General features: G+C 69.2%; 49 protein-coding genes and 2 pseudogenes (1 of these 51 running past the window's edge). 24 read left to right on the top strand and 27 right to left on the bottom strand.

Annotated elements, in window-relative coordinates:
• Both ACIQ7M_RS17340 and ACIQ7M_RS17335 read right to left on the bottom strand, forming a co-directional pair.
• Positions 1–314: the 5' portion of a hypothetical protein gene (locus ACIQ7M_RS17340; RefSeq protein ID WP_403644724.1), read on the bottom strand. 136 nt of this gene lie to the left of the window's left edge; 314 of the gene's 450 nt are visible here — the first part of the coding sequence; its start codon is at positions 312–314; the stop codon falls past the left edge of the window.
• A gap of 98 nt (positions 315–412) precedes the next feature.
• Positions 413–772 (bottom strand): DUF5133 domain-containing protein, encoded by a 360-nt coding sequence (locus tag ACIQ7M_RS17335; protein ID WP_386989064.1) that lies wholly within the window; start codon positions 770–772, stop codon positions 413–415.
• Positions 773–984: 212 nt separating this feature from the next.
• Here ACIQ7M_RS17335 and ACIQ7M_RS17330 point away from each other — a divergent pair, with 212 nt between their 5' ends.
• Positions 985–1,554, top strand: coding sequence for a Dps family protein (locus ACIQ7M_RS17330; RefSeq protein ID WP_403644721.1), 570 nt, complete (start codon positions 985–987; stop codon positions 1,552–1,554).
• A 96-nt stretch (positions 1,555–1,650) separates the two neighbouring features.
• Here ACIQ7M_RS17330 and ACIQ7M_RS17325 read toward each other — a convergent pair whose 3' ends face one another.
• Positions 1,651–2,592: an anti-sigma factor RsbA family regulatory protein gene (locus tag ACIQ7M_RS17325; protein ID WP_403644719.1), complete on the bottom strand. Its 942-nt coding sequence runs from the start codon at positions 2,590–2,592 to the stop codon at positions 1,651–1,653.
• 306 nt (positions 2,593–2,898) lie between these two features.
• Between ACIQ7M_RS17325 and ACIQ7M_RS17320 the strand changes: the two genes are divergently transcribed.
• From ACIQ7M_RS17320 to ACIQ7M_RS17310, 3 genes are all read left to right on the top strand, one after another.
• On the top strand, positions 2,899–3,780 hold the full coding sequence (locus tag ACIQ7M_RS17320; RefSeq protein ID WP_403644716.1) for an RNA polymerase sigma factor SigF: 882 nt from the start codon (positions 2,899–2,901) through the stop codon (positions 3,778–3,780).
• Between the two features lie 357 nt (positions 3,781–4,137).
• Entirely contained in the window at positions 4,138–8,415 is a 4,278-nt protein-coding gene (locus ACIQ7M_RS17315; RefSeq protein WP_403644713.1) for a HAMP domain-containing protein, read from the top strand.
• 102 nt (positions 8,416–8,517) lie between these two features.
• Entirely contained in the window at positions 8,518–10,935 is a 2,418-nt protein-coding gene (locus ACIQ7M_RS17310) for a SpoIIE family protein phosphatase (RefSeq protein WP_403644710.1), read from the top strand.
• 182 nt (positions 10,936–11,117) lie between these two features.
• On the opposite strand, the gene ACIQ7M_RS17305 is transcribed toward ACIQ7M_RS17310, so the two are convergent.
• Positions 11,118–11,861, bottom strand: coding sequence for an HAD family hydrolase (locus ACIQ7M_RS17305; protein WP_403644707.1), 744 nt, complete (start codon positions 11,859–11,861; stop codon positions 11,118–11,120).
• 91 nt (positions 11,862–11,952) lie between these two features.
• Entirely contained in the window at positions 11,953–12,759 is an 807-nt protein-coding gene (locus ACIQ7M_RS17300; RefSeq protein WP_403645873.1) for a DMT family transporter, read from the bottom strand.
• A gap of 345 nt (positions 12,760–13,104) precedes the next feature.
• On the opposite strand from ACIQ7M_RS17300, the gene ACIQ7M_RS17295 reads away from it, so the two are divergent.
• Positions 13,105–14,274 carry a PP2C family protein-serine/threonine phosphatase gene (locus tag ACIQ7M_RS17295; protein WP_403644704.1) on the top strand — a complete coding sequence of 390 codons (1,170 nt, stop codon included), beginning with the start codon at positions 13,105–13,107 and terminating at the stop codon, positions 14,272–14,274.
• A gap of 30 nt (positions 14,275–14,304) precedes the next feature.
• Here the strand turns inward: ACIQ7M_RS17295 and kstD are convergent, their stop codons facing one another.
• Entirely contained in the window at positions 14,305–16,128 is a 1,824-nt protein-coding gene (gene kstD, locus ACIQ7M_RS17290) for a 3-oxosteroid 1-dehydrogenase (protein ID WP_403644701.1), read from the bottom strand.
• Positions 16,129–16,466: 338 nt separating this feature from the next.
• On the opposite strand from kstD, the gene ACIQ7M_RS17285 reads away from it, so the two are divergent.
• A complete protein-coding gene (locus tag ACIQ7M_RS17285) occupies positions 16,467–18,023 on the top strand; it encodes a GMC oxidoreductase (protein WP_403644698.1) in 1,557 nt (518 codons plus the stop codon).
• A 67-nt stretch (positions 18,024–18,090) separates the two neighbouring features.
• On the opposite strand, the gene ACIQ7M_RS17280 is transcribed toward ACIQ7M_RS17285, so the two are convergent.
• Both ACIQ7M_RS17280 and ACIQ7M_RS17275 read right to left on the bottom strand, forming a co-directional pair.
• The gene (locus ACIQ7M_RS17280; RefSeq protein ID WP_355772990.1) at positions 18,091–18,570 is read right to left on the bottom strand and encodes a carboxymuconolactone decarboxylase family protein; all 480 of its coding nucleotides are present in this window, start codon (positions 18,568–18,570) and stop codon (positions 18,091–18,093) included.
• 9 nt (positions 18,571–18,579) lie between these two features.
• Complete coding sequence (locus ACIQ7M_RS17275) at positions 18,580–19,653, bottom strand: dihydrodipicolinate reductase (protein WP_403644695.1); 1,074 nt, start codon at positions 19,651–19,653, stop codon at positions 18,580–18,582.
• A 101-nt stretch (positions 19,654–19,754) separates the two neighbouring features.
• On the opposite strand from ACIQ7M_RS17275, the gene ACIQ7M_RS17270 reads away from it, so the two are divergent.
• Complete coding sequence (locus tag ACIQ7M_RS17270; protein ID WP_386980787.1) at positions 19,755–20,375, top strand: L-threonylcarbamoyladenylate synthase; 621 nt, start codon at positions 19,755–19,757, stop codon at positions 20,373–20,375.
• A gap of 99 nt (positions 20,376–20,474) precedes the next feature.
• On the opposite strand, the gene ACIQ7M_RS17265 is transcribed toward ACIQ7M_RS17270, so the two are convergent.
• Both ACIQ7M_RS17265 and ACIQ7M_RS17260 read right to left on the bottom strand, forming a co-directional pair.
• Positions 20,475–22,865: a M4 family metallopeptidase gene (locus tag ACIQ7M_RS17265; protein ID WP_403644691.1), complete on the bottom strand. Its 2,391-nt coding sequence runs from the start codon at positions 22,863–22,865 to the stop codon at positions 20,475–20,477.
• A 337-nt stretch (positions 22,866–23,202) separates the two neighbouring features.
• Positions 23,203–24,048, bottom strand: coding sequence for an SMP-30/gluconolactonase/LRE family protein (locus tag ACIQ7M_RS17260; RefSeq protein ID WP_403644688.1), 846 nt, complete (start codon positions 24,046–24,048; stop codon positions 23,203–23,205).
• 192 nt (positions 24,049–24,240) lie between these two features.
• On the opposite strand from ACIQ7M_RS17260, the gene ACIQ7M_RS17255 reads away from it, so the two are divergent.
• Entirely contained in the window at positions 24,241–26,520 is a 2,280-nt protein-coding gene (locus ACIQ7M_RS17255) for an MMPL family transporter (protein ID WP_403644685.1), read from the top strand.
• 142 nt (positions 26,521–26,662) lie between these two features.
• Positions 26,663–27,244, top strand: a complete 582-nt coding sequence (locus ACIQ7M_RS17250) for a GNAT family N-acetyltransferase (protein ID WP_403644682.1) — start codon at positions 26,663–26,665, stop codon at positions 27,242–27,244.
• Here ACIQ7M_RS17250 and ACIQ7M_RS17245 read toward each other — a convergent pair.
• The gene (locus ACIQ7M_RS17245) at positions 27,205–27,441 is read right to left on the bottom strand and encodes a DUF6296 family protein (RefSeq protein WP_355766665.1); all 237 of its coding nucleotides are present in this window, start codon (positions 27,439–27,441) and stop codon (positions 27,205–27,207) included. The genes ACIQ7M_RS17250 and ACIQ7M_RS17245 overlap by 40 nt on opposite strands.
• Positions 27,442–27,629: 188 nt before the next feature.
• On the opposite strand from ACIQ7M_RS17245, the gene ACIQ7M_RS17240 reads away from it, so the two are divergent.
• On the top strand, positions 27,630–30,362 hold the full coding sequence (locus ACIQ7M_RS17240) for a SpoIIE family protein phosphatase (RefSeq protein WP_403644678.1): 2,733 nt from the start codon (positions 27,630–27,632) through the stop codon (positions 30,360–30,362).
• 92 nt (positions 30,363–30,454) lie between these two features.
• Here the strand turns inward: ACIQ7M_RS17240 and ACIQ7M_RS17235 are convergent, their stop codons facing one another.
• On the bottom strand, positions 30,455–32,101 hold the full coding sequence (locus ACIQ7M_RS17235; protein ID WP_403644675.1) for an MFS transporter: 1,647 nt from the start codon (positions 32,099–32,101) through the stop codon (positions 30,455–30,457).
• A 363-nt stretch (positions 32,102–32,464) separates the two neighbouring features.
• Between ACIQ7M_RS17235 and ACIQ7M_RS17230 the strand changes: the two genes are divergently transcribed.
• Both ACIQ7M_RS17230 and ACIQ7M_RS17225 read left to right on the top strand, forming a co-directional pair.
• Complete coding sequence (locus ACIQ7M_RS17230) at positions 32,465–33,964, top strand: MFS transporter (RefSeq protein ID WP_403644672.1); 1,500 nt, start codon at positions 32,465–32,467, stop codon at positions 33,962–33,964.
• 59 nt (positions 33,965–34,023) lie between these two features.
• Complete coding sequence (locus ACIQ7M_RS17225) at positions 34,024–34,248, top strand: cold-shock protein (RefSeq protein WP_386980771.1); 225 nt, start codon at positions 34,024–34,026, stop codon at positions 34,246–34,248.
• 201 nt (positions 34,249–34,449) lie between these two features.
• Here ACIQ7M_RS17225 and ACIQ7M_RS17220 read toward each other — a convergent pair whose 3' ends face one another.
• The 6 genes and pseudogenes from ACIQ7M_RS17220 to ACIQ7M_RS17195 form a co-directional block, all read right to left on the bottom strand.
• The gene (locus ACIQ7M_RS17220) at positions 34,450–35,058 is read right to left on the bottom strand and encodes a hypothetical protein (protein ID WP_355774291.1); all 609 of its coding nucleotides are present in this window, start codon (positions 35,056–35,058) and stop codon (positions 34,450–34,452) included.
• Positions 35,059–35,612: 554 nt separating this feature from the next.
• Positions 35,613–35,849: pseudogene (locus ACIQ7M_RS17215) on the bottom strand (ABC transporter permease); the annotation flags it as partial.
• A gap of 628 nt (positions 35,850–36,477) precedes the next feature.
• Complete coding sequence (locus ACIQ7M_RS17210; RefSeq protein ID WP_403644668.1) at positions 36,478–36,795, bottom strand: hypothetical protein; 318 nt, start codon at positions 36,793–36,795, stop codon at positions 36,478–36,480.
• Between the two features lie 11 nt (positions 36,796–36,806).
• Positions 36,807–37,403 (bottom strand): hypothetical protein, encoded by a 597-nt coding sequence (locus ACIQ7M_RS17205; RefSeq protein WP_403644664.1) that lies wholly within the window; start codon positions 37,401–37,403, stop codon positions 36,807–36,809.
• Positions 37,400–38,092 carry a hypothetical protein gene (locus ACIQ7M_RS17200; protein WP_403644661.1) on the bottom strand — a complete coding sequence of 231 codons (693 nt, stop codon included), beginning with the start codon at positions 38,090–38,092 and terminating at the stop codon, positions 37,400–37,402. Before ACIQ7M_RS17200 ends, ACIQ7M_RS17205 begins: the two co-directional genes overlap by 4 nt.
• Positions 38,093–38,159: 67 nt before the next feature.
• Positions 38,160–39,173 carry a polyprenyl synthetase family protein gene (locus ACIQ7M_RS17195; RefSeq protein ID WP_403644658.1) on the bottom strand — a complete coding sequence of 338 codons (1,014 nt, stop codon included), beginning with the start codon at positions 39,171–39,173 and terminating at the stop codon, positions 38,160–38,162.
• Between the two features lie 738 nt (positions 39,174–39,911).
• Between ACIQ7M_RS17195 and ACIQ7M_RS17190 the strand changes: the two genes are divergently transcribed.
• Both ACIQ7M_RS17190 and ACIQ7M_RS17185 read left to right on the top strand, forming a co-directional pair.
• On the top strand, positions 39,912–40,985 hold the full coding sequence (locus ACIQ7M_RS17190) for a hypothetical protein (protein ID WP_403644655.1): 1,074 nt from the start codon (positions 39,912–39,914) through the stop codon (positions 40,983–40,985).
• A gap of 119 nt (positions 40,986–41,104) precedes the next feature.
• Positions 41,105–41,356, top strand: a complete 252-nt coding sequence (locus ACIQ7M_RS17185; protein WP_403644653.1) for a hypothetical protein — start codon at positions 41,105–41,107, stop codon at positions 41,354–41,356.
• Here the strand turns inward: ACIQ7M_RS17185 and ACIQ7M_RS17180 are convergent.
• Positions 41,353–41,769 (bottom strand): hypothetical protein, encoded by a 417-nt coding sequence (locus tag ACIQ7M_RS17180; RefSeq protein ID WP_403644650.1) that lies wholly within the window; start codon positions 41,767–41,769, stop codon positions 41,353–41,355. The genes ACIQ7M_RS17185 and ACIQ7M_RS17180 overlap by 4 nt on opposite strands.
• 452 nt (positions 41,770–42,221) lie before the next feature.
• The gene (locus ACIQ7M_RS17175) at positions 42,222–42,653 is read right to left on the bottom strand and encodes a hypothetical protein (protein ID WP_403644647.1); all 432 of its coding nucleotides are present in this window, start codon (positions 42,651–42,653) and stop codon (positions 42,222–42,224) included.
• A 679-nt stretch (positions 42,654–43,332) separates the two neighbouring features.
• Here ACIQ7M_RS17175 and ACIQ7M_RS17170 point away from each other — a divergent pair.
• Positions 43,333–44,250: an aminoglycoside phosphotransferase family protein gene (locus ACIQ7M_RS17170; protein WP_403644644.1), complete on the top strand. Its 918-nt coding sequence runs from the start codon at positions 43,333–43,335 to the stop codon at positions 44,248–44,250.
• A 6-nt stretch (positions 44,251–44,256) separates the two neighbouring features.
• On the opposite strand, the gene ACIQ7M_RS17165 is transcribed toward ACIQ7M_RS17170, so the two are convergent.
• Positions 44,257–45,630 carry a sporulation protein gene (locus tag ACIQ7M_RS17165; RefSeq protein WP_403644641.1) on the bottom strand — a complete coding sequence of 458 codons (1,374 nt, stop codon included), beginning with the start codon at positions 45,628–45,630 and terminating at the stop codon, positions 44,257–44,259.
• 207 nt (positions 45,631–45,837) lie between these two features.
• Between ACIQ7M_RS17165 and ACIQ7M_RS17160 the strand changes: the two genes are divergently transcribed.
• Both ACIQ7M_RS17160 and ACIQ7M_RS17155 read left to right on the top strand, forming a co-directional pair.
• Positions 45,838–46,377 (top strand): ATP-binding protein, encoded by a 540-nt coding sequence (locus ACIQ7M_RS17160; RefSeq protein WP_403644638.1) that lies wholly within the window; start codon positions 45,838–45,840, stop codon positions 46,375–46,377.
• 323 nt (positions 46,378–46,700) lie between these two features.
• Positions 46,701–46,997: a hypothetical protein gene (locus ACIQ7M_RS17155; RefSeq protein WP_403644636.1), complete on the top strand. Its 297-nt coding sequence runs from the start codon at positions 46,701–46,703 to the stop codon at positions 46,995–46,997.
• A 395-nt stretch (positions 46,998–47,392) separates the two neighbouring features.
• On the opposite strand, the gene ACIQ7M_RS17150 is transcribed toward ACIQ7M_RS17155, so the two are convergent.
• Entirely contained in the window at positions 47,393–47,620 is a 228-nt protein-coding gene (locus ACIQ7M_RS17150) for a hypothetical protein (protein WP_403644633.1), read from the bottom strand.
• 57 nt (positions 47,621–47,677) lie between these two features.
• A complete protein-coding gene (locus ACIQ7M_RS17145) occupies positions 47,678–48,433 on the bottom strand; it encodes a GntR family transcriptional regulator (protein ID WP_403644630.1) in 756 nt (251 codons plus the stop codon).
• Positions 48,434–48,595: 162 nt separating this feature from the next.
• Between ACIQ7M_RS17145 and ACIQ7M_RS17140 the strand changes: the two genes are divergently transcribed.
• The 5 genes from ACIQ7M_RS17140 to ACIQ7M_RS17120 all read left to right on the top strand — a co-directional run bounded on the left by ACIQ7M_RS17140 (position 48,596) and on the right by ACIQ7M_RS17120 (position 52,819).
• Positions 48,596–48,946 carry a hypothetical protein gene (locus ACIQ7M_RS17140; RefSeq protein WP_403644627.1) on the top strand — a complete coding sequence of 117 codons (351 nt, stop codon included), beginning with the start codon at positions 48,596–48,598 and terminating at the stop codon, positions 48,944–48,946.
• Positions 48,946–50,247 (top strand): FtsK/SpoIIIE domain-containing protein, encoded by a 1,302-nt coding sequence (locus ACIQ7M_RS17135; protein WP_403644624.1) that lies wholly within the window; start codon positions 48,946–48,948, stop codon positions 50,245–50,247. The genes ACIQ7M_RS17140 and ACIQ7M_RS17135 overlap by 1 nt, the downstream gene beginning before the upstream one ends.
• Positions 50,244–50,441: a hypothetical protein gene (locus ACIQ7M_RS17130; RefSeq protein ID WP_384794548.1), complete on the top strand. Its 198-nt coding sequence runs from the start codon at positions 50,244–50,246 to the stop codon at positions 50,439–50,441. The genes ACIQ7M_RS17135 and ACIQ7M_RS17130 overlap by 4 nt, the downstream gene beginning before the upstream one ends.
• A 296-nt stretch (positions 50,442–50,737) precedes the next feature.
• Positions 50,738–52,102, top strand: coding sequence for a replication initiator (locus ACIQ7M_RS17125; protein WP_403645870.1), 1,365 nt, complete (start codon positions 50,738–50,740; stop codon positions 52,100–52,102).
• Between the two features lie 183 nt (positions 52,103–52,285).
• Positions 52,286–52,819, top strand: coding sequence for a hypothetical protein (locus ACIQ7M_RS17120; RefSeq protein ID WP_403644621.1), 534 nt, complete (start codon positions 52,286–52,288; stop codon positions 52,817–52,819).
• Positions 52,820–52,902: 83 nt separating this feature from the next.
• Here ACIQ7M_RS17120 and ACIQ7M_RS17115 read toward each other — a convergent pair whose 3' ends face one another.
• The 4 genes and pseudogenes from ACIQ7M_RS17115 to ACIQ7M_RS17100 all read right to left on the bottom strand — a co-directional run bounded on the left by ACIQ7M_RS17115 (position 52,903) and on the right by ACIQ7M_RS17100 (position 56,454).
• The gene (locus ACIQ7M_RS17115) at positions 52,903–54,402 is read right to left on the bottom strand and encodes a recombinase family protein (RefSeq protein ID WP_403644618.1); all 1,500 of its coding nucleotides are present in this window, start codon (positions 54,400–54,402) and stop codon (positions 52,903–52,905) included.
• Positions 54,403–54,414: 12 nt separating this feature from the next.
• Positions 54,415–55,056 (bottom strand): annotated as a pseudogene (locus tag ACIQ7M_RS17110) (ABC transporter permease); the annotation flags it as partial.
• The gene (locus ACIQ7M_RS17105; RefSeq protein WP_355774308.1) at positions 55,016–55,795 is read right to left on the bottom strand and encodes an ATP-binding cassette domain-containing protein; all 780 of its coding nucleotides are present in this window, start codon (positions 55,793–55,795) and stop codon (positions 55,016–55,018) included. The gene ACIQ7M_RS17105 and the pseudogene ACIQ7M_RS17110, both read right to left, overlap by 41 nt.
• Before the next feature lie 197 nt (positions 55,796–55,992).
• The gene (locus tag ACIQ7M_RS17100; RefSeq protein WP_403644615.1) at positions 55,993–56,454 is read right to left on the bottom strand and encodes a MarR family winged helix-turn-helix transcriptional regulator; all 462 of its coding nucleotides are present in this window, start codon (positions 56,452–56,454) and stop codon (positions 55,993–55,995) included.
• 258 nt (positions 56,455–56,712) lie between these two features.
• On the opposite strand from ACIQ7M_RS17100, the gene ACIQ7M_RS17095 reads away from it, so the two are divergent.
• Positions 56,713–57,093 (top strand): STAS domain-containing protein, encoded by a 381-nt coding sequence (locus ACIQ7M_RS17095; RefSeq protein ID WP_403644612.1) that lies wholly within the window; start codon positions 56,713–56,715, stop codon positions 57,091–57,093.
• Between the two features lie 138 nt (positions 57,094–57,231).
• The coding region (locus tag ACIQ7M_RS17090) for a transposase family protein (RefSeq protein WP_403644609.1) at positions 57,232–57,506 on the top strand (275 nt) is incomplete at its 3' end.

Genomic DNA, 57,506 nt, shown 5'->3' with positions numbered 1-57,506 from the left:
GTGGAGCGCCGGAAGCCCACGGCCTCGGTGAGTTCGGCGACCTCGACCCCGCCGGCGCCCGCTTCCGCCAACCGCTCCCACGTGCGTACGGCGTGACGGCTCAGACCGCTCTCGGTCACCGTCCTGGACACGGCCTCGGCCCGTTCCCCGTTCGTGTCCTGCCCGGGGATGGGAGGCTGGGCGCGCACGGGCCGCGGGGCGGCCACGGCCGCGCCCACCTGCTCCCGGACCTCACGCGGGGACCACCTCGGTCCGACCGGACGGGGCGTCATGTTCACCTTGCGGTGCCTACGGCCCTTGCTGTGTCGGCTCATCGATTCCTCATCTCCGCCTCGACGATGCTCACAGCAGGAGAACGAGCGGGAGCCGACTAGGTAGTTCAGCCGTTCGACGGACAGGAACCGCTTTGCATTCAGTGGAGCGGACCGGACACACCCAGGGTCCTGCCGTTCAGCGTCCGCACCTCGGTGTGCGGCCGGGCGAGCGGCGGGACGGCCGCGGCCACCGCCTTCGGCGAGGGCGCCGGGGACGCCCCGCCCGCCAGCAGTCCGGCCTGCCGCGCGTCCCGGCGCTTCTCTCCGGCCGCGAGCAGGACGTCGGCCGCGGCGACGGCCTCGCGCACACCGGTCGTTCCCGTCATCACACAGAGTGTGTACGTGACGTCCTCCAGTCCGCGGGCCGTCTCCGGAGTCTCCTTCTCGGCATACGCGATCTTCAGGGCCGCGTAACGCGTCAGCAGCCTCCGGACAACCTTCGGGTCGGGCACGAGCACGGCGAGGGCTCCTCTCTCGAGTTTCCGACCGTGTGCCCGGGTTCGGGACGGTTCATTCGCAACAACCGCACCGGACAACCTATTTGGCCCAACGCCACCTCACTGACGCGATCCCGTCGCCCCGCCCGTGGCGTACGCCCGTCGCATACGGAACCGGTCGGCGCCCGGGGCGAAAGGTGTGAGGCGGGTGAACCAGGGCACGCGGAGGCACCATGACGACTTCCACGACACCCCAGTACACGGTCCCCGGCATCAGCACGCAGGACGGCGGTCGGATCATCGACGTGCTGAGCATGCGGCTGCACGCTCTCAACGACCTGTCGCTCACGCTGAAACACATCCACTGGAACGTGGTGGGTCCCCACTTCATCGCCGTGCACGAGATGCTCGACCCTCAGGTGGACCGCGTACGCGACATGGCGGACGACACCGCCGAGCGGATCTCCGCCCTCGGCGGGGTCCCGCACGGCACGCCGGGCGCGCTCGTCGCCGAACGGACCTGGGACGACTACAGCGTGGGCCGCGCCGACGCCATCGCCCACCTCGGCGCCCTCGATCTCGTCCACACCGGGATCGTGGAGGAGCACCGCGCGGCCGTGGCCGAGGTCGGCAAGATCGACCCGGTGACCGAGGACCTTCTCATCGAGCAGCTCCGCGCGCTCGAGCAGTTCCAGTGGTTCGTCCGGGCGCACCTGGAGAGTGCCGGCGGGTCCCTGTCCCAGGCCGGTGCCCGCACCGAGCGTGAGGCGGCGCGCTCGGCCGGACAGGACGCCACGCGCTAGCAAAGTACGACGGCGGCATGCAGCGGCGAGGGGGCCCGGACCGGGAGCTCAGGTCCGGGCCCCCTCGCCGAGCCGTCGGCACGGCCGCCGGGCCGGTCAGGCGCGGTCGATGTAGCTGCGCACGGTCGTTCCGGAGCCGTCGCTGTGCACCCGGACGAGGTCCGAGAGGTAGTGCACCAGCAACAGGCCCCGTCCGCCGATCTGCTCGGGACGCGCGGGGTGCCGGCCGGCCAGCGGATCGCTCAGCCGCCCCTTGTCCCGCGTCTCGCACACGATCTGCTCGCCCTCGGCCCACAGCCTCAGGGTCCCCGAACCGCCCCCGTGCACCACGCTGTTGGTGGTCAGCTCCGCGACGACGAGGTTCAGGTCCTGGAGCCGGGCTCCCGACATCCCCCGGGCCCGGGCCTCCGCCAAGGCGAAGTCACGGGCGGCGGGCAGGAGTTCGGCGTCGAAGGGAACCGTCGCCGCTCCCGGCGGATGGCTCAGCACGTGATGGAAACGGGCCAGCACACCGTCCGGGTCGTAGGCCGCGCTCACGCACTGCCGCCCGGCGCCGATCACGACGGGGTGGGTGGCGTGGGCGTCGGCGATCACGCCCGGGGCGAGGGCACGGGCGTCGTACGGGCAGAGGATGGTCACGTCCCGTCCGGCGAACGCCTGGTTGATCAGGGCTTCGTGCTGGACGCAGGCCGGGTACTCCACCGCCGTACGGCCGGCCCAGACGGGCTCGCCGATGATCCGCACATGGACGCCTCGGTGGACGTCGGCGAACGCCCGCAGGACGGAGGGGATGATCCGGCCCGGGTTCCGGCCGGCCCGCGCCATGTCGATCCAGCGGACGCCGTCACCGAGCGGTCCCATCGCGTCGCGGACGAGTTCGAGCCGCGCGGCGGGAACGGCCACCGCCACCGGCTCCCCCGCGGCTACGCCGTCGGAGACGAACCGTGTCATCTCGTGCACGTACTCGAGGTCGTCGCGGTAGATGAGCGCGGGATGGACGAAAGGTTCGGGTTCGCCGTGGAGTGCCGCCGTCGTCATGCCACGACCACCGCCGTGCCCGGGGACCGGCGTGCGGTGCGTGGTCCCGCGTCGGGGTACGCCAGGGGCGAGCGCGTCTGCGCCCGGCCGACTCGTCGCTCGATACCCACGGACTCACCCCGTGACCCATTTTACTTCGCCGCATCCGAACCGTGTCCCCGGGACGAAGTAACCCTGGCCCGGGGTCAAGGGGAGGCGGGACGTACGCGTGTCGCGGAATTCTCGAAACCGGGTGGCATGAGCTGTGTGAGGCGGGGCAGACGGGCCCCTGTCATCAATTCCTTAGGACGATGTGGGGTGGACGGCATGGCAGCCGTGACGGCAGTGAGGGCGACGGACACGGCGCACCAGGCAGCGACGATCACGGAAGGCGTCCTTCCGCAGATCGACGAACCCCTGAAGATCAGCCCGAAGGACGCGCGCGAGCTGTCCCGGCAGTTCTTCGACCGGCTGGCCGTACTGGAGGAGGGGACGCATGAACACCAGTACGCGCGCAACACCCTCATCGAGATGAACCTCTCTCTCGTCCGGTACGCCGCGGCGCGCTTCCGCAGTCGCAGCCAGGGTGAGATGGAGGACATCGTCCAGGTCGGCACGATCGGGCTCATCAAGGCCATCGACCGTTTCGAGCTGTCCCGCGAGGTCGAGTTCACCTCCTTCGCGGTTCCCTACATCGTCGGTGAGATCAAGCGGTTCTTCCGCGACACGAGCTGGGCCGTGCACGTGCCCCGGCGGCTTCAGGAAGCCCGCGTCGAGCTCGCCAAGGCGACGGAGGAACTGCGCACCCGCCTCGGCCGCACGCCCACGACCCGTGAGCTGTCCGAGCTGATGAGCCTGTCCGAGGAAGAGGTCATCGAGGCCCGCAAGGCGTCGAACGGCTACAACTCCTCGTCCCTCGACGCGGCTCTCACGGCCGACGGCGGCGCGGACGGCGAGGCGGTCCTCGCGGACTTCATCGGCGAGGAGGATCCGTCGCTGGAACTGGTCGAGGACTTCAACTCCCTGGCTCCCCTGATCTCCCAGCTCGACGACCGGCAGCGCCGGATCATTCATCTGCGCTTCGTCGAGGAGCGCACCCAGGCGCAGATCGGTGAGGAGCTCGGCATCTCGCAGATGCATGTCTCCCGGCTGATCACCCGCATCATCAAGCGGCTGCGCGCCGGGCTGCTCGACCCCGCGGTCGGCTGACGTCTCCGCACGTCACAGCGCGTACGACTCTCCCGTCGGCCCGCCCAGGACTCCGGTCCCGGGCGGGCCGACGGGATTTCCGGTACCCGGGGTTCCCCGACCGGGACCGAGAGGGTCCTGTGTATCCCGATCACGCGAGGTTATTCCTGTGACCGGCGGTATTTTCGGTCCTCTGGAGAATTCCCTCCGACGCTTTGTTCCGCCCCCGCTCCCTGGGTTAGCCTGCGGCGTATTTTCTTGATGGGATGTCCCGTGATCTGCGGGAATCCCACGGGCAGGCAGGGGGGCCGTCCGTGGGCCCGGCGCGGTTCCGAGTTCCGTCACACGGGACTCCAGGGGAGCGGAACGAGGGTGGCCATGACCAGGGCAGCGAGTGGGACGTCCGAACGGACGCCGGGTGAGCAGGAGCTGCGGCAACTGCTGGCCGGCCTCACCGCGGTGCGCGACGGCGACTTCGGCACCCGGCTCCCCGACGAGGCGGGCGGCCTGCTGGGTGACATCGCCACCGTCTTCAACGGCATGGTCGACCAGCTCTCGGTGTTCACCTCGGAGGTGACCCGGGTGGCCCGTGAGGTGGGTACGGAGGGAACGCTCGGCGGCCAGGCGGAGGTGCCGGGGGTCTCGGGCACCTGGGCCGACCTGACCGACTCCGTCAACGCCATGGCGGGAAATCTCACCACGCAGGTCCGCGACATCGCGCAGGTGGCCACCGCGGTCGCCAAGGGTGACCTCTCGCAGAAGATCGACGTGCCCGCCCGCGGCGAGATCCTGCAGCTCAAGGAGACCGTCAACACGATGGTCGACCAGCTCTCCGCGTTCGCCGACGAGGTCACCCGAGTCGCCCGCGAGGTCGGCACCGACGGACGGCTCGGCGGCCAGGCCCAGGTTCCCGGGGTCGGCGGCGTCTGGCGTGATCTCACCGACTCGGTGAACTTCATGGCCGGCAACCTCACCGCCCAGGTTCGCAACGTCGCCCAGGTCACCACGGCGGTGGCCCAGGGAGATCTCTCGCAGAAGATCACCGTGGACGCCCGCGGCGAGATCCTGGAACTGAAGAACACCATCAACACGATGGTCGACCAGCTCTCCGCGTTCGCCGACGAGGTCACCCGCGTCGCCCGCGAGGTCGGCACCGACGGACGCCTCGGCGGCCAGGCCGACGTGAAGGGCGTCAAGGGCACCTGGCGCGACCTCACCGACTCGGTGAACTTCATGGCGGGCAACCTCACCGCCCAGGTCCGCTCGATCGCCCAGGTGGCCACGGCGGTGGCGAAGGGCGACCTGTCGCAGAAGATCACCGTGGACGCCCGGGGCGAGATCCTGGAGCTCAAGGAGACCATCAACACGATGGTCGAGCAGCTCTCGGCGTTCGCCGACGAGGTGACGCGTGTGGCCCGCGAGGTCGGCACCGCGGGCAACCTGGGCGGACAGGCCACCGTGCGGGGCGTCTCGGGCACCTGGAAGGACCTCACCGACAACGTCAACGTCATGGCGTCGAACCTGACCGGCCAGGTCCGCTCCATCGCGCAGGTGGCGACCGCCGTGGCCCGGGGCGACCTCTCGCAGAAGATCACCGTGGAGGCGAAGGGCGAGGTCGCCGCTCTGGCCGACGTCATCAACACGATGGTCGACACCCTGTCAGCGTTCGCGGACGAGGTCACCCGCGTCGCCCGCGAGGTCGGCACGGAGGGACGGCTCGGCGGCCAGGCGCACGTGCCCAACGTGGCGGGCACCTGGAAGGACCTCACCGACAACGTCAACTCGATGGCCAACAACCTCACCGGGCAGGTGCGCAACATCGCCCTGGTGACGACGGCGGTGGCCAAGGGCGACCTGTCCAAGAAGATCGACGTCGACGCCCGCGGCGAGATCCTCGAACTCAAGACGACCATCAACACGATGGTCGACCAGCTCTCCGCCTTCGCCGCCGAGGTCACCCGCGTGGCCCGGGAGGTCGGCAGCGAGGGCAGGCTCGGCGGCCAGGCCGAGGTGGAGGGCGTCTCGGGCACCTGGAAGCGGCTGACCGAGAACGTGAACGAATTGGCCGGCAACCTCACGCGCCAGGTCCGCGCGATCGCCGAGGTCACCGGTGCCGTGGCCGAGGGCGACCTGACCCGGTCCATCACGGTCGAGGCCTCGGGCGAGGTCGCCGACCTGAAGGACAACATCAACACCATGGTGGAGTCGCTGCGGGAGACCACGCGCGCCAACCAGGAGCAGGACTGGCTCAAGACGAACCTGGCCCGTATCTCCGGTCTGATGCAGGGATACCGCGACCTGGACGTGGTGGCCGACCTCATCATGGACGAGCTCACCCCGCTGGTCGCCGCGCAGTACGGCGCCTTCTACCTCGCCGAGGAGACCGCGAAGGGCACGGAGCTCAGGCTGGTCGGGTCGTACGGCTATCCCGACGAGGAAGGGCGTCCCACCCGCATCCCGCTCGGCCGCTCGCTCGTCGGGCAGGCCGCGCGCAGCAGGCGGGCGATCACCGTGGACGAGGTGCCGCCGGGGTACGTCACCATCTCCTCGGGGCTCGGCCGGACCGCGCCGACCGCGCTGGTGGTCCTTCCCATCGTCGTCGAGGAGCAGGTGCTCGGCGTCATCGAGCTCGCCTCGGTCACCCGCTTCAAGCAGGGGCACCGGACGTTCCTGGAACAGCTCATGGAGACCATCGGCGTCAACGTCAGCACCATCGTGGCCAACGCCCGCACCGATGAACTGCTGGGCGAGTCGCAGCGCCTGACCGCCGAACTCCAGGCCCGTTCCGAGGAGTTGCAGGTCCAGCAGGACGAACTCCAACGCTCCAACGCCGAGCTGGAGGACAAGGCCTCCCTGCTCGCCACCCAGAACCGGGACATCGAGGCGAAGAACCTCCAGATCGAACAGGCCCGGCAGGAACTGGAGGCGCGGGCGCAGCAATTGTCGCTGGCGTCCAAGTACAAGTCCGAGTTCCTCGCCAACATGAGCCACGAGCTGCGGACCCCCCTCAACAGCCTGCTCATCCTGGCCCAGTTGCTGGCGCAGAACCCCTCGCGCAACCTCACGCCGAAGCAGGTCGAGTACGCGGGCATCATCCACTCCGCCGGCTCCGACCTGCTCCAGCTCATCAACGACATCCTGGACCTGTCGAAGGTCGAGGCCGGCAAGATGGACGTGACCCCCGAGCGGGTCCCGCTGCGCCAGCTCCTGGAGTACGTCGAGGCCACCTTCCGCCCCATGACCTCGCAGAAGAGCCTGGAGTTCACGGTGAGCACAGCTCCCGGGGCCCCGGTGGACCTGCTCACCGACGACTCCCGGCTGCGGCAGGTGCTGCGCAACCTGCTGTCGAACGCGGTGAAGTTCACGGAGCGGGGCCGGGTCGAGCTGCGCATCGAACCCGCGTCCGACCAGGAGATCCCCGCGGGCGTCCACCGGGGCGGAACGATCGCGGCCTTCCGGGTCAAGGACACCGGCATCGGCATCCCCGAGCAGCAACTGGAGACGATCTTCGGCGCCTTCCAGCAGGCTGACGGCACCACGAGCCGCAAGTACGGCGGCACCGGTCTCGGTCTGTCGATCACCCGGGAGATCGCCCATCTGCTCGGCGGAGCGGTCACCGTGGACAGCACGCCCGGACAGGGCAGTACGTTCACGCTGTTCCTCCCGGTGGCCCGGCCCGAGTTCGAGGAGCTGCTGGCCGGCGGCCGGGCGCCCGAGCCCGCGCCCGACGAGAACGCCTCGGCCCGCTCCGAACCGCGGCACACCGCTCCCGGCTCGACGGGCCTGCCCCGCCAACATCGGCGCCGGCTCCTGGTCGTCGAGGAACGGCCGCGGGGGCTGCTGACGCTGGTGGCCGAGAGCGCCGTCGGGGATGTCGCGCGCAGCCGTGACGAGGGCGACGCGCGGGAGGGCGTCGACGTCGTCACCGTCGTCGGGGCGCAGGAGGCGGCCAGTGCCCTGGCCGCCGAGCCGTGGCACTGTGTCGTGCTCGAACTCGGCATGCCGGAGGGCGAGACCGCCCGGTTCCTCGAAGCGGTGGAGGGCGACTCGGCCCTGGCGACCGTGCCCGTCCTCGTCCACAACGGCAGCCGGGTCGACCTCGCGCAGGAGCAGGCGCTCCAGTCCCGCTCGGGCGCCCGGTCGCTGGAATTCCTGTCCAGCCTGGACGAGTTGCGCGAGCGGATCGCGCTGCACCTGTCCGCGGACCAGCCGGGCGACGTGGTGCCGCTGGTCCGCGCCGAGGAGGCCAGGAGCCGGCCCGCGCGGCCGATCGACAGCGCCTTCCAGGGCCGTACGGTGCTCGTGGTCGACGACGACGCCCGCAACCTCTTCGCGCTCAGCGGGATCCTGGAGCTGCACGGCTTCCAGGTGCTGCACGCGGAGAACGGCAGGAAGGGCATCGAGACGCTGCTGAGCCGGCCCGAGGTCGCGCTGATCCTGATGGACGTGATGATGCCCGAGATGGACGGGTACACCGCGACCGCCGAGATCCGCAAGATGCCGCGGTACGCCGACCTGCCGATCATCGCGGTGACGGCGAAGGCCATGCCCGGCGACCGGGAGAAGAGCCTGCTGTCGGGTGCCAGCGACCATGTCACCAAGCCGGTCGACGCCGATGACCTCATCGCGTGCGTCCGACGCTGGCTCGGGGCGTGACATGACACCCGGTCCCCTCCGCCGCGTCCGCGCGGCGGGACATCCTCCGCCGACTCGCCTCCCCCGCCCTCCCCGGGGCCGCCGCCGAGGAGCGGCCGCACGATGAACAGTCCTGAGGAAACCGGCGCGGACGTCCCCGGGCCCACGGAGGACGGCCCGGAGGCCGGGCGGTCCGGCGAACCCTCGGGCGCGGCCCGGACATCACCGGTGGGCCGGCTGGCCGCCACCGTCGAACGGCTGCGCCGCGAGGTGCGGGCCGCGCAGGCGGAGGCCGACGGGCGCGCGCTGATCGAGCTGGCCAAGGGCATCCTGGTCGAGCGGCTGGGCTGCGGGCCGGCCCAGGCCGCCCGCCAGCTCGCCGAGTTGGCCGAACAGGCCAAGGTGCCGCAGCTCCAGCTCGCGGTCGAGATCATCAACCAGGCGGCGCACGACCGGCTTTCGGAGGTGACCAGCACCTTCCTCTCCGCCGCGGCGGAGCATCCGCCGAAGGAGGACGCCCCCGCGGTACGGCTGCGCGCGGCCGAGAGCGGAGCGCTGGCTGCGGGCGACAGCCAGGCGGTGGCCGACTCCCTGCTCCAGCACGCGCTGACCCCGCTCGGGGCGGTCGCCGTGGCCATCTGGGCGGCGGACGCCGACGGTTCGCTGTCCCTGGCGGGCAGCGCCGGGTTCTCGGCGGGCGAGGCCCGGCGCTGGCGCTACGTCCCCCCGGGCGTCGCGACGATGGCACGCCGGGCCCTGTCCGACCGTACGGCGCAATGGGCCGGCTCGCTGGCGGACACCGGGCTGCCGTCCATCGGGCACGCGGACCATCCGGACGGCGGCCGGGTCGCGGTACCGGCAGGCTCGGGAGGCCGGATCCACGGCGTCCTGGAGATCGCGTGGCCGTCCGCCCTGAAACCTCAGCCGCCGCAGGTGGTCCGTCAGGTCGAGGCACTGGCCGAACTGTGCTCGCACACGCTGGAGACCCACGCCCCGCCGGGCGACTGCGCCGACGTGCGGGGAACGGCCGACGTCTGCGAACTGATCGACCTGGTGGACGGGTTGCACGATCCCGCCCTGGTCCTGGTGCCCCAGCTCGACGGCCAAGGCAGACTCACCGACTTCCGGATCCGCCATGTGAACGGGCGCTTCCTCGATCCGGCCGGCCGGCCGCGTGGCACCGTTCAGGGGGCGCTGCTCCTTGAGGCCTACCCGCTGGCCGCCGGGGAGAGCGGCCTCTTCCAGTGCGTCGAGCGTGTCTACGCCACCGGGGAGCCGTTCCGGGCGCGGCGCATGGATCTGACGGCGCTGGTCGACCAGGTGCGGCTGTCCGCCGTGGCCGACATCAACATCAGCCGGCACGGCGGAACAGTGCTGCTCATCTGGCGCATAGAGGACGAGACGGCGCGGCTGGCGAGTCTGCTCCAGCACGCCCAGCGGCTCGGCAGAATCGGCGGTTTCGAGGAGAACCTGCTGACCGGCGAGACGATCTGGAACGAGACGCTCTTCGAACTGTACGGCCGCTCCGCGTCGGGTGCCCCCGTCCCACTGGAGGAACTGGCCGCGCACGCCCACCCGGACGACGCCGTCACGATCGGCCGCTTCCTGCGGACCGTCCTGCACCACCGGCGGCCGGCGTCGGCCGCTTTCCGGCTGCAGCGTCCCGACGGCGTGACCCGGCACATCCGCGTGGTGGCCGAGCCGGTGCTCGACGCCGACGACCGGCTGTTCGCGGTCCGCGGGGCCTACCAGGACATCTCGGCGCAGCACTGGACCGAGGTGGCGCTGGCCGTCACCCGCGACCAACTCGCGCACACCGAACAGCAGGCGCACGAACGCGCCCGGCTGACCCTCCAGCTCCAGCACGCGATCATGCCGCCGGACCGGGCGCCGTTGCGGGCGCCGGGTCTCGACGTGGCGGTGCGCTATCGGCCGGCGGAGACGGAGCAGCTCGTCGGTGGCGACTGGTACGACGCCGTCGTGCTGTCCTCCGGTCTGGTCCTGCTGTGTGTCGGCGACGTGGCCGGTCACGGGATGGAGGCGGCGACCAGCATGGTGGTGCTGCGCAACGCGCTGCGCGGACTCGCCGTGACGGGCGCGGGGCCCGGTCAGTTGCTGTCCTGGCTCAACATCGTGGCGCACCATCTGACGGGCGGGATCACCGCCACCGCGGTCGTCGGGCTCTACGATCCGCGCCGCCGTGTCCTGCGCTGGGCGCGGGCCGGACATCTGCCGCCGGTTCTGGTCCGGGACGCCGACGCCACCCCGCTGCCGCTGATCAAGGGCATCCTGCTCGGTGCCGTCCCCGAGGCGACGTTCGCGGAGGACGAGGTGCAACTGGAGGTCCACGACACGCTGTTGATGTACACGGACGGTCTGGTCGAACGGCGTGACCGCTCGGTCGAGGTGTCGCTGCGCCAGCTTCTCACCGCGGCCCGTACGACGTCCGGGACGCTTGACCACCAGCTCGACCGGCTCCTGACGTACAGCAGGTCCGACACCGACGACGACACCTGCATCGTCGGCATCCGGGTCGAATAGGGCCCTACGAGATGCGGCCCCGCCGACAGCCGGGGGGAGTGGCTGCCTGCGGGGCCGTGCAGCTCGGGTTTCGCCAGGGGGGTAGCTTCCCGAACTGTCTCAGGATGCTGGTGCCCCGCTTCCGGCGATGCATGCACACGAGTTTCCGGCCGACTTTCCCCTCGTATGGCGGAGCGATCGGCTCAGGAGGGTTCACGCAGGGTACGCAGCAGGGGCTCCAGGGAGTCCGTGACGCACCGCTCGGGAACACCGGCCTCCCGCAGGGTCCGCGCTCTGGCGGGGTGGCGGGCGTACCCGAGGAACCGGACACCGGCCCGGTGCGCCGCCGCGTGGTCCTCGGGAGCGGTGCCGATCATCAGCGAGACGTCCGGCTCGGCGCCCATGGCACGCAGAGCGCGTTCCAGGGCGGCCGGGCGGGGCGCGGGCGTTCCCGGGTGCGGCGGGCGGCCGAATATGTACGGGCCGAAGCGGGGCGTGAGCCCGCGCGCGTCCAGGTAGGAGGTGACGGCCCGGGCCGAGGTGCCGGTCGCCACGGCGAGCCTCGCCCCGACCGCGGCCCAGGTGTGGATCAGCGGATCCGCGTACGCCGTCGGCATCGCGGTGCGTACCGCCTCCAGCTCGGTCCCGGTCAGCCACGCGTCGAGCCGGGCGAGCGCTTCGCCGCCCGGGTGCCGTCCGGCCACCGCCGTCAGAACCCGGTAGGGATCCGCGGGGCCGCGCTCCTCCTCGGTGAGCACCGCGCGCAGGTCCGGTTCCGTCAGCCGGTCGAGCCGGGCTCGGGCGAGAGCCGCCGCCGAGGGCCCGGAGAAGAGCTGGCAGATCGGGCCGTCGAAGCCGAAGACGACGTACCGCGTCCGCGCGACCAGTTCCCGAACGTTCTCGATCCCACTCGTCACCACCAGGGTCTGTCCAGTCCCGGCCGTCACCAATCGAACGAGTGTCGGCCAGTGGCCGCGCGCCGTCGCGGCTCCGCCCGCACCGGTGGTCACGGGCCGGGGCGGGTCGCGACGACGGGCGTCAATGGGCCATGTCCGCGAGATGGGGGACCACGCGGGTCAGCCTCAGGACCCCCCACAGGACCACCCCCGCGCCGATCAGCTCGGGCAGCAGCCACCAGCCCGTACGGATCGTCTCGTCGAAGAGCGTGACACCGAGTACGAGGCTGAGCGTCGCGTCGCCGATGGTCAGCGCGGGCTGCGAGGCGGCCAGCGGGCCCGCCTGGAGGGCGTTCTCCAGGAGCAGGACGGCGGCGATCCCGGTCAGGGCGAATCCGTAGGTCTGCCAGACGCCGAGGAAGGCGGCGAACCCGTCGTCGCGGAGCGTGCCCACGGACGATTTGAGCAGAGCGGCGGTCAGCGCGTTGCTGATGGCCGACGCCGCTCCGAGCACGGCGGCGCGGAAGAGCGGCGGGCGGCCCGGACGGGCGACGACGACCGCGACCGCCACGCTTCCCAGGCAGGCGATCAGCACCGGGATCCAGCGCTCCATGGAGGCGTCGGACTGTGCTCCCGAGGGGGCGGCCGCGAGGAGGACGAGACCGAGTCCCGCCACGACACCGGCGACGGCCTGCCATCCCGCGCGCGACAGCCGGCGGTGCAGGAGCGGGACGGCGATCATCAGGGCGAAGGGCAGCTCCAGGATGAACAGGGGCTGCACCAGGGACAGCGGCCCGTTCGCCAGCGCGAGGGCCTGGAACAGCGCCGCCCCGATCACCCCGGCGATGCCGATCAGCCACGGCGGCTGCCGGGCCAGCCGGATGATCAGCCGCAGCCCGCCGCCTTCGCTGACGCGGGAGGCGGCCTTGCGCTGGAACGCCGTGCCCATCGCGTTGCTGGCGGCCCCGAGGAGCGCGAACAGCACGGCCAGTCCTGTCACCCCTCCACCATGCCCCGGGAGGGGAGCCGGGGCCTCTCCCGGGCGCCGGTGGGATGAATCGCCGACGACGGGGCATCCGCCCGGTGGAGCCCCGTCGTCTCATCCCCGTGATGGCGGGGCTTCGTGCCGCTCGCACCACCCCGGCTCCCCTCGCCGCTCCCCCTGTACGGGTCGTTCCCCACGGCTCCGGGCCGCGCGCTCCGGTCGCACGCCCGGGCCCGCCCATGTCCGTGCGCCGATCAAAATGCGCGACGGCGGGGAAGGGAGGAGCGTGGTGGCGAAGGGAGGAGTGCCATGGCCACGAAGGCCGCGTCCGGTCGGCGGGACGACCACCGGGGATGGCTGCGCGGCTCGCCCCCTCCGCGCTGGGTGCGGCTGCTCCCGCCCGTTCTGCTGGTGGCTGTCCTCGTGGCGGAACTCGTGAGCAGCGTGCCACCGGACATCGGCTTCCTGCTGGGCGCCATCCCCTCCCTGGCCGTCCTCTCGTACGGCCCCCTGGCGACGGCGGGCTTCGGCGTGGTCGTCGTGGTCCTGATGAACATCCCCGCCCTGCACCTCAACCATCCGGGCAACGCGGACCTGCTCACGATCACCTTCATCGCCGTGCTGAGCGTGTTCGTGTCGCTCGTCCGCAGCCGCAGGGACGCGCATCTGGTCACCGTGCGGTCGGTCGCGGAGGCCGCTCAGCTCGCCGTGCTGCCGCCGCTGCCCGAACGCGTGGGCCCGGTCCGCTGCGCCGGGCTGTACCGGCCCGCCCAGCGGGAGACGCTGGTCGGCGGTGACTTCTTCGAGGTACGGGACGGGCCGTTCGGGGTCCGGGCCGTGATGGGCGACGTACAGGGACACGGGCTGTCGGCCGTGGGGACCGTCGCCTCGCTGTTGGGGGCGTTCCGGGAGACGGTCCTCGACCAGCGTGATCTGGAGGCGGCCGCGGCCCGGCTGGAACGCAGGCTGGTGGTGGACTCGGCGTCGGTCGATCACGCCGAGCTGTTCGCGACCGCGCTGTTCCTGGAGTTCCCGCCGGGCACCGACACCGTGCGGATGGTGTCCTGCGGGCATCCCGCGCCGCTGTTGTTGCGCGGTGCGAAGGCTCTTGAGCTGGACGCCGAGCCGGGGCCTCCGCTGGGGCTGGGATTCTTCGAGCTGTCCCCGCCGAAGGTGCGCACGGTGGAGCTGGACCCCGGCGACCGGCTGTTCATGGCCTCGGACGGCGTGAGCGAGAGCCGGGACGCCGGGGGCGCCTTCTACCCGCTGCCCGACCGGCTGACCTCGTTCGCCGAGGAGCCTTCGGACGTGCTCGTGGACCACCTGTGGGAGGACCTCGTCCGGTTCTGCCCCTCGATCCGCGACGACGTCTCCGTCCTGCTCCTGTCGCCCCGGCTCCGCGGCGACCGGAACGACGGGGACAGGGACGCGGACGCCGGGGCGACCGCCGACAGCCACAGCGAGAGCACCGGCGGCTGACGGTCCTTCGTCAGGCCACCGCCGCGCCTGTCAGGTCGTCGCCGCGAGGTCGAATGCCGCGATGTAGCCGAACGTCATCGCGGGGCCGATCGTCGAGCCCGCTCCCGCGTAGCTGTGGCCCATGACGGCCGCGCTGGCGTTGCCCGCCGCGTACAGGCCCGGGATCACCGTGCCGTCCGGGCGCAGGACGCGGGCGCGGGCGTCGGTGCGCAGTCCGCCCTTGGTGCCGAGGTCACCCGGGACGATCTTGAGGGCGTGGAACGGGGGGAGCCACAGCGGGGCGAGGCAGGAGTTCGGGAGGATCGCCGGGTCGGTGTAGTAGTGGTCGTAGGCGCTGTCGCCGCGGTGGAAGTCGGTGTCCCTGCCGCTCAGGGCCAGGCTGTTGAAGCGGCTGACGGTGGTGCGCAGGGCGGCGGCGGGGACACCGATCCGCCCGGCGAGCGCGTCCAGGGTCCACTCCTTGTACGCGGCTCCGGACGTGTACCAGGAATCGGGGAACGTGAAGGTCGGCGCGACGTCCTTGAACAGGTAGCGGTTGCGGTAGTTCTGGTCGACGACCAGCCACGCCGGGATGTCCGGGGCGCTCGGGTTGCGGTCGTACATGGTGTGCACCACGTCGCTGTAGGGTCCGGCCTCGTTGACGAACCGCGCGCCGGCGGCGTTGACCAGCAGGCTGCCGGGCAGGGTGCGTTCGGCGAGGCAGAAGTAGGGCTCGCCGGGCAGCGGAATGGCAGGCCCCCACCATGCGTCGTCCATCAGGTCGAGCGCCGCCCCGGCCCGCCGGCCCGCCTGGATGCCGTCGCCGGTGTTCTCCTTGGCGCCCACCGTCCAGGCGGTCCCGATGGGCTGCCGCTGGAACTCGGCGCGCATGGCCGCGTTGTGCTCGAATCCGCCGGAGCCGACGACGACCCCGCGCCTGGCCCTGACCAGTCCGGCCGCGCCGTCGCGGGTGATCACCGCGCCGGTGACCGCACCGTTCTCCATGAGCAGGTCGGACATCGGGCTGTTCAGCCACACCGGGACCTGGGCGGCGAGCAGTCCGGCGCGCAGTCCGGCCGCGAGCGACTGGCCCATCGTCAGCGGTTTCTGGCCGAGCAGCGCCGCCTTGGTGCCGCGCGCCAGGCATTCGGTGGCGACGGCCGCGCCCTTCGCGCTCACGGCGGCGAGGGTGAGCCACTTGTAGTCGGCGCTGAAGACGACCATGCCGGCCGGAACGGCCATGTACGCGGGGTTCAGGTGGGCGAGTTCGGCTCCGAGGATGTTGCCGTCGAGCTGGTCGGGCTCCATGGAGCGTCCGCCCGGAAGGCCGCCGGGGAGTTCCGGGTAGTAGTCGCTGTAGCCCTCCATCCAGCGGAAGCGCAGCGGGCTGTTGGCCATGACGAAGGAGATCATGGCCGGTCCGTTGCCGAGGAAGGCCCGCTGCCGGTCGGCCGGGACGTCCGGGCCGACGACGGCCGCGAGGTAGGCGGCGGCCTTCGCCGGGGTGTCGGGGACGCCCGCGGCGAGGACGACGGGGTTGTTGGGGATCCAGATGCCCGCGCCCGAGCGGGCCGCCGACCCTCCGAAGGTGGCCGCCTTCTCCAGGACGACGCAGCTCAGCCCCCGTTTCGCGGCGGTGAGCGCCGCGGTCATCCCGGCGGCTCCCGAGCCGATGACGACGACGTCGTACGTGCCGAGGGGCGGCAGGTCGGCCGCGGTGGCCGGGCCGGCGGCCGCGACGGCACCGGCGGCCTGGGCGGCTCCGGCGGCGAGCGCGAGGGAGGCGCCCGTGGCCGCTCCGAGCACCCGGCGTCGCGACGGGCCGGGGGCCGGGAGGGAAGGGGCGGGTCTGGCGGGCTCGGTGTTCGGGGACATGACGGGGCTCTCCAGCAGGGCGAGGGAATGTGTGGCTCTCCGTTGCTCCGGGAGCCCGACTGACCCCCGCCGTACCGGTTCTGATGCAACGTCAGGAATGTCGCGCGAGGGTCTTGTGAAGTCAAGGGCAAGCGGAGCAGAGCTCGCCGATCACCCCAAGATCGGACAGAAGTTACCAACCGGTATGTAGTGACTTAACGAGCCGGTAACAGTAGAACCTGTTCCCACTCATCGAGAGTGAGGAGTGTCACGTGGGTGACATCAACCAGCAGACCAACGATTCCAGGGGTGTTTCGCGCCGACGATTCATAGCTGGAACAGGTTCTATTATTGGAGCAGTGAGCCTTGCCGGTCGCGCCGTCGCGGCCCCCGCGGTGATCGCCACGACGGCCTCGTCGATCCCGTCCGGCGCACACGTCCCCGTCCTCGTGATCGGCACGGGATACGGTGGCTCGGTCGCCGCCCTGCGCCTCGCCCAGGCGGGCGTCGACGTGCAGATGGTCGAGATGGGCATGGCCTGGGACACACCGGGCTCGGACGGCAAGATCTTCGCCAACACGACCAGCCCCGACCAGCGTTCGTACTGGCTGCGGACCAGGACCAAACAGCCCCTCAGCAACTTCCTCGGCTTCCCCATCGACAAGGACATCCCCCGCTACACGGGAATCCTCGACGCCGAGGAGATGGGCCAGATCATCGTGTACCAGGGCCGCGGTGTCGGCGGCGGATCACTCGTCAACGGCGGCATGGCGGTCACTCCCAAGCGGGAGAACTTCGGCGCGATCCTCCCGTCGGTGAACGCCGACGAGATGTACGCGACGTACTACCCGCGCGCCAACGCCACGCTCGGCACGGGCCTCATCGACCCGGCGTGGTTCGACACCACCGACTGCTACCAGTACGCGCGGGTCGGCCGGAAGCAGGCCCAGCGCTCCGGCTTCCCCTTCGTCTTCGTGCCCGACGTGTACGACTGGGACTACATGAAGCAGGAGGCCGCGGGCACCGTCACCAAGTCGGCCCTCGCCGGGGAGATCCTCTACGGCAACAACTACGGCAAGAAGTCGCTCCAGAAGACCTACCTGGCCCAGGCCACGGCCACCGGACGGGTCACCATCTCACCGCTGCACAAGGTCACTTCGGTCACGCCCGCGTCCGGCGGCGGCTACACGGTCCTGATCGACCAGCTCGACACCACCGGTGGCACCACGGCCACGAAGACGGTGACCGCGGACCGGGTGTTCTTCGCGGCCGGAAGCGTCGGGACGAGCAAGCTCCTCGTCCGGCTGAAGGCGACCGGCGCGCTGCCCGGCCTCAACGGCGAGATCGGCCAGGGCTGGGGCGACAACGGCAACGTCATGTGCGGGCGCGCCAACCACCTGTGGGATCCGACCGGTTCGCTCCAGGCCAGCATCCCCTGCGGGGGCATCGACAACTGGACCGCGGGCGGCGCGTTCGCCGAGGTCGCGCCGCTGCCCACCGGCATCGAGACCTGGGCGTCCTTCTACCTGTCCATCACCAAGAACCCGAACCGGGCCCGGTTCACCTGGAACGCCGCGACCGGGACCGTCGACCTCAACTGGCAGACCGCCTGGAAGCAGCCCGCCATCGACATGGCGAAGACGATCTTCGACAAGATCAACGCGAAGGAGGGCACGATCTACCGGACCGATCTCTTCGGCGTGTACAAGATCTGGGGCGACCATCTCACCTACCATCCGCTCGGCGGCGCCGTACTCAACAAGGCCACCGACAACTATGGGCGCCTGCTGGGTCATTCGGGCCTTTACGTCATCGACGGCGCGCTGATCCCGGGCAACACCAGCGTCAACCCGTTCGTCACCATCACCGCACTCGCCGAACGGAACATCGAGAACATCATCGCCGTGGACCTCTAGGCGGTGCGGACCCCGCGAGGGGTCCGGATCCGCTCAGGAGCCCGCGGCGGCTGCCGGGCGCACGCGGTCAGTGGGTCGGCAGCACGCACACGGCGTCCAGTCCCAGCACATGGTTGAGCCGGCCGAACGCCAGCCAGGAGCCGACACTCATGGTCAGCTCCACGATCTCCCGCTGGCTGTACAGGGCCGTCATCCGTGTCCAGAAATCCTCGTCAAGACCGTGGTGATCCAGGGCGTACCGCTCCGCGTACTCGGCGGCCAGCCGCGTCCGGTCGTCGAAGGCATCGGTGGTACGCCACTGGGTCACCGCGTCCGCGAACTCCTCCTCGACCTTCAGGCCGTCGCGCTCCGTACGCCAGTCGAGGCAGAACAGACACCCGTTGATCTGTGCGATGCGCAGCCGGGCGGCCTCGAACTCGCGCAGGCCCAGGGTCGTGTGCTCGTACACCGACAGGGAGAAGTTCGCGGCGGCCATGCCGATGCCGGGCACCAACTCACCCCAGACGTATCCGATCGGTTCCTGTCCTTCGGGAATGTCGACGCGCAGGGTCATGGGTCACTTCCTTCCGAGCCGGCCGACTGCTGGACGCAGCGGGACGTCGAGTGCGTCGTAGAGTCCTGGTTCCGCGTCCACGAGCCAGTCGATGGCACCGACCAGGCGGCCGACCGCGGTGGCGTTCCCGCCCGCGGACCGGTTCTCGCCCTCGTCGGTGGCCGCGACGGTGACCTCGATCCGCGGACGGCCCTCGACGATCACCCGGTGGGCGCCGTCCCCGTCGGGCGGCGAGGGCCAGTCCGGTGCGCAGGAGGCGTGGATGCGGGTGATGTGCTCGATGACGATCCGGGGCTCTCCCCCGACGATCCCCCGCACCTCGAAGCGGACCGCGCCCTGGGTGCCGGCCGCGAACTCGCCCATGGTGCGGGTGCTCACGGTGCCGGTCAGCGGGCGGCGCTCCATCGTCTCGGTGATGTCGTCGAGTTCGACGCCGAGGGCCCGTGCCATGAGCCGTATCTGGCCGCCCCACACCATCGTCGGGATGGACGGGGCGAGCATCAGGGGCTCGTAGTCCATCGGCTGCCCCATGCCGACCAAGTACCGTACGGACTCCTCCTGTTCGTACGTGGAGTAGTCGAAGATCTCCTGGCAGCGGATGGCGTCGATCGTGGTGCCCAGACCGCTGATCAGCAGGGGCAGGACGTCGTTGCCCCAGCCGGGATCGACTCCCGAGACGAACAGGGAGCCGCCCCCGTCGGCGATGGCGGCGAGCACGGGGTCCCGGAACTCGGGCGGGGCGCTGCGCTGGTCGTAGAGCGGATAGAGGGCGGGCGTGACGACCACCGCACCGGCCCGGACCGCCCTGGCGATGTCCGCGAGGGCCTCGTCGGGACGGATGTCGCCGGTGGCCGCGTAGACGACGGCTCCGGGCCCCGAGGCCAGGACCGCGTCGATGTCGTCGCTCGCCACGACGCCGAGGCCGTGGCCGAGTCCGGCGAGCTCGCCCGCGTCACGGCCGACCTTGCCGGGGTCGTGCACGAGCACGGCCGCGAGTTTCAGTTTCGGGTGGGCCTCGACGGCGCGGATGGCCGCGCGGCCGACATTGCCGGTACCCCAGACCACCGTGGAAATCATGCGGCGGAGGGTAGCGAGACGGCCTCGAGGTTCCTATAGCCGCGGCCGGGGAGAATTCCGGGCACCGACGGGAATTGTCGGACAGGCCCTAGTCTCGAAGCATGGCCAAGTACTTCGACGTTCACCCGGAGAACCCGCAGCGGCGCGTCATCACCCAGGTGGTGGAGATCGTCCGCAGCGGCGGGCTGATCGTCTATCCGACCGACTCCTGCTTCGCTCTCGGCTGCGCGCTCGGCAACCGGGACGGCATCGACCGCATCCGCTCTATCCGTCAGCTCGACGAGCGCCACCACTTCACGCTGATGTGCGAGGACTTCGCCCAGCTCGGGCACTTCGTACGGATCGACAACGCGGTCTTCCGCACGGTCAAGGCGGCTACGCCCGGCCGCTACACCTTCATCCTCCCGGCGACGAAGGAGGCTCCGCGCAGGCTGCTGCACCCGAAGAAGAAGACCGTCGGGGTGCGGATCCCCGATCACGCGGTCGCGCAGGCGATCCTGGCCGAACTCGGCGAGCCGCTGCTGTCGAGCACCCTGCTCCTGCCCGACGAGGACAAGCCGCTGACCCAGGGCTGGGAGATCAAGGACCGCCTCGACCATGTGGTGGACGCCGTCATCGACTCCGGCGACTGCGGCACCGAGCCGACGACCGTGGTCGACTTCTCCGGCGGGGAGCCCGAACTCGTACGCCTCGGAGCGGGCGACCCCTCGCGGTTCGAGTAGCCCCCGGCTTCGAGGGGTTCCCGGAAACGGCGCGCGACGTGGGTCGTCCTCGCGGAGGACCCACGTCGCGGCCGATGCGGAGATGTCAGGTGGGGCGGGTCAGCTCGTCGTCACGGCGGTGTCGTCCACGACGAAGCTGGTCTGGAGCGAGGAGTCCTCGACACCACTGAACTTGAGGCTCACCGTGGTGCCGGCGAACGAGCTCAGGTCGAAGGTCTTCTGTGTGTAGCCGGTGGCCTTGTTGAGGTTGGAGTAGGTCGCCAGCGTGGTCGATCCGGCGGTGACCGTCAGCTTGTCGTACTGCGAGCTGGTGGTGGTCTCCGCGGTGTCGATGTGCAGCCAGAAGGTGAACGAGGCCTTGCAGCCGCTGGGGATGGTCACCGACTGGGAGAGCGTGTCGGTGTGCGTGGAGCCGTAGCCGTCCAGCCAGGCCTTGTACGAGCCGCCGTGGGACGCCTCACCGGAGTCGGTGGTGATGACTCCGCTGGAAGCGGTCCAGGTGGTGGCGCCGGACTCGAACCCGGGGTTGCCGAGCAACTGCGACGAGGTGCAGGTGCCGCCACCGGTGGAGCTGACCGTCCAGGTGAACGACGCGGTGCCGGTCGCCCCGGTGCTGTCCGTGACGGTCACCGTGGTGCTGTAGGTGCCGGCGGTGGTCGGGGTCCCGGTGATCGCGCCGGTCGAGGTGTTGATCGACAGCCCGGTGGGCAGACCGCTGGCGGAGTACGTCAGGGAGCCGCTGTTGGTGCTGCTCGCCGAGATCTGCAGGCTCACCGCGGTACCCACGGTGGAGGACTGGCTGCCCGGGTTGGTGACGGTCACACCGCTGCTCGGCGGGGTGACGTGACCGCCGACGGCGATGCCCGCGAAGGCGTTCGCCACACCCGCGTACTGGGTGGAGCTCGCGCCGTACAGCGCGGTCGCGGCGTTCAGCGCGGCGGTACGGGCGCCCGCGTAGTTGGTGGTCGACGTCATGTACGTCGTCAGCGCCTTGTACCAGATCTGCAGGGCGGCGGCGCGGCCGATGCCCGCGACGGCGACACCGTCGGAGGTCGAGCTGTTGTACGTGACGCCGTTGATGGTCTTGGAGCCACTGCCCTCGGAGAGCAGGTAGAACATGTGGTTCGCCGGGCCCGAGGAGTAGTGGACGTCCAGGTTGCCGACGCCGGAGTACCACGAGTCGGCGGAGCCGCCGTCCTTGCTGGGCTTGTCCATGTAGCGCAGCGGGGTGCCGTCACCGTTGATGTTGATCTTCTCGCCGATGAGGTAGTCGCCCACGTCGGTCGAGTTGTTGGCGTAGAACTCCACACCGGTGCCGAAGATGTCGGAGGTGGCCTCGTTGAGACCGCCGGACTCACCGGTGTAGTTCAGGCCCGCGGTGTTGGAGGTGACGCCGTGGCTCATCTCGTGGCCCGCGACGTCGAGCGAGGTCAGCGCGTGGGTGCTGCTGGTGCCGTCGCCGTAGGTCATGCAGAAGCAGCTGTCGTCCCAGAAGGCGTTGACGTACGCCGTGCTGTAGTGGACGCGGGAGTAGGCGGCGACGCCGTTGTTCTTGATGCCGCTGCGCCCGAAGGTGTTCTTGTAGAAGTCCCAGGTCTCCGCGGCGCCGTAGGCGGCGTCCGCGCCGGCGGTCTGGGTGTTGGAACCCGCGCCGGTGCCCCAGACGTCGTCGGCGTCCGTCATCAGCGTGCCGGTGCCGGACGTGCCGTTGTTCAGCGAGTACGTCTTGTGGCTGCCTCGGGTGGCGTCCGTGAGCTGGTACGTCGATCCCGACAGCGTGGTGTTCAGCGTGACGGTGCCGCTGTACTGGGTGTTGCCGGTGCCGGTCTGGATGCCCTCGTACCGGGTGATCTCCTTGCCGGTCGTGGCATCGGTGATGACGTGCAGCTTGCTCGGCGTGCCGTCGTCCTGGACACCGGTCACCACGGTCTCCCAGGCGAGCCGGGGGGTGCCGGTGCCGGCCCAGACGACCTTGCGGGCGCTGTCCGTCGCGGGCTTCTCGGCCTTCAGCGACTTGGCGACCTTGAGCGCCTGGGCTCCGGCGGTCGCCTTGGTGACGGCGGCGGAAGTGCTCGCGACCTTGATGGTGTGCTTGTTGGCGAAGGTGGTGCTCACCGTGCCCGTGGCCTGCGAGGCGGGCGGGGTGTGGACCACGAGGTCGCCGCCGAGCACCGGGAGACCGGCGAAGGTGCGCTCGTAACGGGTGTGCAAGGTGCCGTCGTTGTCCTTGACGACGTCCTTGACGACCAGCTTCTCCTTGGAGCCGAGGCCGAGTGTGCCGGCGGTCGCGGTGGTCTGCTTCGATGCCTTCGTCAGCAGCGCCGTGTGCTGGGCCGGGGTGAGCTTTGCCTCAAGTCCCCCCGTGCGGAGGGGGGTTGTGTGGGGGGCGGGCTTGGCGACTGCCGGGACCGTCTGTATGCCGACGGCCAGGAACGCGGCGGTGGCCACCAGGGCTCCGGCCGCAGTCGCCTGACGGGGGAAACGTCTCACTCGTACTCCTACGCCTTCGGCCGCGGTCGGCGGCCGGTGACAGACCGGACAGACGGGATGTGCTGTCCGGGAAGCGCTGAGCAGGGCGCGCGGGAACGCGGCTGTGGGCAGACCATGGACGACCTGTCCCACAGGTGGGGGAAGGATGGCACTTTTGACCTAGCCATGACATGGCGTCATCGGCGATCGAGGGTTATCCCTACGCCCCCGCGCCGAAACCCCCTGCTGTCCATGGCCGCTGACAGACCGACAGCTCGACCGCGGCCGCTGACGGAACGACTGATGTGCCGGACCGCTGCCTGAACGACAGCTCTGCCACCGCCATGCGGAACCCGTGTCAGGGCCGGCCCGCTCCCGGCACCTCGACGCGGGTGGCGAGGACCTGACCGGAGCCGGGCTCCACCGGCGCGGACTCCGTCATGCCGCGCCAGACGGCGGCCACGACGAACAGCGTCCTCCTGTCCTGGCCGCCCAGTGCGCAGGCGAAGCCACCGCGGTCGAGGCCCACCCGGTCCAGGACGGCGCCGCCCTCGGCCACGCGCACACAGCACCGGCCGGGCACATCGGCGTACCAGACGGCGTTCTCCGCGTCGGCACAGATGCCGTCCGGGGTGCCCTCCCCCAGGTCCGCCCAGACCCGGCGGCCCGACAGAGCGCCGTCCGGGCCGATGTCGAAGGCGAGCAGAGCGTGCCGGTAGGAGTCGGCGACGATCAGGGTCGAACCGTCGAGGGTCACGGCCATCCCGTTGGGAAACGCGATGTCGTCGGCCACCTCACGCACCGAACCGTCCGGGGTGACCAGTGAGACCGATCCCGGTGCGAAGGCCTCACCCGCCATCGGGTCGAACCCGGCCCTGTTGACATAGGTGTTTCCGCGGTCGTCGACCACGATGTCGTTCCAGCCGGGCCGGCCCAGGTCGGCGTACGTGGCCAGGGACCCGTCGGGCTCCCGTCGGAGCAGCAGACCCTCCACCGAGGAGACGATCAGCAGGCCGTGGTCGGGGTGCCAGTCGGTGCACAGCGGCAGCGAGGCCACCCGCGCGACCACTTCGACGCGCCCGTCGGCCGGATCGATGGCGAGGACCTCGCCCGCGGTCCAGTCGGAGAAGTAGAGCCGGCCCTCGTGCCACCGCGGCGACTCGACCAGCCCGCGTCCTTCGATCAGCGTCCGCGTCTCGTCCATCCTCAGCACATCCTTCGCTCCGGACCGGCCCGGTACCGGTGTCCCACTTCCAGAACGAACGGACACCGGCCGGATCGACGGATCCCGGACCGTCATAGGGCGCGGAGTGGCCGTGCCGCTCGGCGGGCCGCGGTGATCGTCACATCGTTTAATGACGGAGTCGGAGGAGTCGTCCTCGAGCAGGAGCTGCCCATGTCGGCGACACAAGCCCCTTCAGCCAGCGGGCGGACCAGGCCCGGGGTTCTGCAGCGGCTGGGTGAGTGGTGCGCCCGCCATTTCGTGATCGTCATCGTGGCGTGGCTCGTCGCCCTGGGTGTGCTCCAGGGGCTGAACCACTCGTTCGGCGGGCAGTACTCCGACAACTTCCAACTGCCGGGAGTGCAGTCCACCGAAGGGCTGGACGTCCTCAAGGCGCACGATCCGGCGGCGGGCGGCTACAGCAGCCAGATCGTGATGCGCGACACGCAGAAGCCGCTGACCGAGCTGAGTTCCCAGATGAACCAGACGGTCAGCTCCCTCGGGAAGCTTCCGCACGTCCTGTCGGCGCAGAACCCGCTGCCGCCGCCCGGCTCCCAGCCGTCCTCGGGGCAGTCCCAGCAGCAGAACGTCGGACCGCTGTCCAGCGACGGGAAGACCGGCTACATCACGGTCCGTTTCGACGTGCAGCCTTCGACCCTCGGCGACGGCTACCTCCACGGCGTGGACAACGCCGTCCAGCCGCTGCGGTCGGCGGGAGTCGACGTCGAGTACGGCGGGCCACTGGGCGAACTGGCCAGGCCCGAGGCGAACGACAGGATCAGCGAACTGATCGGGTTCGCGGTGGCGATCGTCGTCCTGCTCGTCGGGTTCGGCAGTGTCATCGGGGCGGTTCTGCCGCTGGTGACCGCCCTGATCAGCGTGGTGGGCGGCCTCGCCATCCTCGGACTGCTCGCCGCCGCGACCGACTTCGCGACAGTGTCGCCGACGCTCGCCACCATGATCGGACTCGGCGTCGGCATCGACTACGCCCTGTTCCTGCTCACCCGTCACCGGCAGAACCTCATCAACGGCGCGGATCCGGTACGGGCGGCGGGCCGGGCCACCACGACCAGCGGACGGGCCGTCCTGGTCTCGGGCTGCACCGTGATCATCGCCCTGGCCGGACTGTCCGTCTCCGGTGTCTCGTTCATCAGCAAGCTCGGCCTCGCGGCGGCCGTCACGGTCGTCTCGGCGGTGGCCGGCGCGCTGACCCTCGTCCCCGCCCTGCTCGGGCTCATCGGCAGGCGCATCGACCGCTACCACGTGCGCACGCCGATCGCGGAGACGAACGCCGCGCCCGGCGCGCCCGTCACCGGCACCTGGCACCGCTACGCGCAGCGCGTCGAGCGGCGCCCCTGGTGGTTCCTGACCGGCGGTCTGCTCACGGTGCTCATCCTGGCCATCCCCGTGTTCACCATCCAGCTCGGGCACATCGGTGACGGCGCCGACCCCAAGTCCTTCACGGACCGGCGGGCGTTCGACATCATGTCGGACTCCTTCGGGCCCGGCTCCAACGGCCCGCTGACGGTCGTCATCGACCAGACGGACGTACCGTCGGACAAGCGTTCCGCGCTGGCGTCACAGGCGCAGAAGACGGTGAGCGGTGTGTCGGGGGCGGCCGTGGTCACCCCGCTGACGGCCACCAAGGACGGGGACGTGCTGGTGGGCACCGTCTACTCCAAGGTGTCCCCGCAGAACAAGGACACCACGGCCCTGACGAACCGCCTGGTGGACGACACCCTGCCGAAGGCCGTGTCCGGGTACAGCGCCAAGGGCTACGTCACGGGCACGACGGCCGCGCAGGTCGACTTCCGCAACATCGTCGCGAGCCGGCTGCCCCTCATCATCCTCGTGGTGGTCGCGCTGGCCTTCATCATCATCCTGATCGTCTTCCGGGGGATTCTCGTCGCGCTGAAGGCGGCGATCCTCAACGTGCTGTCCATCGCGGCCTCGTACGGAGTCGTCGTCGCCGTCTTCCAGTGGGGCTGGGGCGGACCGGCGCTCGGGGTCTCGGGCAAGGTGCCCATCGAGAGCTATGTGCCGATGATGATGTTCGCGATCATCTTCGGGCTCAGCATGGACTACGAGATCTTCCTGCTGTCGCGGGTCCACGAGTTCTGGCTGCGCAGCGGGGACGCGAAGGCGAGTGTCGCGCACGCCCTGGAGATCACGGCCCGCGTGATCACCTGTGCCGCGCTGATCATGATGAGCGTCTTCGCCGCGTTCATCCTGAGCGACAACATCGTCGTCAAGATGCTCGGCCTCGGCCTCGCCGTGAGCGTGCTCATCGACGCGACGGTCGTACGCCTCCTGATGGTCCCGGCGGTCATGACCCTGCTCGGCGCCCGCGCCTGGTGGACACCGCGCTGGCTGGACCGGATCCTGCCGCACATCGACCCCGAGGGCGATGAGCCCGCCATTCCGGCTCCCACCGGCCCACCGGTCGGCGGCTGAGACCCGTACCGCGCCGTCGGACGCGGGGCTGAGACCCGTACCGCGCCGGCGGACGCGGGGCACGGCCCGGTGCCTTCCCCCACCCCGCCCCCGCGGTGGAAATGCGCGTGCTCCGGACGGTACGGGTCCCTAGCATGACCGGATGCCCCGCATCGAACGCCTGCGTCCCGGCCACGCGCCCGCCCTGCTCTCGTTCGAGCGGGAGAACCGCGCCTACTTCGCCGCGACGATCCCCGATCGCGGCGACACCTTCTTCGACCGGTTCGACGCCCTCCTCGGTGAGCGCCTCGCCGAACAGGCCGCGGGAATCTGCCACTTCCACCTCGTGGTGGACGGCACCGGCGCGGTCCTGGCCCGCGTCAACCTGGTCGACGTGGCTCACGGTTCGGCCGACCTCGGCTACCGCGTCGCCGAGCGGGCCACGGGGCGGGGGCTCGCCACGGCCGCCGTACGGGAGATGTGCGCCCTGGCCGCGAGCGCGTACGGTCTCAGTGCCCTGAGCGCCCGTACGACCGCCGACAACGGCGCGTCCCGGACGGTTCTGGCCCGCACCGGATTCCTCGTCACCGGCGAGATCGAGCTGAACGGACGTCCGGGACTTCGCTTCTCGCGGGAGCTCCCCGCCGCCGGCTCCGCAGGGTTCCCGGCCGCCGGGGCCGCGCTTCCGGCGGGGCGCGCGGCCCGTCAGGACAGTGGTTCGGCGGCCGGGTTGATCGGCGACTGATAGGCACCGCTGGCCAGCATGCGGACCTCGCCGGCCGGGCTGATCTCGGCGCGGAGGATGCCCGTGTGATCGCTGTACACCGGGTTGCCGCCCGGCCCCTGGGCAGTCGTCCGCTCGACGACCACCTCATCCGTCACCATGCGTGCGTCCGGTCCGGGATGGGTGAAGGTCAGCCGGTAGCGGTCCACAGTCTTCATCAGGCCCTCCGCGCCGAAGCGACAAATTCAGGTAATAGGGACTATGTCTCCATCATGCGTCCCCACACCCGCGGGCCGCGTCGCCCGCGCCGGGCCGCCCGCCGTCCGGCGGCACGCCCGGCGGGGGCGTCCGGTCACCGTCCGTGACGCCTCTCGCCACGGGACGCCGGGCAGTGTAGACATAGCTCATGGTCGGACTATTGGGTCGAACCCGGGCTCAGTCGGCCCGCCGCCCCAGTACAGCGCGCCCCCAGCGCGGGCGACACGACGGCAAGCACGGGAACGGCCCGTCCAACGGGCTACGCTCCGCCATCGGCGGGCGCAGTGTCGCCGGACAGGTGTTCGTCCTGCAAGTGGTGATCGTGCTGCTCCTGGTCGTCGCCGCGGTGGTCGCACTGGTACTCCAGGTCCGGCATGACACGACGCAGGAGGCCCGCAACCGCTCGCTCGCCGTAGCGGAGACCTTCGCCAACGCGCCCGGCACCCGCGCCGCCCTCGGCGCCCCCGACCCCACCGCCTTGCTGCAGCCCAGCGCCGAGGCCGCCCGCAAGGCGTCGAACGTGGACTTCATCGTCGTGATGAACACCGACGCGATCCGCTACACGCACCCCAAGCCCGACCGGATCGGCAAGAAGTTCATCGGGACCACCGCACCGGTCCTGGCCGGCCACTCCGTCGTCGAGCAGGTCAACGGAACGCTCGGACCGCTGGTGCAGGCCACCGTCCCCGTCGAGGCACCCGGCGGCAAGGTCGTCGGCATGGTGTCGGCCGGCATCACCACGAAGAACGTGGGCGGCGCCGCCGACCACCAGCTCCCGCTCCTGCTGGGCGCCGCCGCCGCGGCACTCTCCCTGGCGACCGCGAGCACCGCGCTGGTGAGCCGACGCCTGCTGCGCCAGACGCACGGCCTCGGCCCGTACGAGATGACCCGGATGTACGAGCACCACGACGCCGTGCTGCACTCCGTCCGGGAAGGAGTGATCATCGTCGGCGCGGAGGGGCAGTTGCTCCTGGCCAACGACGAGGCGAACCGCCTGCTCGACCTGCCCGCGGACGCCGAGGGACAGCACGTCCAGCGGCTCGGCCTCGACTCGGGCACCGCCGAACTGCTGGCCTCCGGGCGCGTCGCCACCGACGAGGTCCATCTCGTCGGGGAACGGCTCCTGGCCATCAACCAACGGCCCACGCACCTGCGGGGCGGACCGGCGGGAAGCGTCGCCACGCTCCGTGACTCCACGGAACTGCGCGCGCTCTCCGGCCGGGCCGACATCGCCCGCGGACGACTCAAACTCCTCTACGACGCCGGCGTGCGCATCGGCACGAGTCTGGACGTCACCAGGACGGCCGAGGAACTGACGGCGGTCGCGGTCCCCCGGTTCGCGGACTTCGTGACCGTGGACCTGGCCGACGCGGTGCTGAACGGGCAGGAGCCGGACGCGGGCACCGGACTGCGCCGCACCGCGTCCGGCGGCATCCGCGAGGACGCGCCGCTCTATCCGGTCGGCGAGCACATCGGCTTCGTACCGTCCTCCCCGCAGGCCCACAGCATGCGCACCGGAGAGGCCGTGGTCGAGCCCGATCTCGGCGGCGCCCCGGGCTGGCTGGCCCAGGACCCGAAGCGCACCGCACAGGTCGTCGACTACGGAATCCACTCCCTCATCACGGTCCCCCTGCGCGTCGGTCCGCTGGTCATGGGCGTGGTCAACTTCTGGCGCTCCGAGAAGCCCGACCCCTTCGACGTGGACGACCTCGCCCTCGCCGAGGAACTGGTCGCCCGAGCGGCGGTCTCCATCGACAACGCGCGCCGCTACACGCGCGAGCACACGATGGCCGTGACCCTGCAGCGCAGCCTCCTGCCGCGCACCCTGCCCCATCAGAGCGCCCTCGACCTCGCCTACCGCTATCTGCCGGCGCAGGCGGGGGTCGGCGGCGACTGGTTCGACGTCCTGCCGCTGTCCGGGGCCCGGGTCGCGGTCGTCGTCGGCGATGTGGTCGGCCACGGACTGCTGGCCGCCGCGACGATGGGCCGGCTGCGTACGGCGGTCCACAACTTCTCCGGCCTCGACCTGCCGCCCGACGAACTGCTCGGACTTCTGGACGAGCTGGTCGGCCGGATCGACCAGGACGAGCTCCCCGAGGACAGCAGGGCCGCCGTCACGGGCGCCACCTGCGTGTACGCGGTCTACGACCCGACGACGCGGCGCTGTACCGTCGCCCGCGCCGGACACCCGCCGCCCGCGGTGATCCACCCGGACGGCAGCGTCGAGTTCCCCGACGTGCCGGCCGGCCCGCCGCTCGGCCTGGGTGGTCTCCCGTTCGAGACGGCCGAGCTGGAGCTGGAGGAGGGCAGCCGCCTGGTGCTGTACACGGACGGCCTGGTCGAGGACCGGGAACGGGACATCGACGTCGGGCTCGAAATGCTGCGCACGTCGCTGGCCGGAGCCGACCGCTCGCCGGAGGACACCTGCCAGACGGTGCTGAACGCCCTCCTGCCGGACCGGCCGAGCGACGACATCGCCCTGATCGTGGCGCGTACCAACGCCCTCGATCCCGACCGGATCGCCTCCTGGGAGGTGCCGTCCGAACCCTCCGCCGTGGGCGAGGTGCGTGCCTCGGTCAGCCGGCAACTGGCGCACTGGGGGCTCGACGAGCTGACGTTCACCACGGAGCTGATCCTCAGCGAGCTGGTGACCAACGCGATCCGTTACGGCACCGGGCCCATCGGGGTCCGCATGCTGCTGGACCGGGCGTTGATCTGCGAGGTCTTCGACGGCAGCAACACCTCACCGCATCTGCGGTACGCGGCGACGACGGACGAGGGCGGACGGGGTCTGTTCCTGGTCGCCCAGCTCACCGACCGCTGGGGCACGCGCTACACACCCGAGGGCAAGGTCATCTGGGCGGAGCAGCCGCTGCCGTGAGTGTCGGGTGAGGTCGGTCCCTGGCCCGGATCAGCCGGGGCCGGATCAGCCTGGGGCGGACCAGCCCGGGCCGGGATCAGCCCGGGGCCGGATCAGCCTGGGGCGGACGGTCCGCCGCCGCCGTCCCGGGTGTCCGACTCCCCCACCGGGGTCGCGCCGGCCGAAGCGCCCTCCGCGTCACCGGCGCCGTCCACGGGCGTCATCGCGGCGGCGCCTCCCTGGAGCCGTTCCAGGTCGGAGGGGCGCACCTGGATGACGATCAGGGCGACCAGCGCGGCGACGACCGCGAAAGCGGCGGCGGCGACGAACGCTCCCGAGATGCCGGACGTCAGCACCTGGCTGCTCCAGGGCGCCGGAAGCTGTCCCGTCCTGCGGAACTGCAGTTGCTGTGCCGGGGTCGCGGTCTTCAGGAAGTTCGCGACCTGGTCCGTGGCCTCGTTGCGGCTCGCCGTGCCGAAGACCGTGACCAGCACGGACAGGCCGAGCGATCCGCCGACCTGCTGGGTGGCGTTGAGGATGCCGGAGGCGGCACCCGTGTCCTTGGGTTGCACCCCGGACACCGCCATCAGCGTCAGCGACACGAACTGCAGGCCCATGCCGAAGCCGAAGACGAGGGTCGGTCCGAGGACGCTGCCGAGATACGTGCTGTTGACGTCGGTGAGCGTCAGCCAGCCGAGGCCCAGCGCGGCCAGGATCGCGCCCACCGCCATGAAGGGTTTCGGACCCCACCGGGGCAACAGATTCGAGGCGACCCCCGCGCCGATCGCGATGATCACGCTCACCGGCAGGAAGGCGAAGCCTGCCTTGAGCGGGCTGAACCCGAGGATGTTCTGCACGAACAGCGTCAGGAAGAAGAACATCCCGAAGATGGCGGCGGACAGACTGAGCATCATCGCGTAGACGCCCGAGCGGTTGCGGTCGCGGAACATCCACAGCGGCGTGATGGGCTGTCTCGACCGGCGTTCGACGGCGATGAACGCGATCAGGAACACCACGGCCGCCCCGAAGGACGCCAGGGTGAGGGGGTTGCTCCAGCCCTTCTCCGAGGCCCGGATGAAGCCGTAGACCAGCAGCACCATGCCGAGCGTGGACGTGAGGGCGCCCAGGAGGTCGAAGTGGCCCGGGTGCCGCTCGGATTCCTTGATGTAGCGGGGGGTCGCGAGCACGATCAGCAGGCCGATGGGGACGTTCACGAAGAACACCCAGCGCCAGTCGAGCCATTCGACGAGGATGCCGCCCGCGAGCAGCCCGATCGCGCTGCCGCCCGCGGAGACGGCGGCGAACACACCGAACGCCCGGTTGCGCTCGGGTCCTTCACGGAAGGTGGTGGTGATCAGCGACAGCGCCGTGGGGGAGGCGATGGCGCCGCCGACGCCCTGCAATGCGCGAGCGGCGAGCAACTGCCAGGCGTCCTGGGAGAGTCCGCCGAGCAGCGACGCGAACACGAAGAGCAGCACGCCGAACATGAACATCCGGCGTCTGCCGAGGATGTCCCCGGATCGTCCGCCGAGCAGGAGCAGACCGCCGAAGGTCAGCGTGTAGGCGTTGATCACCCAGGACAGGTTCTCGGTCGAGAAGCCGAGCGAGCTCTGGATGTGCGGCAGCGCGATGTTCACGATGGTGATGTCGAGAACCACCATGAGCTGGCAGGAGGCGATGACGAGGAGTGCGATACCGCTGCCTCGGCCCCGCTGCGGGGATTCGGCAGACTCGGAGGATGTCACGTGATCGGCCGTCATCGAAAATGGCCCTGCATCGCGGGTCGGCGGTGAACATGGATGCCCACCCCATCGACGTTAAGCCTGCCCGCCCCGCCTCACCAATCGATCAACGACGGCCCCGGATCGCCGTCTCACCCGACCGGCCGGGTGAGACGGCGACGACGCGGACAGGACACCGAGGCCCGCGGCCACGGCCGGTACGCCGTGGTCGAAGGGCGGGTACGCGGGTGGACCGAGCAACGGACCGCGCCGGGGTACGACTTGAGGAACTGATGCGGAGCCAGACCCCCGCGCCGGCACCGTGCAGTACACCGCGCGGCCGGTGGCCGGGCTCGCGCCGCCGGGCTGCGGGGTGACACGGCGCGTGTGAACCTGCCGAGTGTGGATGTCCAGGCACACGACGCGGGACCCGGAGGCGCACGCCCGTCGGCGCCGACCGCTGTGCTGATCGCGACGTGCGTCTCGACGCTGGTGGTCAACGCGAACACCTCGGCGGTGAGCATCCTGCTTCCGGCGATCAGCGCGGACACCGGAACGTCGCTGGATGTCCTTCAGTGGGCCGTCACCGGGTATTCACTGGTGGGAGCCGCAGTGATCGTCACCTCGGGGGCCCTCGGCGACGTGTTCGGGCGGCGCCTGGTCTTTCTCGGCGGCTTGGCGCTGTTCATCGCCTCCTGTGTGCTCATCGCGCTGTCCGACAGCGGAGGCGGGGTGATCGCGGGCCGGGCGATCCAGGGGGCGGCGGGGGCCACGATCCTGGCCTGCGGAATGAGCCTGTTGTCCGTGTCCACCTCGGGCGAGGGACAGGTGCGGGCGGTGACGCTGTGGGGTGGCGCGTCGGCGGTGGGAGCCGCGGCCGGGCCGTTGCTCGGCGGCCTGCTGGTGGACGGCACGGGATGGCAGGGCCTGTTCTGGATCGACGCGGCGATCGCGCTCGCCTGCGTACCGGTCACCCTGAAGGGTGTCGCCGAGTCCCGCGATCCGGATCGCGGCCGCTCGATCGACTTCGCCGGAACCGTGCTGATCGCCGGTGTACTCGCCCCGGCGCTGCTCGCCCTCAGCGAGGGGGCCGCCTGGGGATGGACGTCGGCAGCGGTGCTGGGATGCTTCGCGCTGGCATTGGTGTCGTGCGTGGCGTTCGTCGCGGTGGAGCGGCGGGTCGAAGCACCGCTGGTCGACCTGCGGCTGCTGAAGGATCGCGTACTGATCGGGGCGACGGTCGGGATCCTGCTGAGCGCGGGTGTGATCAACGGTCTGATGTACCTGGTCAGTCTCTACTTCCAGAACCCCGCCACGCTCGCGCTGAGCCCCTTCGAGGCGGGCCTGGCCACGCTGCCCGCGACGGTGGGTCTGATCGCGGTCACGCCGCTCGTCCCCCGGATGGTCCAGCGGCTGGGCATCGGACCCGTGATCGCCGCCGGCTTCGCGGCGGCGACGGCCGGTTGTGTGCTGCTGGCCTTCGTCAAGGGCGACTGGCGGTACGCGGCCTTCGTCCTGCCTCTCGTGCTCCTGGCCGCGGGTCTGGGACTCGTCAACGGTCCGGCGAGTTCGGCGTCCACTTCGTCGGTGTCCGCCGACGATGTCGGTGCCGCATCGGGTATTTCGAACATGGCGCGCTACATCGGTGCGGCGGCGTTCACGGCGGCCGTGGCGACGGTCAACGCGACGGTGGGAGCGTCTCGGCGGTCGGAGGGCGACGGGGCGGCGGACGCGCTGGCGGCGGGCCTGTCCAGCGCGTGCGTGCTGCTCGCGATCGCGTCCGGGGTGGGCCTGCTCCTGTCGGTCCTGGCCGTTCGTGCCCGCCGACGCCGGGTCGGGCCGGGTGCCTACGGAGCGGCCGCGGCCTCGCACGCACTCACCGTCCCGGTCGAGAGCCAGTGACGGCGTGCGCGCTCGAAAACCACTTCGCCGAGGCGGCGGAAGCCCGTAGGGTGCCGCCCATGGTGACGGCGACGGTGCGTGAGTGGAGCGACGAGGAGGGGTGGGGCGTGCTCGACTCCCCCGAGACTCCCGGCGGTTGTTTCGGCCACTACTCCGACATCCGGGCGCCCGGCTTCCGCACACTGTCACCGGGCCAAGAGGTGGACCTCAAGTGGGAGGCCCCCGGCTTCAAGCAGGACGGATACGACTACCGAGCCGTGAGCATCACCCCTCGGCCTGCCTGACGCCCGCTCCTGTCCCGGGCTCGGTCAACGCGGAGCCGCAGGCCACCGAGGCGCATGGACATGAGGCAGGAACCGTCCGCTCGCACTCCCTTCACCGTGGGGGGCACGAAACGGACGGCCGCCGACTGCGCCGAAGCCCTGCGGGTTCGGCACATGCGTTCTCGGCGTTCTCTCGGGCCGAGACCGAGAGGTGACGTCGCCTCAGATGGTCGGAGTGTTGTCGACGATCGGCCTGTGAATCTCAACGACCGGCTTCCACCCCGCGGAGAACTCGATGAAGTCCGCACGGGTGGGGTACGTGTCGATCGCGCGACGGTCACGCTTGGGGCTGTCGCTCCCCTTGCGCCCCCGGGGAATCTGCTCCTCGAAGATGTCGACCTTCACGTCGGGAACCTCCTTGAGGCCCTGGCGCCAGATCTGCACGATGTCGGCGCCGAACGCCTGCCGGGCCGCGGCGTAAAGGGCCGTGAGGGCCCCCTTGTCCCCACCAGGGACGAAAAGCGCCAGGTCCAGCACGACACCGGCGGACTGGAGGACCTCGATGGTCACCGAGCCGTTCTCGTCGGCCAAGTAGATTCCGGCTTCATTCTCGTCGTCGGGAAGGAAGGAGACCTCTTCCTGGAAAACGGTTCTCGCCGTGATCGAGCCGCCCTCGAAATGCTCACCGGACTTGGTCAGAAAAGCAGGGACATAGCAGTCGGGAAGCTTGAGTTCTGCCGTATCGGCGGAAATGAAGAGCCTGTCCTTCACGCCGAGCTTCGTCACCTCTTCCAGCGAGAGGCGGCGAGCGGCAATCTTCTCCGTGTTCACGATTTCCCTTTCCGGTTGCACTGTCCCTCCGAACAAGGACGCTACCACGAAACCCCGAGGTCAACTGCCCAGCAATCCTTGGGTAAATGGCCCCCGGCGACCTGCACGGGAGGATACCGAAGCGAGTGCCACTCGGTCCGGAACACGTATCCGCCAGGGAGTGGCCCTCGTCATCGTGTTGGGGATCGACCGGCGGTTGCATTGGGGCGCGTCGGGTAGCACGGAGGAACTAGAAGAGAGTTTGCGGCAGATATCACCTATATCCCCTTCGGGGAAGTGGCGGCGAGGTCGGGCGATCCATTCATCGTGCATCTCGAGGAGCGCAGCGGAAACCAGGTCGCGTACCTCCTGCCAGAGACGCTCGTTGATGATCGAGGGCAACCGACCCTGGCCGACTGCTTCCCCTCGGAAGACACGGATGCCTGCGACATGGTGACTGCGCCAGTGGCGTTGCCGCATCGACCGATCCCGATGGCAGCTTGGGATCCACCTCACCCGGCCGTTGCTGACGGCCTCGGCCGGCTCCCGCCCGGGCGGGAGCCCGGATCGCCGTCTCACCTGGCCAGTCGCCCCAGCAGTGACGACGCCGACAGGACGCCGAGGGCCGCCGCCACGGTCAGTACGGCGTAGTCGAGGGGCAGATGCGCGGGTGTGCCGAGCAACAGGCCCCGCAGGGCGTCGACTTGGTAGCTGAGCGGGTTGACCAGGCTGACGGCCTGGAGCCAGCCCGGCATGACGGCCACCGGGTAGAGGGCGTTGGAGCCGAAGAACAGCGGCATGGTGATGGCCTGGGTCAATGCCGGTTCACAAGGTATTTACTGTCAACTGACGCACGGCTGCCGGAGCGTCCGATTCACCTCAAGGGCGCACCAGCCTGTGCCCAATGGGATCACGAACGTGGCCTGGGCCTGCCAACCGGAACCAGCGCGTGAGCGGACCGCGACTCTCTTAAATGTCGCCAAGAGCTCTATCTTCGACTGCACCATCTGACCGCAGATGGACACGGCCATACAAATCGGCCCGACCGGCAAGAAGCTGCTGCCGCTGACGGTCAAGAACGCGGGTCCGACGCCGGCATCGAGCGGTCACTCTCACTGACGTGAGCGGGCCAATCGATCGGGTGATGGGGGCGCTGGCGGGAGCGAGCGAGGACGAGGTGGCGGCGGCACTATCTGCGGTCGGCGCCTCGGCCCCGCTCCCGGCGGCGCCGCCAGCACCCCTCCGGACGCCACTGCCGGGCCCTGAGGCTTCGCTGCACATCGTTTCCGAGGTGGAGTGGGTCTGAGGGCCGTATCGGCCTGTACGTGACTGCGTAGCCGCGAGCCCCCTTCCCTGACTGGGAAGGGGGCTCGCGGCGTTCGGCGGTGTGTGAATGCGTGCGACCGAGCTCCCTGTCAGAAGCTGCTCCTGTGGTGGGTCTTACTGGTCTGCCTTGTAGGTTTCCCGGTCCTTGAGAAGGCCCCACGCCTTAATGTTCCAGTTCTGCGGCTCCACCAGGATCGTCTTCCATGCTGTGCTGGTCGTGGTGATCTCTATCCGGTGGTGCGGAAAGCTCCGATCGATCTTGACGATCTCCACAGGCGGGAACTGATGGGACCCGCCGCTCTCCGCGAAGAAGTGGAAGCCACCTGTATGCCTGGGCACGGCTGTCCCGACGGCATGCCGCTCACCGATCTTGGCGTCCAGGCAAGCTGCGGGCGTCGGAGCGCCACATATACCGATGGCGTTATCCGCCACACTTGGCTGTGTCACCGCAGCAAGGCGAAAACAGTGACGGCGGTCAGGCCGCCGATGCCGGTGCCTCCGACTACCTGGGCGAGCGTGTGGTCGCCGAGTGCGACACGTGACCATCCGATCAAGGGAAGCGCCACGATGGCTGTCAGCGCGCGGGCGCCGAAGACCAGGACAAGGATCGCGATCGCCCCGCCGGCCACCGCAGTGTGCAGACTCACCTTCCACCAATGGGTGACGAGCAGGCTCACTATGAGGCCGACGAAGCTGGCGATGAGCAGGGCGAGCAGGGCGCGGGGAGCGTGCGTGGCGGCAAGAAGGAAGCAGCTGGTGGCCACAGAAGCGAGGCCGGCAACCAAAGGCCCCCGTCGTTGGCGGCGAAGTCTCACATGACGATCGCTGATCCGGCCCCACCGAATTCCATGCAGGATGTACGCCTGGGGACCCGCCGCTGCGATCCCGGCTGCCAGCACGCCCCACATCACTCCCGATGAGGTGTCAGGTGTGGCGTTCCAGCCGACGAAAGCCATCACCACGAGGAGACTGACCGTCGGGGCGCTGGCCTCCGTCACTAGCCGCGCCACCCGCAACCGCACAGGCAATGCCGTCGTCACGACGTCTGGCCTTGAACGCTCGGCACGCTCTGGCCAATCCGTGCCCACCACCAGACCTTCTCGGCTCCCGCCGCACGACGCTCAGCTGCGCACACTCGGCTCAGGGCCACCAAGTAGACGGTGTCCAGCACCAGGCACGAGCCCCAGAGGATCCACAGCAGCGGTGAGTGCGGGAGGACGTCCGGGTGGAGGGCAAAGGCCAGTGACATCAGCGCGGTTCCCAGCAACTTGGAGGCGGCGATGCCCACCGATTGTCCCTTGCTGGATCCTCGTGAGTAGAGCATTGCGATGAACATCGCGCTGAAGGCCAGGTTGTCGAAGTACGCGGAGTGCAGTCCCCAGGCGTCGTTGAAGGCGTGGTTGACGGCCAACACCAAAGGGAGCGCCAGACAGACGGTCAGGCCGAAGATCGCGTAGAACGCGCGTTGTGAGAGCCGCGGGAACTGCGCTGGGCCATAGCGCAGAGTCTGATAGACGATCACCAGGTCAAGGCAGAACCAGATAATGATGCTCCACTTGAAACCGAGCGGATACGGCTCGATGAAGGTGAAGGTGAACTCCCAGCAGAGATTGATGGCCACGGCGACCAGTGGCATACCGAGCGTCCGGTCTCGGGCACTGGCCCGGATGATGAGGATGTAGGTCAGGTACCAGAGGTTGCCGCCCATAATCAGGATTGCCGAGAACATCGGTATCCCCTCCTTAGTGGCGCCCGTGTCCTCAGAGCTCTTGCACTCTGGGACAGGTGTGGATTGGTCACGCGCTGCGCGTGACGACGTCGGCGGCGATGCTGCGGAGAGCGTCGCGGGCGCGAGGGCGCAGCAGGCGAGAGTCCAGCGCGGACACGGCCTGCGCGTACCGGATGTAGATCAGGTCTTCAACACCAGCTCGCGCCCCGCTGGCGGTGAGAATGTTCCGGATCTCGTCCGCTCCCTGGACATCCAGGTCCGGATCGCCCAAGAGCAAGCCCAGACGGCGTGCTTGGGGCCGCGTAGCGCGCTGGAGTGCGAGGGCCACCAGGACGGTGTGCTTGCCCTGGCGCAGATCGTCCAGAGCAGGCTTCCCAGTCTCGTCGGGGTTGCCGAAGACACCCAAGAGGTCGTCGCGCAGCTGAAAGGCTTCACCGAGGGGCAGGGCGTACGCGACCAGTCCGAGCAGCTGCTCGCGCGTCGCATGGCCCAGGCAGGCACCGAGACGCAAGGGGTGTTCGACGGTGTACTTCGCGGTTTTGTAGCGGATGATCCGCAAGGCGCTGCTCACATCGCCAGTGGGCCGGCCAGAAGCAGCCAGGTCGAGGTATTGGCCGATCATGGTGTCGATACGCATGGCGTTGAGCACGGGCCAGGTCAGGGCAAGTTGATCGGGCATGGAGGCGGGCGGAGCGTACAGCAGGTCGTACGACCAAGCGAGGGCGAGATCCCCAAGCAGGAGCGCCGAATTGCCACCGAGGGAGTCGCAGTTGGGGTGGCTGGGATGTGCAGCGGCGAGAGCCCGGTGCGCGGTCGGCTGTCCCCTTCTCATACGGGAACAGTCCATGATGTCATCGTGGATGAGGGCGGATGCATGAAACATCTCAAGTGAGGCGGCCGCACGCCATAAGGCCAGCGGCGGATCCTCGTCGTGAATTGCCTGCCACCCCCTTACGCACAAGAGCGGACGCACCCGTTTGCCACCGGCCCGGAGAGTCGCGCGCAACTGCCCGGTGAAAACGGCCAGTTCCGGAACACCCCGGCTCCTGGCTTCCTGCAAGTCGAGGAACTCGAAGAGCACCGCATCGATGGTGGCACGGACGTAGTCGCTTTCCAGGGATGGGGGAGTCTGCAGAGGCGATGTACTCAGGGTGTTCCACCCTCTCGTTCATGCAGGCTTCGGCCACCAGCTGGGGACCCATGACCAATAGACTCGATCCTTGGTCTGCGCTGAGGGAAGGCGCATGATCGTAGCGCCCAATAGTCATATCAGCGCTGCTCGTGCACCCTCTCGCTCCGTGGGGGTCAGGCCGCGAGCCCGCGCGACATCGCCAAGCGGCTCGTCATCACCACGGGCTCGAGGAAGGGCCGGCGCCCCTCGGCCGCCACCGTCATGCGGATGCTGCGTGAACGCGACGAGCAGGCCGCCACGACGGCGAGTACGTGATCACCCCGCTACTTTGCGGCTGGTGTCATCGTCGGACACTGGAGCCCACCCCACGAGACGTCGCTAGAAGTAGCGCTACGATTACTCAAAGCGTCCATGGGGAGCGTGGGGGCTCGCCGCGGCACTGTAGTTACACATTTATAAGCGGTGTTGGGTGCACTGGCGATATGCCGGGCAAGGTCGCCGATTTCCTCCGCACCGCAGAGCGTGTCGTCCTCGACCAAGGTGTGTTCGTACGGCGCGGCCAGGGCTACACCCTGCGCGTCAGCGCTGTTCGCGCGGTGCACCGCCAGCCTCTCGCCCGCTGCCAGCCGGCATACGCCGTGGGCGTGATCATCACCGTGTTTTCCAAACGAGAAAGACCCAAACAGGATGAAGCTCGAAGCCGAAAACGTTCTCCACGAAGCCGAAACCCCGCGTTTCGCTACGGCAGAAGCGACCGGAACACCCGGCCACGACCTGACGTCGCACCACCAATGGATGACAACCTTCTGGAACGCCAGCAGGATGGTTGGCAAAATTACTTCTCCGGCCAGCAGCGACGCACTGCGCTATACCGCTCGGGAAGACCATGAATTCCTGGAAACATTTTTCGACCGGTACTGCCGCACGTTCCCCGTCACCCGGCACCTCAACCTGAAACACCTGCAGGACCAGACGCACCTGACCGTCATGTCCTTTCCGAAAGTGCGGGACTTCAACACGCTGGCCACGCTGAACCACGCCATGCTGGTGACCTTCTACGTCGACGACTACCGTCACCGACTCGACCTGGTGCGGCTGCTCGACGACACCAGGGCAGACCCGGTCGTGCACGCATTCGCCGAATACATCAGGAGCGCGATCCCGAGCGCCCACGAAGGATTCACGGACGTGTTCCGGGAGTTTCTCGCCGGAAGCCTGCTGCAAGGCAAGATCAAACACACCGAGCTGCTCTACAGCAGGGTGAAAAGGGTGACCATGGGCATCTTCCACGTGCACTACATCCGATGGTGCCTGTACGGGCTGCCGTCCGAAAAATTCGGCGCCTTGAAACTCCACAACTACATGTACTGGCTGGAACTCGACACGGTACTGGTCAACGACCGATATTCACTACGCAAGGAGTCGGACTCCCGCGAATGGAACGCGCTCGCAGCACACGAGCTCAGCCACGATGAGCTGACCGTCATGATCGATGACAACTACGCCCACCTGATCGCTTCCCTGGGAGAACTGCTGGCAACCGAAGAAGACCCCACGTGTGTGGAGGCATACGAGGATTTCAAAATCTGCGCCGACGCCACGAAAACCTGGGAAGAAATCTCACCCAGGTACCACCCCGACCCGAGCGCCACGGATACCCAAAGCGCTGGAGCGCAGTCAGCCGGGAACCTCCGCATCCCCTACGGTCCGACGGGACTGGGAACGAAGGGCCTGCGGCTGGGCATCAACAGCACCGGCTGACCCGAGGGGCCCGGCCCCCTCGATGTGCCATGGGCGCGGTGGCCGGGTAGGCAGCTGGTGATCGGTGGCTCGTGCCGGCGTCGGCCCTGCGCCGATCACTCGTCGGCAACGGGTCGGCCGTGGACCGAACTGCCCAGCAACTGGAGCTCGATGTGCCGCAGGACCTGCTCATCCCGATCGCGTTTCCGCACCGGGTCAACCCCGATCCGCTGCGCGCCTACGAGTGCGAGCAGGCGTGGGGGAGGCGCTACCGCGTCGAAGGGGACGGGGAGCGCCTGCGCAGGCTTGCGCCGGTGCAGCCGGCGAAGCTGACCTGCTACACCTACCCCGACGCGCACGGCCGTGACCTCGACCTCGTGGCGGGCGGCTAGTCGATCACCTCGGCGGCCGGGAGGGAGTCGCCGAGGAAGCTCGAGTGGGCGTTAGAGACCCACGTCGGCGTCCACAGGTCGATGGCCCTGTACCCGACGTAGAAGTACGGGCCGTTGGACCACACCTCGCCCAGATCTGGCGTGGAGTCCTCGATGTCCTTGTAGTCGTTTTGCCCTTCGCCCACGTATGCGCTGGCCGGCCGGTACTGAAAGATTCGGACGAGGCGGGCCTCCTTCCCCTCGCTCCCCTCATCCACAGGGACGGGGTCGGGCAGCTTGATGGAACCCACGCAGGGGAGACCGAGGGCCTTCAGCGAGTAGACCCGGTCACGGTCGGTGTCTTCGTAGTCCAGCTGCTTGGAAAGCCCCGTGTAGCCGGGGCTGCTGTAGAAGGTCACCATCAGGTCGGCCACGGGCATCCCTTCAGCTCGTCCACCGGCCGTGAGACCGGACGGTTTGGTCTTCGCGCCAGCGTCCCGCACACCAGCATTGGATATGTACAACACGCCGATGCGGCGCGAACTGAGCCACCTGCCCGGTGTCTAGTTCCGAGCTGAGCAAGGCGCAGACGATCGAACGGGCGCCGGAGCCTCGCAGGATGGCGCTGCTGAGGGCGGTGGTGCGCAATCTGGAGGCTCAGGCGGTCGATGATGCGCTGGATTTGTTTCGCGCTACTGATGAAGCTGGACCGCTCCTGGGCGAGGCCCTGCTGGTGGAGCGCCGCGCGCGGAAGATCGAGCCGCCGGGCCGCACCCGGGTCGAGAAGATGCTTGTCGCGGCGCGAGGCAAGTGGGAGAAAACGTTCTGCGCCCGCCTGACCGGCGCGCCGTACAGTGCGCCGGCGGCTCGTCCTGCCTGGCTGCTGTCAGACCTTGATGTTGAAGCGGCCCGGTGTCATGCCGGCGGCGAATCGCAGCCTGCCGTCGGAGTTGATCAGGGGGCGGTCCTTGTTCTTGCCCTGCCACAGCTCGTAGTGGTCGCCCATGTCGACGAAGCGCACCCAGCCGGGCTCGCTGCTCTTGACCTTGACCCATCCGTCGGATGAGTCGATCCACATGCCCTCGTGGGTTGCCGAGGCGACCTGAAGAAGTGCGGTCCAGTCCTCCCCGTGCTGCTGGCCGCTGATGGCCTTGACGTGCAGGGCCGGGGCTCCCTTGAGAATCATGTCTGTGGTGGCGCCCTTGCTGGGCTTGGTGGCGTCGCCGGCGCTGACTCCTGCGGAGGAGTCGATGACGATGTAGTCGTCGGCGAAGCGCGCTGTGACAGAGCTCGAATAATGCATACCTTCGTAAATCATGAAACTGCTGGTAGGCATGCTTCCCACGTCGAAGTCCCTTCATGATCGTTTCTGGTCTACCGGCAACCTACCCGCTACCCGACCTTGGGGCGACTTTTAGTGAAGGGTGTGTCACTCTTCGTGCTCGCGGAAATGAGTAGTTCTGGGAGACCACGGACCCCCACCGGACCGTGTCCGGTTTGCCCCTGACCGTCGTTCTCACAACCTCTCGCAAAACAGCTTTCACACAAAGCCCATCGCGGTAGGCCCGCCGGAAGCACCTGCCGCACCCGCGGCGGCAAGGTCGCCCCGAAGTACCACACCCCGCGCTTCATGCTCGTCCCCCAGCTCCGCGCCGAGCTGGAGGTGAAGACCCCCGCCGACCGCGGACCCGGCCGAGCGTGGGAGACGGGCCCGGCCATCGACGCCGCCGTGCCGGAGGTCGCGACGAGGCACACGATGCACGGACGAGCGATAGAGGTTGTGTTCGGGTTGTCATAGCTGGTGACAGCGTTGGGTCTGAGCGGTACGCCGTTGTCTTGAGGCATACACAGAGCGGGGACATCGTTGCCCTGGTGGAACACCTCGCCTCGATCGCCCATGGCTGGGTACGGTCAGAGTTGTGTCTGGTGCACGCGGGTTGGTCACCTGTTGGCGTGCGCTGGTTGATCGTGCGCAACTAAGGGGAGCTGGTTCGGGCATGGCGGCTGACGCTGCTCAGGAATCGGAAGAAGGCTTCACGTCAGCGGGTGCAACGGGGGTGATGGTTGCTGCTTGCCAGGCTGCGGGACTCGACGTCAGAGACGCGGAGTTGATCCGTCTCGGAGAGAACGCGTTGTTCCGGCTGGCTTCTGTGCCGGTGATCGTGCGGGTGGCCCGGGGAGAAGAGTGGTTGCCGAAGTCGCGCAACGAGGTGGCTGTGGCGCGGTGGCTGACGGCGGAAGGGTTTCCGGCTGCGCGGGTCGTTGAGGATCTGGAGCAGCCGCTCGTGGTTGGCGGGCACCCTGTGACGTTCTGGCATCTGATCGAGGAGGGGGATCGCAAGGCAACGTACGGGGAGCTGGGTGCGATCCTGAGGGAGCTCCACTCCTTAACGTTGCCGGCTGGCGTAGAGCTGCCCCCGTTCGATCCCTTTGACAAGCAGGAGTTGCGGCTCGATCGAGCCGTGATTCCAGGGGATGACAAGGTCTTCCTGCGGAAGCGGTGGCGGGAGCTGCGGGACAAGTTCGAGGAGCTGCGGTTCGAGACGCCCAAGGGGCCGGTGCACGGTGATGCTCACGTTCAGAACCTCATGGTGGACGATCAAGGGCGCGTGATCCTGATCGACTTCGAGGCCTTCTGCTTCGATCATCCTGAGTGGGACCTGATGGTCACCGCCGTCGAGCACCACAGCCTTGGGTGGCAGACCGACGAACAGTACGCCGACTTCGTCAGGGCCTACGGGCGGGACCTGTACGAGTGGCACGGGTACGAAACGCTGCGCGGGTTGCAGGAGTTCGGCATGACGACGTGGCTGATGCAGAACGTGCAGGAGGACGAGCGGACGGCGGCTGAGTATCGCCGGCGTATCGCTGGGCTACGCAATGACGACGGGCCTCGGGACTGGCGTCCCTGGTAGAGGCGGCTACTCGTCGTCGTCCAAGCGGGCGAGCGCGTCGTGAACCTGGTCGTTGAAGGCGGCCACGATCGGGTTCGCCGCGTGGATGCTCACTTCGGCTTGGAAGTCGGTCACGTAGCGCTGGAAGCGGGAGGACTGGAGGGTGTCTCCGCCGTCCACGGCCAGACTGGCTGTCGTGACCGCGGCTTCCAGTTCACCGTTCAGCAGGTGGCTTTGAGCGAGCACCATGCGGCAGAACCCCAGGGTGCGGGCGTACTTCGGGTCGGTTTCATCGACCGCGCGTTGCGCAGCCCCAACGGATTCGCGGCGCATCTTGAGGTCGCGAAAGCAGTGGCAGAGTTCGCCCATGAGTTCCGCGGAGTCGAAGTAGTCGAGCCACGCGGGGTCGTCGGCGGTGTCGGCGTGCTCGAAGCGGCGTTCGGCTTCGTTCATCGCCCGGCCGGCGCCGATCGGGTCTCCTCCGTTGGCCAGGGCGCGGGCTTCCATGGCTGAGTAGTTCGCCATGGCTCGTGGGGTGGCCCGACCCTTGGCGCCTTCGACGGCGGCGCGAGCAAGTTGTATGGCCTGGGCGTGGTTGCCGAGATAGTTGGCCTGGTGGCTGAGGTTACCGAGGATGCGGGCGCCGAACATGCGGTCGTCGATGACCTGTGACAGGCGCAGTGTCGACGTCAGGTAGCGGTAGGCGAGGCGCTGATTTCCGGTGTCGTACGCGGTCCATGCGAGGAGCTGCGATACCTCGGCAGCGGCGCCGAATAACGCGGTGCCGACCTTCTCGCTGTAGCTGGCCCCCAGGAGCGGAAGTACTTCCTGGCGGAAGTAGTGGCGCAGTGCCCGGTGGCCGTGGCCTCCGCCGTACTTGAAATCGAGCTGCATGAACATGCTGGCCGCGTCTCGGATGGCCCGCACGTCACGCATGCCGATGCGCTGGTGGACGAGCCTGTCGGCCTCGACGCCGTCGGGGCGCGCGATCATCCACGACAGGACGGCTGAGTTGAGATCCGTGTCCGCGACCGCCAGGTGGCCGGGGGTGACGGCTTCAACGCGCTCGTCGGCGAGTCCGTCGAGCATGGACAGCACGTCGGACACGGTGCCCGGGTAGCCGATCGGCTGCGGTGTCGGCTGCTGGAGCTGGCGGAAGAATCCGATGTCGGCCAGTGTGATGCGGCGATTCAGCTTGGAACTGAGAACGTCCGCCATGATGGCCGCCGTCTGGGGCTGGATGCCCGCGCCGTCTCGCCAACGCTGCACGGCGACGTGCGTCGTCCCGAGACTCGTTCCGCACCGGGCCGCGGCGTCCTGCATCCGCTTGGCGAGTCCCTTGTTGGAAACGTTCGCTTCGGTCATGACCGCGATCAACTGTGTGTTCGGTTCTCGGCTCATGCTCTCCTGCCAACCCGAGAATGACAGCGAACATTCATCGTGGCACAGGGCTATGACATTGGGGGGTTCATCGGTGAACCCCCTTTGCATTTGCCGGTGTTCACGTGAACCCCCCGGTGAACGCTCCCGGTTCCGCGGCCCGCGCCGTTCACTGTTCTGCACGGAGCGACGGGCTACAGGACTCGTCGGCAGTCGGCAGGGGACGCAATGGATGCTCGACAGAGCAAACGCAGAGCGAACACCCCGCATGCGGTCTCGCTGCGGGAAGCGGTGCAAGACCCCTCAGAGGGGCATTTCCGGGCGTTGACGCTCTTCGACGAGTCCGCCGGCACCGCGTGCGCCGCTCGCGACATGGTAGGCGCCTGCCTCCAGGACTGGGGACTCGACCACATGGCCGACGACGCACGACTCGTCGTCTCGGAGCTGGTCGGCAATGTCGTGCACCACGCGGTGCCGGACGACTGCCTGACCCAGCCCGGTGCCGCGCGGCGGATCGACGTGCTCGTGAAGGCATGGCCCGGGTGGCTGTTCATCGGCGTCGCCGATGAGGACTCCACTCCGCCCGACCTTCCAGCGCGCGAGTTCGTCTCACCGGAACTGGTGGGTGACTTTTCCGAGGCGTTGCTGCCCGACCAGGGGCGGGGGCTGCTGATCATTCAGCGACTGGCCGACGCGGTGTGGTGGTCGCCAAAGGGCCCGGGAGGCAAGACCGTGTGGGTCCGCTTCGACCTCGACAGCGCGACATAGGGATCTCCGGACCGCACGCCTGCCCCACTCCCACGCGATCGGGAGTTGACGGCGGTCCGGACGCTGGCCGGAGCCTGACCCGCTTCGGCCATACGGGGCGCGGCCCCTCGAACGAGCCGGGAGCTCCCCTCCCGGGAGGGGCCGCGCTTCACAACCTCATACCGAGACCGGACCACCCCCGCGCCGGGAAGCAACCGGGGTGGTCCGGGAGGGGACGCAGCGGTCCCCGGTGCCTGATGGTACCGGGGCCGCTGCGCTGCGCATCTGCCCTGAAGGAAAGAGAGTTGACGATCCGTTACTAGATCAGGGCAGAGGTGGGCAAGGTGACTGGCTCGGATGAGGACTGGCTGAGCGACGGTCTCGACTTCGAGGGCGCGGACTGCGGTCTGTGGGTGTCCGGCGTCGACTACATCGCGGGCTGGCGCGCAGCGCGTGATGCTGCGGACCGATTCAACCGTGCGCTGCTCGGGGCGGGGTTCGAGCTGTCGCAGGTGCGGGTCGTTGCCTCGACGGACGAGAGCGGGCGGGGCGTCGTGCGGATGGCGGGTCGACTCGATGCGGTGGAACGGCTCTCCGGTCTCCTGGAGGGCATCTCGGGCGGCGACGGCGCTGCATCGTGAGGCGTCCTTTGGCTGGTGAGTGGTGCGCGTGGGCACGTCGTCGGACGCAGAGACTTTGGGCGGTAGCTGCCATGGGGCGAGTGAACAGGGGGCCTTACGCTCGCCAGCGGATCGGGCAGTCCTTGGAGCTGCCCGCAATAGCCCGATCGGCCCCCTGTTCTTCGAGGCTCGCCCCATGGGAGCTGTCTAAAGTCTCGGTGGCCGGCGACCCCCAGCCCCGCGGGCCCCGACCTACGGCGGTGGGTCGACGCCTCGACTCCTTGGGTGTGCTGTGGTGCGGGCAGTCGGGCGACCGGACGGGACCGGCGGCCACGCCGCACGCCCGGCCGGGGCGGCCGGGCTGCCCGGCGCGCCGCAGGCGCGCCCTTGAGGAAGTGAAGACTGTTTCGACCGATCTATGGTTCTGGGTCGGTCTTCGGCTCGAAGCAGCGGGCGTGTGCTGCGGCGCGCAGCAGCGATTGGGCGACTCGCTCGGCGTCATCGGCCGACAGGTAGATCTCTTGGGTGAACAGCACGGCCAGCCGAACTGTGCCGTCCAGGGCGTTGGTTGCCACGTCGACCTGCACCCCGTTACCCGGCACGTCGTAGACCTCAAGGTCCAGATCGCTGCTGAATGCGCTCATGTCCTGAGCATGCGTCACGGGGTGCGCAGGTGCTCCTGTGCGGGCGCGTCGTGCGGGCTACTCGCCGGCGTCGATCCGGTAGGTGAGTTCGGTGCGGGCTGCTCCGATGTGGAGTTCTTCGAGGATCAGGGCCTGGTCGTCGGTGCCGCAGGTGACGCGGGAGACGTGCAGGACCGGGGTCGCGTCGGGCAGGCGCAGCGTGGTGCGCTCGTCGGGCAGCGGCAGGCGGGCCCGTACCGACTCCGACCACCACAGCTCGTGTCCGGCCGCCGTCAGCATGCTGTAGATGGCGGCGGGGGCGGCGTCCGGCCTCTTACCGAGATCGGATACGGCTTCGACGGTGGCGAAAGGGATCAGTGTCCGGAGCATCGCGCGGGCGCCGGTGTCCGGGTCGGCGAGCAGTTGGTCGCAGCCGAACAGGGCTTCTCCCACCTGGAGTCCCAGCAGTTGGGCCGTGGCCTCGGTGGTGTGGGTGCGGTAGGTGTGCGGTTCCTCGGCCTGCTGCCACACGGCGACGCCGTACAGCCGGAAATGCCCGGCCGGTGTCCTGCCGATGTGGCGGGAGATCGCGACCGCGGGACCGCCGGCGGAGCGTACGAAGCTGCCCTTGCCGTGATGGACGTCGACGAGGCCTTCCGCGCGCAGGGCGGCGACGGCGTTGCGGACGGTGGGACGCGAGACCTTGTAACGCTCCATGAGCTGGGCCTCGGAGGGGAGCGGGCCTCCGGGTTCGTACTCACCGGCCAGGATTGCTTCGCGGATCGCGGCGGCGACCTGCTGGTACAGGGCTCCGGGGCGCTGGATCTCCGTCATCTCGGCATCTCCGGGTGAGGTCGTAGACACGTCGCACGCGCGACATCACTCGTCAGCATAAGTAGTTGCACCCTCGCCGTACAGAGCCGCATAGTCGTAACTCGTAAGGACAAGTGACGTCTGAATATGTAGAGCGTTCCGACTGGCCAAGGAGGCCATGCAATGCAGTCCATTCCCGTGGACACGGCACGACTGGGCGTACTGCGGTGCGCCATCGCACCGGAAGCGAAGATCAGCAACTTCGAGACACAGGAGGTGAAGAGGGACCGGGACGGCAACCCGGTCTGGACCGTCGCCGTCACCGTGCGGCAGGACGGACGACGGATCTCCGTCATCGAGATCGCCGTAACCGGCCAACCCAAAGGCATCGACGAAGGACAGATCGTCAAGGTCACCGGACTGACCGCGTTCATGTGGTCGATGGGAGACCGGCACGGCGTCAGCTTCCGGGCCGACGCGATCACCCCCGTGCCCGGCAGTCCGGTGGCACACGCGAAGGGCGGTGACGCGTAATGGGGCCGATCCTGCTCGCCCTCGCGCTCGCCGTCCTGGCCTGGCTGCTCGTCGTCGGTGACCTGGTGCGCCGGCACCGCCCGGCCTGGCACTGGTACCTGATCGGCTACCCGGCCACCACGTGCCGGGTGCTGCTGACCTGGCGCAAGGTCGCCCTGCTCAACGACCTCGCTGTCTCCCACCGTCCGCCGCGCGGGCTTCTCGGGGACCTGGTCGTCAAAGGTGATCCACTACGGCCGCTCACCCCGCGGCGCTCCTTCCCCAGGGCGAACCGCCTCGGCCTGACCGTGGCCGTGCGCCTGCACGCGGGGCAGACCCCCGCGACGTACATGAAGGCGGCGGACGCGCTGGTGCACGCCTGGAAGGTCCACGCCGTACGGGTCACCTCACCGGAGCGGGGCCTGGTGCTGCTGACCGCGACGGCCAGCGATCCGCTGGAGCGGCCCGGCTTAGCCACGGCTCCGGCCGAACTCCTCTCCGCGCTCATCGGCGTCCTGGAGAGCGGCGGAGCCTGGGTGATGAACCTGCGCGTGGTGCCGCACTGGCTGATCGTCGGCGCCACCCGGTCGGGCAAGTCCACGCTGCTGGCCCGGTTGATCACCCAACTCGCCACCCAGCGGGTCGCCCTGGTCGGCATCGACTGCAAGGGCGGCATGGAACTGGGCCTGTTCGCCGGACGGCTGAGCGCACTGGCCACCTGCCGACGTGAGGCCGTCGCCGTGCTCTCGGCCCTGGTGGTCGACATGCAGGACCGGATGAGCGCGTGCCGGACAGCCGGCGCCCGCTCGATCTGGGAGCTCCCGGAGAAGCTGCGTCCCATACCCGTGGTGGTGATCGTCGACGAGATCGCGGAACTGTACCTCTCCGACGGCACCCGCGACGGCAAGGCCGAGGCGGAGCAGTGCTCCACGCTCCTGCTCCGCCTCGCACAGCTCGGGGCCGCGCTCGGCATCCACCTGGTCGTCGCCGGCCAACGCGTCGGCTCCGATCTCGGCCCCGGCGTCACCGCCCTGCGAGCTCAACTCGGCGGCCGTATCTGCCACCGCGTCAACGACCCCGGCACAGCCGAAATGACCCTGGGCGACCTGAACAAAGACGCCGTGGCCGTCGCCCAGTCGATCAGCGCACAGGAACGGGGCGTGGCCGTGTGCACCGGGCCCGACGGCGGCTGGAGCCGCGCCCGGTCCCACCTCACGCCTACCGAGGAGGCCGTGTCCATCACGCGCAAGTACGCCGCTATGACACCCGACCTGCCCGGCCTCGGCGGAGCGCTCGCGGTCCTGGAAGGAGACGACAAGTGATCAGCGCCGGTACGGCCGTGTCCCTGGTGTTGCTCTTCGGGGTCATCACCTTCCTCCTCGTCCGCTCCCGCGACGTACGGATCTGGGAAGCGGCCTGCATCGCCCTGTTCGGCATGTACCTCGGCCAGACCCCCGTGAGCCTCACCATCAACGGCTTCATGACCTGGATCCTCACCGGCTTCGCCCACTTCTGACCAGGAAGGACGCACGGCTATGCCTATGCCTCGCGTGAGGTGCCCGCACTGCAAGGGCGACGGAGCCCGCAAGACCTGGACCGGACGGAAACGACGCTGCCGCGTCTGCCGGGGCACCGGAACCATCCGCTGACCCAGCCAACCTCACCCCGACCACGCAAAGGAGCGATCCCCATGACCGACAGCGCGCCACCAACCACCCGTGCCGCCTCAGCGGCCCACCCCGGAAGGCCACCACCATCACCCCGCAACTCACACCGGCTGACAGGCGCGCCGCTCTCGACCGCGCGGCGCGCCTGCGTCAGCTCCCCGAAGCAGACCGCGACGCCATCCGCATCGCCCAAGACCCGCAGTTCCCCCGCTGGCTGGAGCAAGTAACGGCAACCGGCGGCTGCGCCCACCCCGTCCACCTCTCCGGCTCCACCACCACCCTGGACGGTGCGACCGGCGAGATCCTTCACCACTACGACACCCGCGACGAACCCGGCGAACGCCTCCTCGTCCGCTGCCGCAACCGACGCGCCACCGTCTGCCCGGCCTGCTCCCGCCTTCACGCCGGAGACACCTTCCACCTGGTCCGCGCCGGCCTTCTCGGCGGCAAGAACGTCCCCGAATCGGTCCGCCACCGTCCCCGGCTCTTCGTCACGCTCACCGCTCCGTCCTTCGGCCCCGTCCACCGCGCTGGCGCGCAGTGCCGTCCCCGTCGCGATGGCGGAACCTGTGAGCACGGACGCCTCATCGGCTGCGGAACGGTGCACGCCTCGGATGCGCCGGTCGTCGGCCAACCCCTGTGCCTCGACTGCTACGACTACACAACCCACGTGCTGTGGCACGCGCACGCCTCCAAGCTGTGGGACCGATTCGTCATCGACGTCCGTCGTCGCCTCGCCGCTTCGATTGGCCTCGTACAGTCGCACTTCGCCCGGCACGCTCGACTGTCCTTCGCCCGTGTCGCCGAATACCAGAAGCGTGCCGCCGTCCACGTACACGCCGTCGTCCGCCTCGACGGCCCGAACGGTTCGGCCGACGCACCTCCCACCTGGGGTACTACGGAACGGCTCATCAATGCGGTGCAGGCATCTGCCTGCCGGGTCAAGGTCCGTACGGCCCACAGTCCCGCAGTGGGTGAGGTGACGCTGCGCTGGGGCGCCCAAATCGACGCTCGCCCACTGCTGGCAATCAGTGACAGCCCTGATGATGACGCGGTTGCCGCGTACGTCGCCAAGTACGTCACCAAAGGCGCGAGCGACACCGGCGCCGGCACCGACTACCCGCTTACAGCCGAAGGCGACATTGCCTCCGCACCCGTGACCGACCACGTTCGCAGACTGATGGGCACCTGCTGGAGCCTGGGCGGCCTCCCCGAATTCGAACCCCTCCGCCTCCGGGCCTGGGCGCACACCCTCGGCTACCGCGGCCACATCCTCACCAAATCCCGCGCCTACTCCACCACCTACGCAGCACTACGCGCCGAACGCGCCTATCACTCAGGCCACGCCAACATCCCCGGCACGATCACCGAGCGGCACTGGCGCTACGTCGGCTCCGGCCACACTCTCGGCGCCGCACTCCTGGCCGCCGGAATCACCGACGACATCGCCAAGAACCGCGAGATCGCCCGAGAAGAGATCGCCTCTAGCCGGAAGGACGTGATCCTCTGACGGTACGGCGTGATCGTGAGGCGGATCGTGCTCGGCATCTGGAGCGGGTGTGCGCCAAGTTCCCGATCAGAATCAGCCCTGCTGGGGCGCGGCGCCTGGCCCGGCTTCTGCAACCTTCGTCCGAGGCTCCAGGGAACGGGACCTAGAGAAGTGAAACGGACCGCGTGTGAGAAGGTCTTGCGTGTGATCAACCAGGACAACGGCCCCAGTCGCGAACTTGTACTCACGGACGGCTTGAGCCCTGCGGAAGTCGTGCTCGTTCACCGTGAGGCGCTTCGCGTGCTGCGCTCCAACATCGACGCGGCCCACCTGGATGCCTACAGCAGTGATGCCTGGCCACCTGAGGTGCTGCACTCGTACGAACGTGCCTTGTCCCTGGCTCGCCAGGAGGTGGCGGGCGGCACTCGCTCCCGGCGTTGGGACCCTGGGATGGGGATCGACATCGACGTCCGCGACGATGGGCAGTTCGAGGTGCTGTCGGACCTGGCGCCCTACACGATCCATGCGGAAGGCTGGCGGGAGAACCAAGAAGTATTCAGTGCCAGCGACACGGGAACGTCCCTGTGGATGGCCGTCACGCACGAACAAGAGGTAGAACTTCTGTCCCGACTGGACGCGCTGGGGATCCCATCGACCGCGCTTGCCGTCCTGCCACCGAAACGCCGACGCGCATTCATAACGCACGCTCGCAACGGCTGGCGAAGATGGCTGAAGTGACGTTCACCAGCCCAGACCGGCCCGCGAGCTACTCCAGCGGAACTGCGGAAGGGGTCCACGGCGAGACCCTCCGCTTCACTTCGCTAGAGCTCGTTCGGCTCAATGTCCACGCGGCCGAAGTCGAAGCTCCGGCCCCGTGTCGACGAGGCGTCGATGATGACTGCGCCGAACAGGAAGCGGAGAACGGCGTTCATCCGCTCGTACTGCTTCCCGTCCTTCAGTTCCTTCCAACTGCTCGACGCGTTGGGGCCTACCAGCCCCTCAAGTACCTCGACAGTCGGTCGGACCACCAGCTTGCGACGAATCCGAGCGACCCGGTCCTCGACCGTCTTGCGCATCGCACGGTACTCGCGCGTCTTCAGCTCCCCGGATTCCCACATGTCCTTCAGCTCGGCGAGTTCCTCTTCGTCAGCCTCGATCGCCGCCTGATCCACTGCTGACAGAGCCGGCGGTTCGGTGCTGCCGGCCACGTCCAGCCGCTCCAACCAGTCGACTGCCGCATCGGTCACGAACGCCTCCAACGTGGACGCGGAGACGCTGCGCCCGCAGAACTTGCTGTCCGCGCGCTGGCTGCGTCCGCACAGGTACGTGCCCATGGACCCGGCCATGCGCACGCCGCATCGCTTGCACATCACGATGCCGCGGAGCAGGTAGAAGCGGTGGTCCTCGTTCTGGCGGCTCGGGCCGGCCTGTGCCCGGTACGTACGCCGGTCGCGCACCTCCTGCCAAAGGCCTTGGTTGATGATCGCGGGCCACTGGCCGCGGCCGACTTCCTCGCCTCGAAAGACCCGGATGCCTGCTACGTGGTGACTGTCCAGTAGCGCTCGGACAGTGTCGGCGTTCCACTCGCGGCCGAGGGCCGTTCGTTCGTTGCGTTCGTTGAGGTCACGAGCCAGAGCGGTCGGGCTCTCGCCGTCGAGGTAGCGAGTGAAGACTTCCCGGACGATGGCCGCCTCCGCCATGTTGATCACCGTTCCGGAGGCGTCGTAGCCGTAGCGGCGCTTGCCCCCGTGTGGCTGGCCATCCCGGGCTCGGTCAACCGTGGCGTCCTTCAATCGCCGTGAGGTGTCATCACTGGATCGGCAGGCGTGTGCCACCTCGATGCGGAGGAAAAACCGGTCGTCAGGGTCGGCGAGATCGCGTCGGTTGGCCTGGCCGTGCAGCGTGATGTTGTGCTGGTCGGCAAGCTGCAAGAGCTGTTCGAGATCATGGGGTTGCCGCATGAGGCGGTCCGGATGGTAGGCGAGGATATGTCTCACCTGGCCGTTGCTCACAGCCTCAAGCAGCGCGTCCCACCCCGGTCGCTTGCGGTTGCGCTTCCACGCGGACCGGTTGTTGTCCACGAACACCAGAGGGTTCGGCACCGTAAGGTTCAGACGCTCGGCGGTGTCTCGGCAGATCCGCTCCTGACGGTCAACACCCGTCTGGTCGTCGTCATTCGCCTGCGAAATGCGGCAGTAGATCGCAGCCCTCTCTCCGCTCCAATCGGCAGCACTTCGGCGGCCCTGGCGGGGTAAGGACAATCGGGAGAGGCGGCGGTCTGCCAGCGGCTGACGGTCTGTCTGCTGCTCGTCTGCGTCCATGGAAATAGCTTATGGGCAGACAATCGCCTGCCCGATGCCCATCAACCGGTCCCGGGTGAGCACGATGCCCGCGATCGTCATCGACAGGCAGGAGAAGAACGCCGAACCGAGCACGACGGCCACGGCCACGCCGAACAGCCGCAGCGGGTTCCAGGTCATCGCCACCCCGAGCAGCGCGGCGATGACGACGACCACCACGGCCTGGATCAGCGCCTTCACCCCGGCGGCGAACGCCTTGCCGGTGATGAGCGCGGAGCGGGGCGTGGGCGTGACGAGGAGCTTGGTGAGGATTCCGGCGTCCCGCTCCCAGATGATCATGATGCCGTAGAAGATGGCGATGAACATCGCGGACTGGGCGATGATGCCGGGCGCCAGATAGTCGAGGTAGGGGATTCCGCCGGTCGGGATCGCGTGGATCCGGGTGAACGTCTCGCCGAAGATCAGCAGCCAGAGGGCCGGCTGGATCGCCCGGGTGTACAGCTCGGTGCGGTCGTGGCGGAGCTTCTGTAGCTCGACCGCGCACATCGCGGCGACCCGGGCGGGCAGCACGCGCCAGCCCGTACGGGCCCTCGGCGGGGTCACGAGCAGGTCGAGGCTCCCGGGGCGGACGCGCTCAGCCGACGCGGGAAGCGGTACGGCGGGTGCTTCGGACATCGCTGAAGTCTCCTGATCGGTCGTCGAGTCCACTGCCGGCGACGTCGCGGAAGACGTCTTCGAGCGTGGGAGGTTCGGCGTCGCCGGTGATCCCGCGGCGCTCGCCGAGGCCCGCCCTGAGCTGCCGCGGGGTGCCGAGCGCGCGGACCCGTCCGCGGTGCATCAGCGCGACGCGGTCGCAGTACTGGTCGGCCTCGTCCATGTAGTGGGTCGTCACGAGGACGGTCATGCCGGTGGCGGCCCGTACGGCGTTGATGTGCTCCCACACGCTGGTACGGGCGATCGGGTCGAGGCCGATGGTCGGCTCGTCCAGGATCAGCAGGCGCGGTGCGCTGACCAGTGCCTGGGCGAGTTCGAGGCGGCGGACCATGCCCCCGGAGTACGTCTTGGCGAGCCGGTCGGCCACGTCGGCGAGGCCGACCGCGTCGAGCGCCTGGTCGACACGGGCCGCGCGTTCGCGCCGGGACACGTCGAAGACGCGGGCGAACAGGGAGACGTTCTCCCGGCCGGTGAGTCCGGAGTCGGCGGACAGTTGCTGCGGCACGTAGCCCAACAGGCGTCGTACGGCCATGCGTTCGCGGGTGGCGTCGTGCCCGAAGACTCGGACCTTGCCGGCCGGGACCGGCAGCAGGGTGGTGATGCACCGGAGCGCCGTCGTCTTGCCGGCGCCGTTGGGCCCGAGCAGTCCGAACACCTCACCGTCACGGACGGCGAGGTCGAGACCGTCGACGGCGGTCATCTCACCGAAGGCGTAGACGAGTCCGGTACAGGACACGGCGTCCGGGGCCGGTCCGTCGACGGGCTCGGCACCGACCGCGGTGGACGGGAAGGGCGTTCGCGCCGCCTCCGCCTCGTCGCCGACCGCGTCCACCTCGTCGCAAGGGGGTTCCGGGTTCACCGGCCGCGCGGGTTCCGCGCGTCCGCTCCTGTGCCGTCTCATGTCTCCTCGGCCTCCTCGTGCAGGTTCGCCGCCAGTTTGCGCAGGGCCGGAAGGGCGGCCTCCAGCGCGGCACGATCGGCCGCGTCGAGACGCTCCACCTGCGCGCGTACGAGCACCGCGCGCCGCTGTCGCCAGTCGCGCAGCCGGGCGTCGGCCGCCGGTGTGGACAGCAGCCGGGCGGCGCGCCGGTCGGCCGGGTCCGTCTCGCGGACCAGATAGCCGTCCGTGACCAGCCTGTTGACCAGGGTCGAGACCGAATTGCCCGCCAGGTAGAGCTCTTTGGCCGCCTCCGACACACCGATACCCGGCCGGTCGACGACCAGCCGCAGCAGATCGACCTCGGCACCACGCAGGCTCGGTCCTGCCGTGCCGCGGCGCAGCCGCCGCCTGATGAGCCGCTGGAGCCCGGCCAGGGCGTCCGCCAGGACCTCGGGGAAACTCTCCGACTCCGACTTCACCTTCCGAGATTACCTCTGTGTCAGAGGCAATACGGGAAAGGGAGAGTCAAGACGCCGGCCCCGGCGGCGAAACCCGAGGTGCGCGTCGATGCGGCTCCGACAGCCGCGGCGGAACCCGGGGCGCGCGCCTCGATTTCACCTCCCGGGGCGAAACCCAAGGTGTGCACCTCGATCCGGGGGGTAACCGTTGCCCTGCTCGCCGGCGTACCCCAGCGCCGGGTGGATCCCGACGGGTCGAAGTTCCAACTGGAGGTAACCGTGCCGGCCGAAGAGGCTCCTTTGTCCATCGACGCGACCGTGTACGCCGAAGGCATCGCGCTGGTCACCGTCGCCGGGGAACTGGACGTCGAGACAGCCCCCGAACTGCACAACCGACTGGCCGACCAGATTCGCGGCGGCCGGCGACACCTGCTGCTCGACCTGTCCGCGGTCCCGTTCATGGACTCCTCGGGCATCAACGCCCTGCTCAAGGCGCACGACGCCGCCGGACGCGCGGGAGGGGGCCTGCGTCTCGTGTCCCCGGCCCCGGCCGTCCAGCGCGTTCTGGATCTCACGGGCGTCAGCCTCGCCATACCGTCGGTGAAGGACGTGGAGGCCGCGCTGGTCCAGATCGGCGAAGGAACGGCTCCCCGGCACTAGGCCGCGTCCGGCGGGCGCGGCTTCGCGGACACGGTCTAACGCCTGTTTGACAATTCCCGTCCGCCCGGCGACGACGCGAATTGTCAGACAGGCCCTAAAGCGCGTTGCACAATGCCGTGATCTGGGCATTTTCCTTATATGCGTGGGGTGTTGAGGGTTGAGCCGTTGTGGGTGGAGACGTTCACGGGACTGCGGATGAAGCAGTTCGAGGGTTTGCTGAAGGCGGTGCGGGAGCGGGGTGGCGATGGCCCGCGAATCGGGCGGCCTTGGTGTCTGCCGCTTGCCGATCGGGTGCTGATGGTGGCGGTCTACTACCGGACGAACCTGACCATGCGGCAGCTCGCGCCGCTGTTCGGGGTCTCGCCGGCCACGGTGTGCAGGGTCATCCAGCGGCTGCGGCCGCTCCTCGCGCT

It is taken from the genome of Streptomyces sp. NPDC096324, assembly GCF_044763015.1.
Lineage (GTDB): Bacteria > Actinomycetota > Actinomycetes > Streptomycetales > Streptomycetaceae > Streptomyces.
The sequence above is the reverse complement of the archived record's forward strand: the minus strand, read 5'-3'. Positions and strand labels throughout refer to the sequence as shown.

Coding starts and splice junctions, on each gene's coding strand:
- ACIQ7M_RS17330 (WP_403644721.1), top strand. CDS start 985: ATGACGACTTCCACGACACCCCAGTACACGGTCCCCGGCATCAGCACG.
- ACIQ7M_RS17325 (WP_403644719.1), bottom strand. CDS start 2,592: ATGACGACGGCGGCACTCCACGGCGAACCCGAACCTTTCGTCCATCCC.
- ACIQ7M_RS17320 (WP_403644716.1), top strand. CDS start 2,899: ATGGCAGCCGTGACGGCAGTGAGGGCGACGGACACGGCGCACCAGGCA.
- ACIQ7M_RS17315 (WP_403644713.1), top strand. CDS start 4,138: ATGACCAGGGCAGCGAGTGGGACGTCCGAACGGACGCCGGGTGAGCAG.
- ACIQ7M_RS17310 (WP_403644710.1), top strand. CDS start 8,518: ATGAACAGTCCTGAGGAAACCGGCGCGGACGTCCCCGGGCCCACGGAG.
- ACIQ7M_RS17300 (WP_403645873.1), bottom strand. CDS start 12,759: ATGGGCACGGCGTTCCAGCGCAAGGCCGCCTCCCGCGTCAGCGAAGGC.
- ACIQ7M_RS17295 (WP_403644704.1), top strand. CDS start 13,105: ATGGCCACGAAGGCCGCGTCCGGTCGGCGGGACGACCACCGGGGATGG.
- kstD (WP_403644701.1), bottom strand. CDS start 16,128: ATGTCCCCGAACACCGAGCCCGCCAGACCCGCCCCTTCCCTCCCGGCC.
- ACIQ7M_RS17275 (WP_403644695.1), bottom strand. CDS start 19,653: ATGATTTCCACGGTGGTCTGGGGTACCGGCAATGTCGGCCGCGCGGCC.
- ACIQ7M_RS17270 (WP_386980787.1), top strand. CDS start 19,755: ATGGCCAAGTACTTCGACGTTCACCCGGAGAACCCGCAGCGGCGCGTC.
- ACIQ7M_RS17260 (WP_403644688.1), bottom strand. CDS start 24,048: ATGGACGAGACGCGGACGCTGATCGAAGGACGCGGGCTGGTCGAGTCG.
- ACIQ7M_RS17255 (WP_403644685.1), top strand. CDS start 24,241: ATGTCGGCGACACAAGCCCCTTCAGCCAGCGGGCGGACCAGGCCCGGG.
- ACIQ7M_RS17250 (WP_403644682.1), top strand. CDS start 26,663: ATGCCCCGCATCGAACGCCTGCGTCCCGGCCACGCGCCCGCCCTGCTC.
- ACIQ7M_RS17245 (WP_355766665.1), bottom strand. CDS start 27,441: ATGAAGACTGTGGACCGCTACCGGCTGACCTTCACCCATCCCGGACCG.
- ACIQ7M_RS17240 (WP_403644678.1), top strand. CDS start 27,630: ATGGTCGGACTATTGGGTCGAACCCGGGCTCAGTCGGCCCGCCGCCCC.
- ACIQ7M_RS17235 (WP_403644675.1), bottom strand. CDS start 32,101: ATGACGGCCGATCACGTGACATCCTCCGAGTCTGCCGAATCCCCGCAG.
- ACIQ7M_RS17225 (WP_386980771.1), top strand. CDS start 34,024: ATGGTGACGGCGACGGTGCGTGAGTGGAGCGACGAGGAGGGGTGGGGC.
- ACIQ7M_RS17200 (WP_403644661.1), bottom strand. CDS start 38,092: ATGTTCTCGGCAATCCTGATTATGGGCGGCAACCTCTGGTACCTGACC.
- ACIQ7M_RS17190 (WP_403644655.1), top strand. CDS start 39,912: ATGAAGCTCGAAGCCGAAAACGTTCTCCACGAAGCCGAAACCCCGCGT.
- ACIQ7M_RS17175 (WP_403644647.1), bottom strand. CDS start 42,653: ATGATTTACGAAGGTATGCATTATTCGAGCTCTGTCACAGCGCGCTTC.
- ACIQ7M_RS17170 (WP_403644644.1), top strand. CDS start 43,333: ATGGCGGCTGACGCTGCTCAGGAATCGGAAGAAGGCTTCACGTCAGCG.
- ACIQ7M_RS17165 (WP_403644641.1), bottom strand. CDS start 45,630: ATGAGCCGAGAACCGAACACACAGTTGATCGCGGTCATGACCGAAGCG.
- ACIQ7M_RS17160 (WP_403644638.1), top strand. CDS start 45,838: ATGGATGCTCGACAGAGCAAACGCAGAGCGAACACCCCGCATGCGGTC.
- ACIQ7M_RS17150 (WP_403644633.1), bottom strand. CDS start 47,620: ATGAGCGCATTCAGCAGCGATCTGGACCTTGAGGTCTACGACGTGCCG.
- ACIQ7M_RS17145 (WP_403644630.1), bottom strand. CDS start 48,433: ATGACGGAGATCCAGCGCCCCGGAGCCCTGTACCAGCAGGTCGCCGCC.
- ACIQ7M_RS17140 (WP_403644627.1), top strand. CDS start 48,596: ATGCAGTCCATTCCCGTGGACACGGCACGACTGGGCGTACTGCGGTGC.
- ACIQ7M_RS17135 (WP_403644624.1), top strand. CDS start 48,946: ATGGGGCCGATCCTGCTCGCCCTCGCGCTCGCCGTCCTGGCCTGGCTG.
- ACIQ7M_RS17115 (WP_403644618.1), bottom strand. CDS start 54,402: ATGGACGCAGACGAGCAGCAGACAGACCGTCAGCCGCTGGCAGACCGC.
- ACIQ7M_RS17105 (WP_355774308.1), bottom strand. CDS start 55,795: ATGACCGCCGTCGACGGTCTCGACCTCGCCGTCCGTGACGGTGAGGTG.